The organism is Rhizobium sp. USDA 4016 (genome assembly GCF_056279705.1).
This window is the reverse complement of the sequence record NZ_JBWCCY010000002.1, coordinates 1,125,750-1,180,587: the sequence shown is the minus strand read 5'-3', so window position 1 is coordinate 1,180,587 and position 54,838 is coordinate 1,125,750. Positions and strand designations below refer to the sequence as shown.

Sequence of the window (54,838 nt, the reverse complement as noted above, 5' to 3'; positions counted from 1 at the left end):
TTGGTGAAGGCATCGTCTGGCGCGAGGAACGTGTAGCACGAATTGAACAGGTGCGGAGAAAAGCGTGGCGAGCCTGTAAGCGAAGCGGCGATGGCGAAGGCGCATGCCTTGGCCTGACTATTGGCGGAGAAGGCGGATTTTGGCATGTCGCCGCCAATGATCGCGTCGCCTACCAGATGGATGGCGGGCTGCAGCGTCGACTCGAACGTCACTGGATCGACCGGACACCAGCCGGTGCTGTCGGTAAGGCCCGCCCTTTCAGCGATAAGCCCCGCCTTCTGCGGCGGAATGACGTTGGCGACGGCCGCCTTGAAGGTTTGGCTTTCCGTTATGACGGAACACGTCGCCACATGCACGCCTTTGGTTTTCCCTATGAACTGCGCCGGCAGCCATTCGATCATACCCGGATAGTGGCGTGACCAGGCGTCCTGGAACAGTTCCTGGCCCGAAAACTGGTCCTTCGCGTCGAGAATGAGTATCTTCGACTTCGGTTTGAACTGCTTGAAATAGTAGGCCACCAGCGAGGCCCGCTCATAGGGGGCCGGCGGGCAGCGGAAGGGATTTTGGGGCGCAGCGATAGCGAACACGCCGCCATCCTCCATGCTTTCGAGTTGCCGGCGCAGAACATCGCTCTGAGGTCCGGCATTCCAGGCATGCGGCATCACCTCGGCCGCTGCGTCGTCATAGCCGTCGATCTCGCCGAATTTGAAGGCGATCCCCGGGGCGAGCACGAGGCGGTCATAGGCGAGCCTTGACCCGCCCTGGAGGCTGACGACCCTCGCGGTGGCGTCGATCGCAGTCGCCGCGTTCCGGATGACAGTGATACCGTGGCGCTCGGCCAGCGCCTCGAAGCCGAAGGTCAGCGAGGCGAGCGAGCGAAGACCGGCGAGGTAAAGATTGCTGAAGAAGCAGGTGACATGGTTCGGCTTCGGCTCGATCAGGGTGACATCGAGCGTCTTCAGGTCGGCGAGGTATCGGGCGGCCGTCGCGCCGCCAATGCCGCCGCCGATCACGACGACCCTTGGCCGGCTCTGGCCGCGCGCAATATGCGGCGCAGCCGCGGCCATGAGTATCCCTCCCCCGAGGCAGCAGATCCGGCGCCGCGTCCAGTCTGTCATTGTTGCCCCCCGTCCTTTGCTTTTCCGGCAAGATAGCGCGCCACGGCCGCCAGTTCTCCATCGGTAAGCGACAGGGCGACCGCGTGCATCACAAGGCGTGGACTTGAGTTTGCGCGAAAGGCAAGCATGGCTTTTATTATGGTCTGCTCGTCAAGCGCCGTGATCGAGGGAATGGACTGCCCTCGCTTGTCCGGATGATGGCAGGATGCGCAGGTGGCGGCGATCTGAGCGCCTTCACTGACCTCAGCCGCAGCCTGGCCGGCAGGCACAAGGGGCGCGACTACAAGGAGCGACCTCAGAATATGACGGGTTTCGAAAGCGATGGCCTTCGCAAGGGGCGGTGCCGCGGTCGACGGTCCTTTCACCATCTCAGGTAACCACTATATCGTGGTTCAGAGAATAGACGGCGCCGCCGTCTTCCTTCCAGATGAACTCCATGCGTCCGCTTTCCGTCGCGAGCAGCGAGAATTCAAAAAAGGGATTGGCCGAAACCGCCTCGTGCAGGTCGACGCTGAACACCACAACGCCACCATAGCGACAGATGAATTTATTGATGATCTTGCGCGGGATCACCTCGCCCTCGCCGTCTGTCCGCAGCCCCGTTTCCATCTTGTGCTGAACGATGGTCTTGACCGGAATGACTTCGCCTTTGGCGGCGGTGCCGGGAACCATAACACGGGGTATCGGCGTCATTGCGCTTGCCCTCCTTCCATTTCTGTCAACGGCAACCATTCGTGGCGACGCTGACCCAGCTCTTGGCCATGAGCAACCTGCCGTCGCTCATTTCGGCGAGCGCCACGACGTGCTGCGGCCCCGCAAGGCGAATCCGGGTCGAAACGCGGGCAAGGCAGCGCCGGGGTGAGAAATGGAACTGGGCTACCTCGACGAACGGGTTCTCTGGCGCGAAGACGCGGATCGACTTTACGTGGTCGGTTTCCGTCATCGGACTCTCCACCTGGATATCCATAGGCACCGTATAGCCGGTCGAAAATACGGTGGGCATTAGTAGACGAAGCTGGGTCGATTCGGTCGCGGCTCGTCCCGTCATCCGCTCGACGAAATCGAGAGCATCATCACCTGCGCGCGCGCGCTTCGGCCACAGCGTAAGCGCCCAAGCGACGATTCCGATTGCGCCTGTTATCGACAACCGACGGCGCGTCAAGCTCATTGTCCGGTCTCCGCCACCGCTGGATTAGCGTTCGTCCAAAGCAGATGCAGTGTGTACCCAGCCTCTTGCGGCAACGCTTCGCTCCCGCCGCGAGGGGCTAATGAGGAGCCTCGGTCTCTTCGAGGTTCCGAAACCGTCACCTCCGCATGTTTCCTGGAAGAGTACACCTTGTCCTGTGGCGCGTAAATGTTTCATCGTGCTTGCTTTCGGTTGAACGAACGGGAACTCGGCATTGTCGCAAACCTGCTTAAACTCTGTCAGAATGTCCGATCGGACCCCGTTCCAAGCAATTCGTCAGCCGTGCCCGTTCTTCCACCGTCAACTGGCTTCCGGTCGGCTTGCCGGCCCGTCGCCGGCGAAAACCAGCCGCGAGATGGCCCCGGCGACGATAAGCAAAATGGAGGCGCCCCAAAGCAGAACCGTTCGAACGCTCAACCGGGGCTTCAGAAGCACGAAATGGCCGTAGCGCGAAACGATGTAGTTCAAGACCTCTTCGTCCGGGTCGCCATCGGTCAGGCGCTCTCGCACCAGAAGCCGCTAGGCCGATCATTCTACCGGCCCATCCCTGCGGGAACCGCTCTTGCCTTGCGGCGCGGGGCGCCGACGCGCAGCCGCCGGTCGGAGAGCGACACGAAGCCACCGACCGCCATCAGCAGCGTCCCGCCCCAGATCAACAGGATGAACGGCTTCCACCAGATGCGCACGACGATGCCGCCGTCCCTGGTCGGATCGCCGAGCGACACGTAGAGCTGGCTTGCCCCGAAGGTCAGGATGCCGGCTTCCGTCGTCGGCATCTGGCGGGCGGCATAGACGCGCTTTGCCGACCAGGTCTCGGCGACCTCGGCGCCGCCGCGCCGCACGGTAAAATGCCCGCGCTCCTCGCTATAGTTCGGCCCTTTCGCCGGCCTGAGACCGTCGAAGGAAAGCGTGTAGCCACCAGCCTCGGTGGTCTCGCCCGGCTTCATCTCTAGCACATGCTCGGTCGAAAAGGCCGACACCGCAACGATGCCTATGACGCTAACGCCAAGTCCGGCATGCGCAAGTGCGGTGCCGAAGGCCGAGCGCGGCAGGCCGGAAAGCCGCCGCCATGCGACCTCCGCCGCCATCTTGCCGAAGCCTGTGCGATACCAGAGGTCGGCAATGGCACCGAAGACGAGGAACAGCCCGGCCGCCAGCCCGAGAACCGCCAACACCGGTCCGCCATGCTCGATGTAGAAGACGGCGATCGCCGCGGCGAAGGCAACCCCTGCCACGACATAGAGCCGCTGCAGCACGCCCAGAAGGTCGCCGCGCTTCCAGGCAAGCAGCGGCCCGAACGGCACGGCGACGAGCAACGGTGCCATCAAGAGCCCGAAGGTCATGTTGAAGAACGGCGCGCCAACGGAGATCTTGTCGCCGGTGAGCGTCTCCAGAAGCAGCGGATAGAGCGTCCCGGTCAAGACGGTGCCGCAGGCAACCGTGAGGATCAGGTTGTTCAGCACCAAGGCGCCTTCGCGCGAGACCGGCGCAAACAGGCCGCCCGCACTCAAACGCGGTGCGCGAAACGCAAACAGCGACAGCGCCCCGCCGATGAAGAGCATGAGAATGCAGAGAATGAAGACGCCGCGGCTCGGGTCGCTGGCAAAGGCATGCACCGAGGTCAAGACGCCGGAGCGCACCAGGAAGGTGCCGAGCAGCGACAGCGAGAAGGTGAGGATTGCAAGCAGCACGGTCCAGATCTTCAGCGCCTCGCGCTTTTCCATCACCAGCGCCGAATGCAGCAGTGCGGTTCCGGCAAGCCACGGCATGAAGGAGGCGTTTTCGACCGGATCCCAGAACCACCAGCCGCCCCAGCCGAGTTCGTAGTAGGCCCAGTAGGAGCCCATGGCGATGCCGAGCGTCAGGAAGGTCCAGGCGGCAAGCGTCCAGGGCCTGACCCAGCGCGCCCAGGCGGCATCGATCCGGCCTTCCATCAAGGCGGCGACGGCAAAGGAGAAGCACACCGAAAAGCCGACATAACCGAGATAAAGCAGCGGCGGATGGATGGCGAGCCCGATATCCTGCAGCACCGGATTGAGGTCGCGGCCCTCGGCCGGTGCCGGATCGAGGCGGACGAACGGGTTGGAGGTCAACAGGATGAAGAGGATGAAGGCGGCGGAGATCCAGGCCTGAACCGAAAGCACATTGGCCTTCAGCCTGTCCGGTAGATTGCGGCCGAAGAGCGCCACCAGGGCGCTGAACAGCGCAAGGATCAGCAGCCACAGCATCATCGAGCCTTCGTGATTGCCCCAGACGCCGGAATATCTGTAGATCAGCGGCACCAGCGAATGCGAGTTCTCCCAGACGTTCCTGACGGTAAAGTCGGAGACCACATGGGCATAGGTCAAAACGCCGAAGGAGAAGGTCACTAGCGCAAAGAGCACGACGGAGCCAAGCGGCGCGACATCCATCATCGCCTGGTCAAGCCTGCGCGCGCCGATTGCCGGCACCAGCGAGACAACGATCGCTGCCGCCAGCGCCAGGACAAGTGCGTAGTGACCGATCTCGATGATCATTGCGTACCCTCGCCTTCCTGCCACAGGCCCTGCGCCTTCAGCCGGTCGGCAACGTCCTTCGGCATGTATTTCTCGTCGTGCTTGGCAAGCACCGTGTCGGCGAGAAACTCCCGGCTGCCGGCCGCAAACTTGTCTCTCAGGTTCGCCTTGCTTCATCGGCTGTCAGCGCGTGCTCTCGCGTGCCAGACACGATAATCTCGAGAACTTCATGCTCGTCGGTATTCTTAATGTAGCGGTCGCCCACATACTCGCCGCGCTTCAGCACCATGACGCGGTCGCCCACGGCGAAAATGTCGACGAGGCGATGCGAAATGATGATCTGTGCAACCCCCTGCTTCTTTAGCTCGAGCATGGTTTCGAGCAGGCGCTCGGTCGCCATCACGGAAAGGTTAGCTGTCGGCTCGTCGAGGACCACGACGCGCGGGCCAAAAGAAATCGCGCGGGCAATCGCCACCGATTGCTGGCGGCCACCCGACAGGCTTTCGACCTTCTGATAGACGGAGTTGACGTCGACCTTGAGCCGTTTCAGCACATTGTCAGCTTCCGCATACATCTTGCGGCGATTGACGAAAGGACCTTTGAGCGGCCAGCGGCCAAGGAAGATGTTCTGACCGACATCCATGTTGCCGCACAGCGCGAAGTCCTGGTAGATCATCTCGATGCCGACATCCCGGCTTTCGTGCGGGCTCTTGAAATGCACCGGTTGTCCGGCAACGAGGATCTCACCGGCATCGCGCTGATAAGCACCGGTCAGGATCTTCATGAGCGTCGACTTGCCAGCCGAGTTGTCGCCGACCAGGCCGAGTATCTCGCCGGGATATAGCACGAGATCCACCTTGCGGAGGGCCTGCACCGCACCGAAGGCTTTTTCGATACTCCGCATTTCCACGATCGGCTCGGATGGTGTTACGTCAACCATGAGCGATTTCCTTCCCCCTGCGCACTCTTGCGAGACGGGCTAGCAGGTGTCCGAAAATATTGGCTTGGCGCACCCATATGTCGATCAACACCGCGACGATCAAGATGAGGCCGATGAAGACGTTGATCCAATGCTGGGGCATGCTGAATCCCTGGACGTTGAGCTGCATGAGTGCCCGCACGAGCGTAATCACGGCCGCGCCTGCGAGGGCGCCGATCATCGTGCCGTAGCCACCGAAGATCGAGCCGCCGCCTATGATGACGGAAGCGATGGCATCAAGCTCGCGGAACTGCCCGGCAACCGGGTTGAAGCTTCGAAAATAGGCGGCGTTGATGATCCCGGCCATGGCCGCACAAAGTGCCGCCAGCATGAGGGCGATGAAACGCACCTGGTCGGTGTTGATGCCGGCATAGGCGGCGGCGCGGATGTTGCCGCCGGTGGCACGGATCTTGTGTCCGAACGGCATGTAAGCGAGTACGACGCCGGCCATCAGGGCGACGAAAAACATCCAGATCGTCTGGACGCTGACGACCTCGGCCACCGTGCGAAGGATGCCGGGCGGCAGCGAGATGCGGAAATGGAGGAGGATGTCATTCACCTTGCGGCCGAGCAGATTGTAGCCCTCCGGCCAGCCGGCCAGTTGCTGTCCGGCGACGAACCAGGCAGCCAGACCGCGGGCGATATAGTACATGCCGAGTGTGGCGATAAACGCCGGCAACTTGAACCCGACCGTCACGACGGCATTGACGAAACCTGCGGCCATTCCTGCAAGAAGGCCCATCGCAATCGCCGTGAATGGATCGGCGCCGAGGACTTTCAAAAAGTAGGCAGCCGTACTCCCGGCAAGGGCAAGGACCGATCCGACGGAGAGGTCGATATCGCCCGCGGCAATGACATAAGTGAGCCCGATCGCGATCAGCGCCAACTCCGTATAGTTGAGCAGGATCGCGAAGCTGTTCGACAGGTTCCACCAGTAATCGGGCCTGAGCGCGACACCCGTTAACCACAGCAAGACAGCCAGGATGATGGCAAGCGAATCACGCCGGCCAAGAAACCTGCCGAAGGTGGTCGTCGACATCGCCGTGTCCGTTGCCATGGCGCCTTTGGTCTGAACGCCCTCGAGCGCGACGCCGCCAATCTCATAGGCGGGCGGCGGCGGCTTGCCGCGGAGCCACGCCCAGAAGCGCGTTGCAACCTGGCGCCGAATGAGATGGGGTTCAATCAGCACCGCGATGACCAGAAGGAGACCGAGGAAGACCGGGACAGCACCGACCGGCAGCGAGAATATCGCGTTGACCGTGATTTCCTCGTCGCCGATCTTGATCGTGCGTGTGATCGGCCAGCCCTCGCGCAGCACCTTGTCGAGAAGGACAACCAGCAGTGCACCGATGCATGACCCGGCCACGCGGCCACGGCCGCCGAGGATTGAAGCGCCGCCGATGATTACTGCGGCGATGACCGTCAGCTCGCCGCTCACACCGTAAAGCGGCGTCACGCCCTTATCCTGCGCGGCGGACATCAGGCCGGCGAGCGTCGCGCCAAGCGAGGAGATCAGGTAGGCCCGGATACGCACCCAGTTCGTCGGTATGCCGGCATAAGCCGCTGCCTGCTCATTCCCGCCTGTGGCGAAAGTCTCGTAGCCCCACCGCGTCTTGCCCAACACAAGGGCGCCGATCACCGCGACGACGGCGAAGATCGCAATCTGGTTGTTGAAACCGAAAACATTTGTTTCACCGAGGTGGAAGAACAACGGATAGTCTTTCGCCTTGCCGGGATAATAGATCGCTTGGCCGTGCGTGAGTGCAAGGACGAAGCCGCGGCCTATAAACAGAACCGTCAGTGTGGCAATGAACGCGGGCACTTTCAGGACCGTGACAAGCAGGCCGTTCGCGAGCCCGATCACAACACCTAACGTCATACAGAGGATTATCGCTGTCAGGACGTTGAGGTCGAGAACGTTGGATGCGAACAGCCGGGCAAAGACGACCGCGACCAGGCCATAGGTTGAGCCGACCGAGAGATCGAGATCCTTGTTGACAATGACGAAGGTCATTCCGACTGCGATGATGGCCACCCGAGAGGTGTCGCGAAGAAGGGCATGGAACGCCTCCGCCGATCCGAAGAACGCGGGATTGACGATAGCGCCGCCGAGATAGAGGAGCACGAGCAGGCCCATAAGCCCCGCCTCCCAGCCGCCAATCAGTTGGGATGGTGCGCGCTCGTGCCGGGTCGTCGCGTGAGGCTCCATAAGCGTGTTCTATCCGGCTTTCGCATGCTGCGGGCAGAGCTCCCCTCTCCCGCAGCGATTGTGAGCGTTGCCTGCGACGTCAATTCTCGAAGCGCTTGCCAACATTTCCGACAGTCTCCTTGGTCACGAGCTGGGCGCGCGTGTCGAGATTGGCGGCCGCGATACCGCGATCGATCTGCAGATAGAGTTGCATGACCGGCCAGAAGCCTTGCAGGAATGGCTGCTGACCAAGCGCGCCGGTCAGGTCGCCGCTGTTCAACGCATCCTGCTGCGCGGGACCGAGGTCGAATCCATAAGCGCAGATCTTGCCGGTCATGCCGGTCTGGGCGACCGCCTTGGCAAGGGCCGGCGTGAATACGTTGTTCCCGGCAAAGGCGCCAACCACGTCGCCGCGCGATTCAAACAGCGTGACGATACCGTTCACCGGATCATTCGGGTTGGTGTCGATGCCGGTGTTCTCCGGTCCTGCATCGACCTTAAAGTTCTCCAGCTTGCCTGCATCCTTGAGTCCTTTGACGATCGCGTTGAAAGCCGATGTCACGCGATTGTTCACCTCGATGTTGCCCATCGCAGTCGACGAGGGCAGCACGACCGACCCCTTCTCAATGCCTTTATCCGCCAAGCACTTGACGAGTGCCTCGCCGGCAATTGCGGCAGCAGACGCGTCCTGGCCGGTATGGCTGAGCTTACTGCGGTTGAGAATGGTCCCGTCGAAGGAATTTGTGGTGGCAACCGGGATACCCTTCGTTTCGGCGGCTTTGACGATGTCGTTGTAGGCGCCAGCCTGCGGCGTTGTCATAATCAGCCCGTCGATCGTCGGGTCCTGCACGATCTGGTTCAGGATTTCAATCTCGCGGGCGGGGTCATCGGTCGGTGATTCAGAGCCGAGCAGCAGGACCTTGGCGCCGATCAGATTGCCGGCAACCGTCGCGCCGACATAGACCGGGTCGAAGAATCCATTGCCAGCCGTGTGAGTTACAATTGCAAAGGTCAGATGGCCGTCTGCCGAATGGAAATCCTTCGTGCCGGCAGCCTCCTTTGCGGCTTCATCGAAATTGTAGCCGCCAACCGCTTTCTCGACGCTGCCCGATTGCGCGAAGGCATACGAGACGCCAAGCGACACCGCCGCGGCCGATACCGCGAGCAACAAAATCTGCCTCATGATTGGTCCTCCCTTACCAGGATCGGAAGCCATTCGAGCGCACTTATCGAGTTGTTCGAATGCTCCCTCTCTCCATATTTGCTAATATTCTAATATGCAGCGCAAATCCCGCGGAAGTAAATGGCGAACACATCGTATTGGCGAATTTATTCAATGGCGAAGCGAGTCCGTTCACCGGAGAGAACGGGTGTGGTCGGGCCGGTTGCGAACAGTGCCAAGGGCCTGGGGTATCTTAAGCGACGTCGTCAGGATCTCCGGCTCATCGAGCAGATCCGGCGATTGGAAGAGGCAACCCATCGGTAAGCCTAATTTGCCATCAGTGTGCTGACAAAGGCTGGACGACCCCTTATGAATTGCGCATGCAAAACGGCATTCTGATAAACGGCCCCGACGACGCCGAGTTTACGATCCTGCTTGCTCATGGCGCCGGCGGGGCGATGGATTCGCCGTCGATGACGGCTGCGGCCGAAGCTCTGGCAGCCATTGGCTTTCGCGTCGCCAGGTTCGAATTTGCCTATATGGCGGCAAGGCGAACCTCCGAAGGCCGCAAGCCGCCGCCGCGCGCTGACAAGCTCATTGCCGAATATGGTGCCGCAATCGAGCGGCTCGGCGTGCGCAGTCCTTTGATCATCGGCGGAAAATCGATGGGCGGCCGCGTTGCCAGCATGATTGCCGACGACCTTTTCGCCAAAGGCAAGATCGCCGGTCTCATCTGCCTCGGCTATCCGTTCCACCCGCCGGGCAAGCCCGCAGAGCTCCGCACAAAGCATCTCGAAACGCTGAAGACGCCGGCGCTGATTGTCCAGGGAACGCGAGACGTGTTCGGCACTCGGCAGGAAGTCCAAAGCTACAAGATGTCCAACAAAATTAAACTCGTTTGGCTTGAAGACGGCGACCATGATCTGAGGCCGAGAAAGAAGATATCGGGCTTCTCACTGGCAGATCATCTGGCAAGCATGGCAGCGGCCGTCAAAACCTGGGCATCTCCGTTGGCACCATAGCCGCGATGTGCTTGAGCCGCGGCAGCTTACCGTCGCGGGCCTCAGGCGATATACGTATAGCGAATCCCCTATACGGAAGCCGCAGGAAAGTGGACATTGAATTGTCGACCATGGGCACGAAGCATTGATGTTCAGCATTCGGCCGGGCAGCTTTTGGAGGTGAATGCGGCGGTCCTGACGGCCGCCCGCTTGAGCATCGGCCGCCCATCGACCACCCCTATCTCGATGGGCGGTCCCCCCCGCAGAACACCCGGTCAGATTTTTTCGATGGCGGTAAAGTGACCTGAGCCGTCGTTCGCTTTAGCTTCTTGTAAACCGGCGCGTCTCCGTCGGCATTTCGCCGAAGGTTTCCCGGTATAGGATGGAGAAGCGCCCGACATGCGTAAATCCCCATTGCCGGGCGATATCCGAGATGGAGACCCCATCCTGACGTCCGAGAAGGAGGTCTTTTCGGGCACCCTCCAAACGAAGTTGGCGGAGATAGTTCAAGGGTGTCGTATTCTTGAACTGCTTGAATGCTGCCTGAAGGGCACGGACGCTGACCCCCGCATCGCGCGCGATCTCATCGACGCTTACCGCCATTGCAATGTTGGCCATCATATAGTCGATCGCGCGTTTCATCTGCCGCGGCATTGCGGGCGAGACGGGGCGTTCCAGCAAAGCCGAATAGCGATGCGGCACGTTTTCGAGGAGCGCGACCATGATCGTGCGGAAGAAGAACTCCGTGGAACGTGCTGAGATGGTGCCCGCCGGTTCGCTGATCAGACTATCCCAGAGCAACTGGGCCATCGCGGCGAGTTTGGCACCCGCACCCGAACGTGCATCGTACTCGGCAAAGAGTTCGATATCATGAATGACCGGCGAACCGAGAAGTTCGCTCAACTGGCGGGTAACGGACTGGCGGCTGAAAGCGATACCGATATGGCTGCGTTCGCTATGCAGCCTCAGAAGATTGGCCTTAGAGAGGTCAGCGGCCAGAAGCGTACCAGGCGCGGACGTCAACTGCTGCCCGCCTCCGCCCATTTCCATCGCACCCGTTATCGGCACATAAAGCGCGTAGGCGTCCGGCGGCTCCGAGAAATTGACCTCTATGCCGGATTGGCAAAGCCCCGACCAGATGTCGAATTCTCCAACGGAGAAATGGGTGTCTTCCACCGATATCGTGCTACTTCGGTCGATCGGGCTGACCCGAACCGGCTTCAACGTATTGGCATAGTGTTCGCGCAATTCGTCAACATCGGCGTCGAAGATGCAAAAACGGGAAGCGTGCAGGTTGCCCGTCATGGCCTAAACTGCTCCGGAACAACGCAAGCCGTCGCGCCACTGTATAAGATGAGGCGACGCTTTGATCGAGGCAGCAGGACGGCCGCGCCGTGCAGAGATTCACGAAGAATGCGCCACTCTCCCCGTTTGACAAGTCCTCCTTCGACCTGTGCGGCTTCGCATGCATTAGTATTACTTTATGCACACATTAGTGTCTTCGTAAATGTCTGACGAGATCAACGCATATCCAGAGAACGAACAGAATATCCGCTGCGCGTGGGGATTGTCGTTTCAGGAGGGGTTGAAGGATGGGCCGAAAGCGTGAGACCCATTTCGCAGACACGATTTGAACATGAAAAGGCCCGCAAAAGCGCGGGCCTTGAATGTCATCTCCGGGCACGTGGCGAGGGATTGTCAAAATTCCTCCCAATCCGCCGACACCGCAGCCGCGGCTTGGGGCTTTCCACCAGTGAAAGCTGATGAAATTTTACGGATCATGGCAGCAGGCGCAGAGGGTCTCGGCAGGGGGGCGAGGCCCGCTTGACGGACGGCCACCGACTTTGCACCGTCGAAGCGGAACTTTGCCAGCTGTGCTGAAAGCGCTGCTGCTTCAGCTGCCAGTTTTTGTCCGGCGGCCGACGTCTCCTCGACCATCGCCGCGTTCTGCTGGGTCGATTGATCCATCGCATTGACGGCATTGTTGATTTCCCTCAGAGCCGTCGACTGCTCCTTTGCCGATTCAACGATCGAATCGACATGGCGGTTGATCTCCTGCACTTCCAGGACGATTTCCGTCAGTGCCTTGCCTGTTTCGTCAACGAGCGCCACGCCGGAGCGCACCTGTTCGGCGGATGTGTGGATCAATTGTTTGATTTCCTTGGCGGCCCTGGCGGAGCGCTGCGCCAATTCCCGCACTTCCTGTGCCACCACGGCAAAACCCTTGCCGGCCTCGCCCGCACGGGCCGCTTCAACGCCGGCATTGAGCGCCAGGAGATTCGTCTGGAAGGCGATTTCGTCGATGACGCTGATGATGTTGTTGATCTCGCTGGACGAACTTTCGATTTGCCCCATCGCAAGGACGGCGCGCTTGACGACGTCGCCCGACCGTTCGGCATTCTGCCGAGTTTTGGCAACAACAGTGCGCGCCTCTTCAGCGCGTGCGGTCGAGCCATTAACGGTTGCTGTAATCTCGTCGAGCGCGGCTGCAGTTTCTTCGAGGGAAGCAGCCTGCTGTTCCGTGCGGCGAGCAAGGTCGTTGGAGGCCGTGCTGATTTCGGCTGCACCAGCGTCGATCGAGGACGCGTTGCCGCCAATCGCCTTCAAGGACGACTGCAACTTGTCGGCGGAATTGTTGAAGTTTATGCGCAGCGTGTCGAGCGCCGGACCGAATGGCCGGACCAGGCGGAAGGCGAGATCGCCGTCGGCCATTGCCTCAAGTGCCTGACCCAATTGCGCAACGGCATCGTTGGTTTCTGTTGCGGCAGCCTCACGCTCCCTGGCGGCGCCTTCGAGCTGCTCGCGTTCTGCAGCGGCGCGTCTCGCGTCGTTCTCGGCCCGGTGCGTCGCCTGTGCACTGAGCGCGTCGCGCACGGCGCCGACGGCGCGCGCAAGATCACCGATCTCGTCGCGGCGTATATCGAGCGAGGAATCGGCTGCGACCCCTTCTCCGCCAGCCATGTGCTGCAGTGCCGATTGCAACTTTGCGATCGGCCTCGTAATCGAGCGGCTTGCAAAAAAGGCCACGACGATCGCCAATATGATGGCGCCGGCCAGTGAGCCGAACGCCAAAGTCTGGAAACCGCTGGCGGACTGACGAACGTCGCCGCCGACCTTCTGGTTCAGGGTCTCCTGGTAATCGATGAATTTATTGATGGCGCCGAGCCAAGCGACGAACAGCGGACGGGCCTGTTCAAGCAGGATTTTCTTTGCCTGCGCTCCATCGCCTTTTACCTGCAGATCGATGATCTGGCCAACGAGCGGATTGGTTTTCGATTGGATGTCGGCAATCTCAGCAAGGATTGTCCTTTCCTCGGCCGAAGCGCCTGCCGGCGAAGACACCATCTCCGCCATTTTTTTCTCGTTGACGGCATAGGCCTCGGCCAGTTTCGCGATCAGTTCCACCGCTGCCTGCCGGTCTGCAGTTGCGTCGACCAGGGTAACATCCCGGATTGCAATAGCCCGGTCGTGCACGCTGCCGCGGTAATTGATGGCAAAGCGCTGCTTGACGCTGTTGACGTCGTTGATCTGGCTAAGATCGTTATTGATGATGTTGACCTCGGTCACCGAATACTGGGTCAGCGCCAGCATCAGGAGAAGGAGGAAACCGAAGCCGATCCCCAAGCGTGTTCCAATTCGAAAACGGGTCATTTTCCTCATCAGTATTTCCAGTCAAATTTGGCCAGGCGAATGGCATTTGCTATATAAGTAAAATTCACTACAAATCTTAAATAACATTGAAGTATCCAAAATATTCTATCCTTCAACCGACCAGTCATAATATAGTATATGGCGATCAGGTCGCCACAAAATACAACGGCAAGTTATACATTCGGACCTAGACGCTCCCGCAGCGCCCCGGCGCTCCATCGGAGCTTTCGATAGTGCCATCGTTTTTCTCCGTTTTCTGTGTCTGGCCTTCTTTGCCAATTTCTCGGCTGCGGCAATCACCTGCAGGAGAATGGAAGACATGGCTATATTTTCGAATTCAAGGATCCTCGTTGCCGGGGGCGGTTCCGGAATGGGCCTGGCGCTGACGAGGCGCTCTCTCGCCGCCGGTGCGGAAGTCGTCATTGCCGGGCGGAACGCAGAAAAACTGAAACGCGTCAGACAGGAACTACACAACCCCGCGGCACTCCACACGGCCGCAATCGATATAACACAGGAGGATCAGGTCGCCGGCCTGCTTGGAAAGATCGGTCGGCTCGATCACATCGTCAGCACAGCCGCCGATATCGAAGGCGCTTATGAGCTTTTGCCATCGCTTGACCTTAAGGCAGCGCAACGGGTCGTGGAAAGCAAGATTTACGGACCGTTGCTGCTGGCAAAGTATGGCGCACCTTTGCTCCCGGCCGGCGGCTCCATGACCTTTACATCGGGTATCGCAGCCTACAGGCCATCGGCACGCGGGGCAGTTGTGGCCGCCGTCAATGCCGCGTTGGAGGGACTGGTGCGCGCCCTTGCGATCGAGTTGGCACCGATCCGTGTCAATGCCGTCTCGCCCGGTTGGGTCGACACCCCCATTTGGACCTTTGTGGCCGGCGACAAGAAGGACGACGCGCTGGGCGCAATGGCAGATAGGCTGCCGGTCGGACGCGTGGGACGTGCGGACGATATCGCCGACGCCATCAGCTTCCTGATAGGCAATACCTTCACGACGGGAACGGTATTGCACGTCGAGGGTGGGCATCGGCTGATCTAGCTGGCCCGAAGGCATCGCTTGCCGCCGCCAGCAGCAACTTCAGGGCTGGCGGTTGCACGCGCCTGCGCCGCCAGATCATTACAAGCAAAGCCGCCTGCGTGGCGTTTGGCCAAGACATCTCGCTGATTTCGCCGCGATCAAGGGCATCGACGACCGCAAAACGCGGAACCAGACCTAAGCCTGCACCTTCGGCCACGAGCCGCCCAATTGTGCCTATGCTGTCAACTTCGGCGGCAAGCCTCGGTGCGGCAATGCCTGCTTCAGCAAACGCCTTGTCGAACAGATGCCGGTAGACGCACCCGACCTCGGTCACCACGAAGCGTGCCGAAGCAATCGCGCTCAAATCGAGTTTCGTTGATGCGAGTTCCCGTCCAGGAGGCGCAATCAGAACTAATGGCTCCGCGGCAATCGTGCGCTTGGCGAAACGTTCGCCGACGCCCTGCTGATCGAAGCAGAAGGCGACTTCGATTTCGTTTGCTTCGAGCTTTTGCAGCAGGCCGCCGCTGCCGGCGACCTTCAACTTGAGATCGATGCCGGGATGTTGGCTTTGAAAACCGGACAGCCATCTTGGAAGCTTGACGGAAGCAATCGTCTCCAGCGCACCAATCGTAATCGACCCGGCATTTTGCGCTGTGATTGCTGCCACGGCTGCGCGGGCCTCGTCTGCCAAGATCAGGATGGCTTGGGCATGGGCCCTCAACACCTCGCCTGCTTGCGTCAGCTCCAGACCTGATCTCGATCGGATAAAGAGAGCCGTGCCAAGTTCGATTTCCAGGGCTTGGATCTGGTCGCTGACGCTCGATTGTGCGAGGTGAATTTCTGCCGCTGCCCGCGTGAAACTTCGGTGCCGGACAACCGCAAGGAATGTCTTGAGTAGTCTAGGATGCATCGAGAGGGGCCGCAGCGCCAAAATCAGCGCGATAGAATAGCGAGATGAGCGCCGACGCTGTCATGTCGCGCGCATGCCGTCAATGGATTGCAGAACGATTGCAGTGAGGAAGCGCCGAGATCCCATCAAAGCCTTAGCGAGGTTTGCACGCACTGATCGCGTAGCGATGCTGGAGGCCTCTGGAAAGCGCCTTGAAATAGTTCCAGTGGCGGGCCTGCGCTTTGTGCACTTCCCGCAGGTTTTCATCGATCTGGATGTGTTCGAAACCGGCATTCTTCAAAAGTGCGGCGATCTTGTCCGCCCGCGCTCCCTTTGAGAAATAGACCCGCGACAGGATACTGCTATGGATCTCTGCCATTCCGGGCGCATGCCCCGGATCCGCTTTCAAAAGTCCGCCACCTTCGAGCAATTTCATCACACGCTTCACCAGCCGCTCGGCAAAATTGGCACTGACGAAATCGCCATCGACGATCAGCAGCGTTCCGCCAGGCTTCAGCACACGCATCCATTCCGCGAAGGCTTTTTCGGGATCAACCAGCGTCCACACCAGATGGCGGGTCACGATGACGTCGTAAGTGTCATCCAACTCCGTGGTGTTTTCGACATCAGCCATTCGGAAACTGATCATGCGGCCACGGCTCTTTGCTTTGGCACGGGCTCGTTCCAGCATCGGCTCGGCCCAGTCGAGGCCGGTCACCTCGAAACCGAGATCGTCCATGAGATGGGAAATGACCCCCGTGCCGCTCGCCAGGTCGAGCGCACGCCTGCCCTCTCCCGCCCCAAGATGCTTTACGATCAACCGATGCCAGGCGCTGCGCTCCGTCTCGGTGAAAATCTCGTGGCCCGGCGACTGGTCGAAGGACTCGGCTCTGGCCGACCAATAGGCCTTGATCTCGTCACGAAGCCCGTAATTCTCGCCGCCCGCCACTTGCCCGTCCATTACCGTCATGCCAGCCAGTCCCAGTTTGAAATTGTTCTAATAGATATAACTTGACGATTACTATCATAAAATAATAGACGGCATTTCAGTTTTCCACGGAGTGAATTTTAATGCGCATTACAGGCAAAGCGGCCGTTCTTGCAATGGGCCTTGTCGTCACCGCCGTCTGGCCGGCCCTTGCCGAAAAGATCACCGTGAAGGACGTGACCGGGCGCGAGGTTGAGGTGAACGCCCCCGTCAAGCATATGATCCTCGGCGAGGGCCGACAGATCTATTTTCTCGCAGCACTGGATAAGGAAGCCCCCTTCGAGCACGTCGTCGGGTGGCGCGACGACCTGCCGAAAGCAGACCCTGAATCCTACGACGCCTACCTTGCGAAGTATCCCGAGATTGCCAAGCTGCCGACCTTTGGTGGCATGAAGGACGGCACCTTCGATATCGAACAGGCCGTCGCGCTGAAGCCCGACGTGATCTTGATGAACATCGACGCGAAGACCGCGACCGAAGAAGCCGGATACATCGAAAAGCTCGGTAAAGTCGGCATTCCGCTCGTCTATGTCGACTTTCGCGAAAAGCCGATGGAGAACACCGAGCCCAGCATGCGCATCATGGGCAAGCTGATGGCCAAGGAAGCGCTTGCGGAAGACTTCATCAAATTCCGCGCCGACAGTATCAAGCGCGTGACCGACGCGCTTCAAAAGGCCAACCCGCCGAAGCCTGTCGTCTTCGTCGAACGCGCGGGAGGCTATTCCGAGGATTGCTGCATGTCCTTCGGCAACGAAAATTTCGGCAAGATGGTCGAAATTGCCGGCGGTACCAACATGGCCAAGGACATCATCCCCGGCACGTTCGGAACGGTCAATCCCGAGCAGATCATTGCTTCCAATCCGGACCAGATCATCGTCACCGGCGGCAACTGGGACAAATATGTGCCCGGCGGCGCCTGGGTTGGCGTTGGCTATGGCGCAGATCTGAAGGAAGCCCATCGCAAACTCGAAGCCCTGACCAAGCGTCCGGCCTTTACTGGCGTCAAGGCGGTGACCGATCATAATGTTCATGCCATCTGGCACCAGTTCTACAACAACCCTTACCAGTTCGTCGCCATCCAGGAGATCGCGAAGTGGCTCCATCCGGATCTGTTTGCCGATCTCGATCCTGAGGGGACCTTCAAGGAATTGCATGCCCGCTTCCTGCCGCTCGACTACAAGCCGGGATATTTCGTTTCCCTCAAGGACGAATGAGCATGACTAACCGGGCCGACCGCGCAGAAGCGTACCGTCGGCCCGACCATTTCTCACCGGCGCGCGAATTCCGCGTCGATAAGGAGCCTCCCATGCGGTTTTCTGCCATTCGACACATCGCCGCCATCCTGCTTGGCCTGGTTGCGTTACCCGCGACGGCAGCCGAGATCACCGATGTTGCGGGCCGCACACTCAAGATCGACCTGCCGGCAAAACGCGTCATCGTTGGCGAGGCACGGCAGATCCACGTCATCGCCGCCCTTAAGGGTGACAAGACTTTCGATCAGATTGTTGGCTGGCGCGATGATCTGATCAAGAAGGATCCAGACAGTTACACAGCCTATGTCGAGGCATTTCCCAAGATTGCCGACCTGCCACGTTTCGGTTACCTGCCCCAAGGTGAGTTCAGCCTCGAAGCGGCAATTGCGCTCTCGCCTGATGTCATCACCCTCAATCTGGAAGCGCAAAAGTCAGCCACAGATAGCGGCTTTGAGGAAAAGGCCGCCGCCGCCGGCATAAGGATCGTCTATCTCGATTTTCGCCTCGATCCGGTTCGCAACACCGAGGCGTCGATCGAACTGCTCGGTCGCCTTTTCGGCGCCGAAGACCGAGCCAAGGAATTTATTGCCTATCGGCGCGCGCAAATCGCCCGCGTGACCGACAGGCTCGCAACGATCAAGGACCTGAAACGCCCGAAGGTCTTTGTCGAGCGGGCGCCGGGTATTTCCGGGGAAAACAACTGCTGTCGCACCTTCGGACCCGTCAATTTCGGCGCCATGGTGGAAGAAGCCGGTGGCCATAATGTCGCATCAGATGTTATTGCCACGACCTTCGGCGATCTCAACCCCGAACAGCTTGTCGTGTCCGATCCCGAACATGTGATTGTCACCGGCTCGAACTGGGCAGCCGAATCCGACATCAACCAGTTTGTGCCCGTGGGCCGCGACGCGGATATGTCGCTTGCCCGCGACAGGCTCGCAAAACTGATGACGCGCGCACCCTTTCCGGCGCTAAAGGCTGTTAGGAGCGGACAAGTTCACGCCGTGTGGCATCAGTTTTATGGCGCGCCATACGAGTTCTATCCGATCCAGCAATTTGCCAAATGGCTTCACCCCGAGCTGTTTGCTGATGTCGATCCCGATCAAACATTCAAGGAATTTCATGAGAGGTTTCTTCCCGTGACCTTCAAGCCTGGCTATTTCGTATCGCTGGAACGGGGATCAAACTGATGGCTGAGGCAACCCAGACACTCGTTGCGCCGGCGGGACGCGTGCGATATCGCGCTCTAGCAACGCGCAGGATCCTGATCCTTACCGGGTTGGTTGGCGCGCTGTGCCTCAGTGTCGCGGCCGATATGGCGCTTGGCCCGGCGCGCTACAGCCTGACGGAGGTTATCTCGGCGATCTTCGGCCCTGGTGAAGTTGCAAACCAGCTGAGGGTCGTTATCTGGGATATCCGCATGCCGATCGCGCTGATGGCGATCACGGTCGGCGCATCGCTTTCGGTCGCCGGTGCCCAGATGCAGACGATCCTCTCCAATCCATTGGCGAGCCCTTTTACGCTTGGCATTTCGGCGGCCGCCAGCTTCGGCGCAGCACTCGCGCTGGTTGGCGGCGTCTCCCTGTTTCCCGGAGCCATCGAATACGTGGTGCCGCTGAACGCCTTTATCATGGCGATGGTCGCCGCACTCTTCATCCACTTCGCCTCCACGATGCGCGGTGTCAGCGTCGAAACCATCGTGCTGCTCGGCATTGCCCTGGTCTTCACGTTCAACGCAGCCCTCTCCCTCCTCGAATATCTGGCTTCCGAACAGGCGCTCGCGGCGGTCGTCTTTTGGACCATGGGCAGCCTGACGAAAGCCACCTGGGCCAAGGTCTATTTCACCGGGGCGGTGCTTCTCGTCACCGTGCCGCTGTTCATGAAGGATGCCTGGGCGCTGACCGCTCTTCGCCTCGGTGACGACAAGGCTGCCAGCATGGGTGTCAATGTCCGCCGCTTGCGGCTGCAGACAATGATGATCGTCAGCCTGCTTGCGGCAATCCCCGTCTCCTTCGTCGGCACCATCGGCTTCGTCGGGCTTGTTGGACCGCATATTGCCCGCATGCTGGTCGGCGAGGACCAGCGCTTCTTCCTGCCAGGAGCCGTCATCTGCGGCGCGCTTCTGTTGTCGACGACATCGGTCGTCAGCAAGATGCTCATTCCTGGCGCCATCCTTCCGATCGGCGTGATCACCGCGCTCGTCGGCGTTCCCTTCTTCTTCGTTCTCATATTCAGTAACCGGAGGCGTGCATGGTAGCTCTTGCGCTTCAGGACGTTGGAGCCGCTTACGGCCGCAGGACGGTGCTTTCCAGCGTCAGCACGGACATGCTCCAGAGCGGCAGTGTAACGGCGGTGATCGGCCCCAACGCGGCAGGCAAGTCGACATTATTCAAACGCATCGCCTCATTGATCTCCGGGCCGGGGCTCGTTGAACTCTCCGGCACGGAGCGCGGGCCGAGAACGATCTGCTACATGCCGCAGGATACCGGCGCCAACGCCGTCCTGACGGTCTACGAATCGATCCTGCTGTCTGCCAAACAGGGCAGCGGCTGGCGCGTTCACGACGATGAGCTCGCCGAAATCGACACCGTTCTGAAGGCACTGCGGATTGAGGATCTCGCATTTCGAGAGCTCGGGGAGCTTTCCGGCGGGCAGCGCCAGCTGGTATCGCTGGCACAGGCGCTCGTGCGCCGACCCGAGGTCCTCCTCATGGACGAGCCGACTTCCGCGCTCGACCTGCATCGCCAGGTGGATGTCCTTACCTTCATTTCCGACCTGGCAGCGCGCAAGGGCATGATCGTTCTGGTCGCGCTCCACGATCTCAACCACGCTCTTCGCTACTGTCAGAATACGATCGTCATTGCCGACGGTTCCATGGCGATCAGCGGCGATACATCGGCCGTCATCACATCCGAAATGCTCCGCGACATCTATAAAGTCGCAGCCCGCATCGAGACCTGCTCGCAGGGACGCGCCCTGGTCATCGTCGATAACGCCATATAGCGGCGAAGCTGCACAGATGCGGCATTCAGAGGGGAAAGACGAGTGCCGGGGGCCTCATGGCCGCCCCGGCCGATACGTCGGTCGAATTAAAGAGCATTTGGAAACGTCAATCCCGCTCTTTCCTTTACCCTGCCATCCGTTAGTTAAACGCCTGTTGTCCAAAGGCTTTCATCCACAGGAGTAAGGATAAATGGGTGCGTCAGTGATAATCGGAATCTTGATCACATTTCTCGTAATCATTCTCGTCTTATACTTGGTTCAGCGGCTGCCGATCGATGCCCGCATGCGCCAGATCGTGCAGATTATCGTGATAATCATCGGCATTGTATCGCTCCTGAAGTATCTGGCCGTTTGGTAATATCAGGCGGACTGCGCCTGGCCGACAACAATGAGCCGTCGGCCCTTTGTAGCGAAGACAATGCCCGCTGCTTTAGAGCAACGGGCACTCTTGATCCGGTCGACGCCGGCTTATCGTCCGTTGGCATTCCTGCGAACCTTGTCGCTTTTCGCCTTCACTGATGACGTCTTAGCGTCATAGGCCTGTCCGAAATTGGTACCACCCAGATGCCCGCCGGCGCTCGTGTTGGCGACCTGGCGCTTGGCCCGCTGAAGAAGGTGATCTGCATTGGTTTTCTTCATCTCGTAGCTCCAAAATTGGAAATTAAAAAAGGCCGGGCAATCCCGACCTCAATTCGTCGTAACGGACAATGCCAGTAAATCCGTGGTCAGTGGCCGATCTGGTTGAATGGCTCACGCAGCGAGAAGATTCTCGGCGGCATTCTTTCCGCTTTTATTGTCGCGCACGATGTCAAAGGTGACCTTCTGGCCTTCCCTTAGATCAGACATGCCGGAGCGCTCTAGTGCAGAGATGTGAACGAAAACGTCCGTTGATCCATCGCTTGGCTGAATGAAGCCGAAGCCTTTGGCCGAATTGAAAAATTTAACAGTTCCGCTGTTCATGACGATTACCTTTCAATCGCACAGGATTAGTCGCTCGGCCGCATTGCCGACGACGGATGATCGATTTTGAGAGGAAAGACCGCCTTGAGCGCGAAGGGCGCCAAAACAAAGCTTAACAGGCAAGTTCGATGCCCGGCTTTTAGGCGACAACTGTGTTTACATAAAGGCTAGAGCGCACTACCGGGGCTGGCATGCGCGTCTGAAACGAACGAGGCCCGCCGCTTGCCAAGTGACGGACCTAATTTTCGTGTTCTAGGAGGATGAATGCAGTCGCTACGCATTACCTTCGCGACACCGCCAGAATGCGCGTCGACCATTAAAAAATCATAACAATGCCGTCGGCTTCGCGCCGACGGCCGTCAATTATGCACTTATTGCAAGGTTCGGCGATGATGCTTGTGTACGTGCGGCGAGGGTGCCTGCCAATGCCGGCATGCCAGCCTCCAGGCAGGCTGCGATAAATGCTTCGCGGGCCACCTCTGCGGGGACGACTCGGCTCAGTGCTCCCCGGCACTGGTTGACGGCTCGATGGTAGCGCTCACCTCGCCGCTCGGGCCACTCGTTCTCAAGGAAATCAATGGTTTCAAAGGCTGAGTTAAATGTCCGCTCAAGTCCGCACTCCAAGCGGACCGTTACCGGAGCCCGCCAAGGCACCTCACTGACAAGCATGGTGTTTTCTCCTCTCTAGATGCCGCTATTCGACCCAAGAAAATATTGGTTTTGAGAGGTTTTCGTTCAAGAGGTAATGGCCTAAACCAATCGGATGAGGTCCTGCAGCGATCGTGATCAGGACGCATTCATTTTGAGAATACCGGGCGGGCGCTTCTGACATCTTGATTGATCAAAATCGCTCAGTGTGATAATTAGTATCCTCACGAACAGAGGCGGCTAGCGGCTCAAATCACCATGCGTGAAATCAATCACATCACCGGCAAACAGCTGGCAGCGGCGCGTGTGTTGGCGGGTCTTGGTCAAGTCGAACTTGCCAAGGACGCCAATGTTTCTGCTCCCACCTTACGCCGGATGGAAGCCAGCGATGGAGAGGTCAAGGGTATGGCTAACAACGTCGTCGCCGTAGTTCGTGCCCTCGAAGCGGCCGGCATTGCCTTCCTCGACGGCGACTATTCAGGCTCCGGCGGCCCAGGCGTTCGCCTTCTGGCATCTGCGCGCGGGTCGATCGACGTCGATGAGAAACAGACGATTCAATACCGCGAAGTTTTCGAAAACGATGCACCTCCTGGTGCAGGTGGCTGATATGGAAGAGCATTTCGGCAATCACCGCGACGAGCCGCTTACGTCTGAAGATCTGACCGTCTGCAATAACGTCCTTGATGATCTGTGTGCTCAGATGGATATCACCGACAATGAAACGGTCGCACGTCTGGCGTCGATCATCATAGAATTATATCGCCAAGGCGTGCATGAACCGGAGCAATTGAAGCTCTTGGCGGGCGCGACGCGTGATGACCCCGACGCGTGACAGACGGCATGCGTCATCGGTTGCCAGCAGCAGTCGCTTGGTTACTTGACGCCCAGAGGTTGCGAATGGCGATGTCTTTCGAGGGCGTCAAAAGAGAAAGCCGCGATCTCCAACGCGGTGCCACCATCGAGTGCAAGGTCAGACAGAATCTCACCGACGATGCTCGCGAATTTGAAACCATGCCCGGAACAGGGCGATGCAGCGACAATGTTTGGCTGTCCGGGCAAAAGGTCGAAGAGGAAATCCTCGCTCGGCAACATCGTATAGCGGCAGGAGGCCGCGCGAACACGAAGCCCGGCAGCCCCAGGCAGACGTCTGGACGCAAAGCCGTCGAGCAGTGCGGTATCCTGGTCGTTGATCGGCGGATTGGGTTCGTTGGGGTCGATCGGCTCGCGGAAATGCGCGTGGCGGCCAAGCTTGATGCCGTCGGTGCCGATCGCAGGGAAGCCAAAATAAGAACCTTCCGCACCTTCATCGCGCAGGAAACATGGCATGCGCTGCGGCTCTGTTACAAAACCGTCTTTTGGCTGATACCACGCCACGACCTGACGGATCGGGGTCGCGTGTGATTTCAGGTGCGGAACGAGTTCCGCAATCCAGGATCCCGTCGCGATGACGACCTTTCTGGCGTGGTAGCGGCCACTCGCTGAAGAGATAGTGACACCGCCGTCACCCGGATCGAGCGCCATAACCTTCTCCCCAAAATGGAGCATCGCTCCGCTTTCGGCCGCAAGTTTGATGTAGCCCATGACGGCAGCTTCCGGGCGCAGATATCCGCCTTGCGGATCGAGGATCGCAACCTCATCGTCATCGAGCTGAAAAGCAGGAAAGCGGCGCGCCATTTCCGCCGCGTCGAGCTCTTCATGGGCAAGACCGTGTAGCCTGCACGAAGTGCGCGTGCCGCTCACAATCTTGCTGTCTGGCGGACCAATCTGCAACACGCCGGTGATGGTCAGGATATCGGTCCTTAGACTGGTTTCGAGCGCTCGCCAGTTGCGATAGGCACGTTGAAGAAGCGGCACATAGGACGGGTCCTCGAAATAGCCGAGCCGAATGAGCCGGCTGTCGCCATGCGACGAGCTCATTGCATGCGCGGGAAAATAAGCGTCGATACCAATCGCTTTGACGCCGCGGGCGGCGAGAAATGCAAGTGCTGCGCTTCCCATGGCCCCAAGGCCAATCACAGCGACGTCGAATCGAGCGATCATGGCAACCCCTTTAAGTATCCGCCGGTGGCGAGCGATCCCGAAGCAAAGTGCGCAACGCCTCCATGTCCCCACCAAGCGGGCGGTCATCGGCATAGTGCAGCACATGCGCACGCACGATAATATGGATTTCTTCCGTTCCTCTCGCCCTCGGCGCCGTCGCCTCGAGAAAATCATGGGCCTGGGCTGCAGCCATCAATTCGATCGCCAGGATGTATTCAGCATTATCGATGACGGAAAGCAGCTTGTTTGCAGCAGCTGTCGGATGCGCGAGAAAATCCTCCTGCAGTCCCGATGTCAGGCCGCCATCCGTCGAGGCCGGAGCAGCAAGACGGCGGTTCTCATTGCTGAGCGCCGCAGCCGTGTACTGGGCGATCATGAAGCCGGAATTGCTGCCGGCATCACTGGCAAGGAAAGGCGGAAGCCCGCTTACCAACGGATTGACAAGCCGATCAATTCGCCTCTCGCTCATTGCGCCGATTTGAGCGATTGCGATTGCAAGGCTGTCGGCCGCCTGCGCGAGTGCCGGAGCAACGGCATGCGCTTCTGACGAGACGATCGGATTGTCCGGCGTGCCCGAGATCGCCGGGTTGTCGGTGACGGATGCGAGCTCCCGGTCGACGGTCTCGGCTGACTGCTCGAATACGTCGCGCGCGCCGCCATGCGCATGCGGTATCGCACGCAAGCTGAGCGCATCCTGCGTACGTCTTGCGAGGGCGGCCGCAACAAGCCCGCTGCCCGAAAGCCGATTGCGGATGGACGCACCGACCGTCGCGATACCCCTCGAAGGGCGAAGCGCAAGCACCGCTTCGTCGAACGCTGCCAGCTGGCAGCCGGCAGCTTCCAGGGTAAGGGCGGCGATTGCATCGGCCCAATCGAGCAGGCGGGCGGCACGTGCGAGAGCGATGCTCGAAAGACCGGTCGCGCAAGCCGTGCCATTGACAAGGCTCAGCCCTTCTTTGGCCTTGAGGACGAGTGGCGCAAGCCCGATCGCCGTCAACGCGTCTCGCCCGTGCATCGGACGACCGGCCACGCGCGCAGAACCCTCCCCAATCAAGACGAGCGCACTATGGGCATTATGGGTGAGATAGCCGGCTGAGCCTTTCGACGGCACATCGGGAATGCAATCCCTCTCGAGAAAGGCAGCCAGGTTGCTGACGATTTCCGGCCGCACGCCTGAATGGCCGTGGGCAAAATTGGCGATCTGCGCGGCAATAATCGCCCGCACCTCGCGTGGTGCCAAGAGCGGGCCGACGCCGCATGCGTGACTAAGTACGATATTGCGCGAAAGTCGGCTTTGCGAGCTACGATCAACGACCGTATCCGACAGCGCGCCGACGCCGGTATTTATACCGTAGGCTCGCACCCCGCTTTCGACGATGCGCCCGACGATACGGGCAGCGTGGGCGATACGTTCCTCTGCAGCCGGCGACAGTGCAAGTGCCTCGCCTTCGCCGACCTGAGCGATGTCGCGCCAGCCAAGCCTGTCCCCGATCGTGACGGTCATTGTCCGCTTCCGAAATGGCCAATGAACTGGCGAAAGGCTGGCGATGCGCCGCCGCCGAACATTTCGTCCGGCGCGCCACTGCTTTCCACAAGACCTTCGCGCATGAAGATGACGCGATTAGAGACGTTGCTGGCAAAACTCATTTCATGGGTAACGACGAGCATGGTCATGCCCTCTTCGGCGAGCGCACGCATGACGCGGAGTACCTCACCGACGAGTTCTGGATCAAGTGCAGAGGTCGGCTCGTCGAAGAGCATCACCTTTGGCTTCATCGCAAGCGCGCGCGCGATCGCGGCGCGCTGCTGCTGGCCGCCGGAAAGATGCGCCGGATAGGCATGACGCTTGTCGGCGATGCCGACTTTTTCGAGCAGCGCCTCGGCTTCGGAAATGCATTCTGCACGCGGCCGTTTGAGGACATGCACGGGGCCTTCGATCACATTCTGCAGGATGGTCATATGTGACCAGAGGTTGAATTGCTGAAAAACCATGCCGAGTTCGGAGCGGATATGATCGACCTGCTTCTGGCTCGCGGGCCTGCTTCTTCCGTTCTTATGCACCATCTGGATCTCTTCACCATCGACCCAGATCTCGCCACTCGTCGCCGTCTCGAGAAGGTTGATGCAACGCAGGAACGTCGATTTGCCGGAGCCCGAGGCGCCAAGCAGCGAAATCACATCGCCATCCTGTGCGTCGAGGGAAATTCCGCGTAACACCTCGTGAGTTCCGAAGCTCTTGCGGATGTTGCGGACCGAAAGTCGGGTTAGACCGGGCATGAAGGCTCCAATCGGGTTCAGTCTGATCCTACGCCTTCAGCGCCGCCGGAACGGCGCGGCGATGTCGGGAGAGCGAATATTCAAGCAGGGTCATGCCCTGAAGGATAATGAAGTTCAAAACAAGGTAGATGAGGGCAGCACAGAGGAAGACCTCCATCGTGCGATAGGTCTGCGAGATCAGACGCTGGGCGACACCTGTGACCTCCCATACTGTGACGAGGCTTGCGAGAGCCGTCGACTTCATCATCAGCACGATCTCGGTCGAATAAGCAGGCAGGGCGTGCCGGAAAGCGATGGGCGCCAGGATGCGGCGCACAAGCAGCAAGCCCGACATGCCGATCGAGCGGGCGGCCTCGATCTCCCTTGGAGAGATTGCACGAATGCCGCCGCGGAAGATTTCAGCCGTGTAGCCGGCGGTGCAGAGCGCCAGCGACAGGACCGCACAGACGAAAGGCTCGCGCAGGAACGGCCAGAGGAAGGAATAGCGGATGAAACCGAATTGCCCGAGGCCGTAAAAGACGAGAAACATCTGGATCAGAAGCGGTGAGCCGCGGAAGATAAAGACGTAGCCCTTGGCAATCGCCGAAAGCACCCGATTGCCGCCAATGCGCATCCAGACGATCAAGAGCGCCAAAAGGAGGCCGAAGAAGATCGACGCGGAAAAGAGCGCCAGCGTCATCGGCACGGCCTTCAGAAGCGTGATCATGGTCTGCGACAGAAAGGTGAAATCCATGGTCGTTCCTCAGGCCTGGCCCATCGAAGCTGCCGGCATGCTGCGGTTTGTCCGCCGCTCGGCACCGTTGAATACCCGATCGGAAAGGCTCGTCAGGATCAGATAGAGCGCGCCACCGACGATGAAGAAGAGGAAATATTGCCGGGTAGAGCCGGCCGCGACCTGGCTGGTCCGCATCAATTCGGCGAGACCCGTCACCGAAACCAGCGCCGAGTCCTTGAGGCTCAATTGCCAGACATTGCCGAGACCGGGAATGGCAAAACGCAGGACCTGTGGCATGATAATGCGGCAAAAGCGCAAGCCACGGGGCATGCCGATTGCGGATGCCGCCTCAAGTTCACCCTTGGAAATCGCAAGGTAGGCGCCACGGAAGACCTCCGCCTGATATGCGCCTGAAATGATACCGACGGCCAGCGCACCGGCCGCGAAGGAAGGCAGTCCGAGGAAACCCTCGTAACCCATGGCCGTGCCGATCGCCGTCATCGCGGATGATCCGCCGAAATAGATCAGATAGATGATCAGCAGTTCGGGAACGCCGCGAAAAACGGTGGTGTAGAGACTGCCGATGGCAAAGAGCAGCCAATTGCCGGATAGCTTGGCGCCGGCGACGATCGTTCCGAGCAGCGCCCCGATTGCGAGCGCTGTCGCCGTCACGGCGAGCGTCGTCGCCGCACCGAGCAGCAGCAGTGCCCCCCACCCCGTCGAGCCGAAGCCAATCAGTTCCAGTGTCGCCATATCCGTTCTCCGCGCTGCCCTTGAAGGGGCTGTCAGAATAACATGCGGTCCCCGTCAAAAAAGCGGGGGCCGGAAGTTCGGCCGGAACCGGCGCTTACTGTTGCGGGCTGACGTCGACCTTGAACCACTTCATAGAGAGGTTTTTGACGGTGCCATCGGCAAGGGCCGACTTGATGGCCTGGTTGAACTTGTCGCGCAGATCCGTATCTGCCTTGCGCAGTCCAAGACCTTCGCCCTCGCCCCAGATGGAGCCGGCGATTTCGGGACCGGTAAAGGCAAGCGCACCGTTTGCGGCTTGGAACGCGTTGTTGAAATAGACCGCATCGTCGAAGCCGAGATCGATACGGCCGCTCTGCAAGTCAAGGTCGCGGTCTGCACCGGTCTTGTATTCACGAATCTCGGCGATGCTGCCGAAGTTGTCGTAGACGAATTTGGCGTAGACAGTCGCCGCCTGAATGCCGATCGTCTTGTCCTTGAAGGCTTGCTTGAGGCCTTCAATTTCCTTCACCCCAGTCTGGCCGGGGGTCATCTTGATGGTCGTGCCTGTGCCTGCGGCGTTGGCAAGCGGACTATCCTTTGCTGTCGCAAAGGCGGCGGGGGTCGCGGCATAGGGAACCGTAAAGTCGATAATCTTCTTGCGCTCCTCGGTGATCGACAAGGCGTCCATGATGACGTCGAACTTTCCGGCGTTGAGCGCTGGAATCATCCCGTCCCAGTCGGAGGCGACGAGCTTGCACTCGATCTTGGCACGTTCGCAAAGGATCTTGGCGAGTTCGGGTTCGAAACCGCCAAGCGAGCCGTCGGCATTCGTCAGATTCCACGGCGCGTAGGCGCCTTCGAGCGTTATCGTCGCGGTCTTCCAATCCTTGGCGGCGAGCGGGGCGGCGAAGGCTGCAAGCGTAAACCAGGTAGAAAGAAAAAGCGTCTTGAATCTCATTATCATCAATCTCCTCTGAAGTTGTCATTGACCTTGTGGCTGCATGAAACCGGTCTGCGCCGGCTTGCCTGTCGTCATCGATTTTACTCGAAGGCTCGATCAGGAGGTTGTATAGGGTACCATATGAGAGATTTCATGATATGCAAGAGAAAAGTCTGTTTATCGGGCAGATTCCATCGATGCAAAAGGAATGGGCAATGAAGCGTCCGGGCGAGATGAAGCGCGAGTTTTCGGAAAATGACACTGCACCGCTTTATGCCGGCGTCAAACAGATGATCCTCGATCGCATTCACAGCGGCGAATGGCCGCCGAAGCATCGCGTGCCTTCCGAGAATGAACTCGTCGTCGAGCTCGGCGTCAGCAAGATGACCGCCAATCGGGCGTTGCGCGAGCTTGCCAGCGAGGGTGAGCTGGTGCGCATCCAGGGCGTCGGTTCGTTTGTTGCGGAGCGCAAAGGCTATTCTGCGCTTTTTGAAGTGCGTAATATTGCTGATGAGATTGCCGAGCGCGGAAACGCGCATGAGGCAGCGGTCATTATTCTTGCGAAAGAAACCGCCTCCCCGGAAGTGGCTGACGCGCTGGAGCTCGAAATCGGCGGCTTTGTCTTCCACTCGCTCATCGTTCACAGTGAAAACGGCGTTCCGGTGCAAATCGAAGACCGCTTCGTCAACCCGTCGGCGGCGCCGAATTACCTGGAGCAAGACTTCTCTTCAGTGACGCCGAATGCTTATCTCACGGCCGCAGCGCCATTGAGTGGATCCGAGCACGTCGTCGAGGCGGCAATGCCGAGAAGCTGGGAATGCAAGCTGCTGATGATCTTGAAAACGGAACCATGCCTTGCGATCCGGCGACGGACCTGGTCGGGCAAGAAGATTGTCTCGACTGCCAGACTTGTCTATCCGGGGCACCGCTATCGGCTGGAAGCGCGCAGCGGCAGGATGGTTGACGAACAGGGTATCTGAGTTCCATATGGAAGTTAACGTGGGCAACTCGGAGGTGAAGGGTTCAGAGCGTCTCCGCCTTGGGGCCAATCAGCCATCAGTGCCTTGTAGTGTCTTCAACGTCAGTCTGAGATGGCGTTCTGCGAAGGCATAGGTCACGTCGGGTGATATCGTCGAATTTGCTGATGGGCGGGAGCGGCATCGAAAACCGCTCCGCCCTCCCGGAAAATACATTTCCGCGCTGCGGAACATGCCTGCGCGACCCGACGTCGATCCCGAGCCCGCGGCCCTTCGCCCTGCCGATCACCCTCTCATGATAGGCTGCGAGGCGATTGTTGCGCATTGACAAGTCGTACACTGGCCCGTCGCAATCGCCTCAGGGGGCCATCTTCTCACGGCTCTCGGCGCACTTCCGGCAGGCGTCGACGCAGCTCTGCATGTCGCCGATCCGTTCGCAGTCTTCGGCGCACGGAACGCAGATTTCGGCACATTCCCGGCGGACATGCTTGTGGTGCTGAGAGCCGATTAAACACAGGCTCCGACTGCATTGGTAATATCGTTGCTGCGCCAAGAGCCGCGATGAATGGGCGCGAGATCAATCATGGTCAGAAAGAACGGCTCCCATTGACGTTACCGCCGTTGGAAGCACTAGCCTGTGCACAACGTGGTATTCGCGCCATATAAAGGACTCGAACATCGACAACAGATAGGTCCTAATTGAAATCGGGCTGCTTTGCATGTAGCTCGTTGGGAATGGGCAAGATGTACCGAATCACAATGAGCAGGCTGCTCGTGATGATGCGGCTGGTGGTCATCGTATCACTGGCGGGGTACTCGCTGTCGAACGCCAACGCGGCGATGCACGGCTCCTCGTTCCCCCAACTGGTAGCCGTCGCCTCGGACGTGACGCCGTCTCACGAGGGCCACGACGTGGCGGACATGGCCCATCATGACCACTCGCATGGCGACATCTCCGATAGAGCCGATGGTGTATCGAAGCTGGTCAAGCAGGAATGCTGCAGCGATTTCTGCGGCGGGCTTGGCATGATTTGTGAGGGCCCCGACGTCGGCGGACCCGTCGAGATTTCCATCCGGCAGTTCGTCGACGACCGGACGACGCTTGGCGAACTGCCGCCCCTCCACCGTCCCCCGAATATCTGAATAGAGACGCGCCCGCTTGATCGGGTCCAGCCGGACACCTGCCTTCGTGCGGTGGGTGCCCCGTAGGCAATCTCTTATTCGGAAATTTCATAATGAAACCCTCGCTTTTCGTGGTGGGGCTGCCGCTTGTTATCGGCGGCTGCGCATCCACACTTCCTCCCGACGTGGTGGCGTCCTCCGCCGCAGTCGAACAGCCGTCCGCGCGCCCGGTCGCATACCGGTCGCCGATCTCGGCCTACGTCGCCAGGCAGCCCGTCGACCCCAAGCCGTGGCGCAGACAGAACGATCTGCAGTCTCCAGCCAATGGAGACGCCTCATGATCGAGCCTAGAAGAACGATGGTGGCGCTGGTATTCCCGCTGGTACTGAGCGGCTGCGTCACGGGCGCAGAGTATTCCAGCAAGGAAGCCGGCTTCACCTCCGTTTCAAACAAGACCGCCGCTGTCACGGCGAAGCAGACCGTCTGGATCCAGAACCAAAACCAGGCCCGGTCGGCAGCCGCGCAGGTAAGAAGCCTGCTCGCTCGAAAGAAGGCCCTCGACGTCGAGACGGCCGTCCAGGTCGCCCTGCTCAACAACAGGGGCCTCCAGGCGACCTACGCCGATCTTGGCGACAGCGCCGCCGACGCCTGGCAGTCGACGATGTTCATCAACCCGACCGTCTCCATCGGCACGACTGGCATGGGGACGCCGGAACTGGAGGCGTTCAAGACCATCGAAGGGATGATCACGACGAACATCCTGGCACTCGCGACGAGGAACCGGGACGTGGCGATCGCCGACACCCGCTTCCGGCAGGCGCAGTTGACCGCGGCCGTGAAAACGCTCCAGGTCGCCGCCGACACGCGGCGTGCCTGGATCGGCGCGGTGGCAGCCTGGGAGAACGTCGGGCAGCTCCAGCGCGCCCAGGCGACGGCGGACGCCGCTTCCGAGCTTGCGGAGAAGCTGGGCGAGACCGGCTCGATGACCAAGGGCGCCCAGGCCCGCGAACATGTGTTCGTCGCCGAACTCGCCGGAGAGACCGCGAAAGCCCGGCTGGCGGCCCGTCTCGCCAAGGAGGAGCTGACACGGCTCATGGGCCTTTGGGGCACGGACCTGGACTACCAGGTTCCAAACAGCCTGCCTCCCCTTCCAAAGTCCGTCGTCAGGCGCGACACCATCGAGGCCGAAGCACTCCGAAATCGGATAGACCTCCAGGTGGCGAAGCTCGAACTCGAGGCAACTGCCAGATCCTACGGCCTCACCGAGGCGACGCGCTACGTCACCGACCTCGAAATCCTGACCGGTTTCGAAACCGAACGGGAAATCGAGGACGACGAGAAGAAGACCAGGACGACCGCCCAGGTCGAACTGGAGTTCGCAATCCCGATCTTCGACACCGGCAAGGCCCGGATGCGCAAGGCCGAGGCGGCGTACATGCGGGCGGCGAACCAGCTCGCGGAGAAGGCCGTCAACGTCCGCTCGGAAGCGCGCTCCGCCTACGAGGCCTACCGCTCGAATTACGACATCGCGCGGCACTACCGCAACGCCGTCGTGCCGTTGCGCACCAAGGTCGAGGAGGAATCCCTGCTGACCTACAACGGCATGATCACCAACACCTTCGAGCTGCTCACCGACACCCGCGACAAGATCAACTCCATCCTGCTCTCCGTCAACGCGAAGCGAGACTTCTGGCTGGCCGAAGCCAACCTCGCGCCAGCCATCTACGGCGGCGGTGCGACGAACGCGTCGGCAGAGACCGAGGTCGCCGCTGCTCCCGAAAGCAGCGGTGGCGGCGGCCATTGAGAAAGGACATCACCATGTTCAACAGACGACAACTGTTCGGTGCGAGCGCGGCCCTGCTTGCGGCGGGAACCTGGACGAAGACGTCGGCGATGGGCCTTCCCGACGCCCCGACAATGGAATCGGCGGACATGCAGCCGCCGCTTCACCCGACCTCGGGTCCGGACTACCAGCCGGTCGTCACGCTCAACGGCTGGACCCTGCCCCACCGGATGAACAACGGCGTCAAGGAGTTCCACCTCGTTGCCGAACCGGTCGAACGCGAGATGGCCGACGGTATGACCGCCTACTTGTGGGGTTACAACGGCCAATCTCCGGGGCCAACCATCGAGGCCGTCGAAGGAGATCGCATCCGCATCTTCGTGACGAACAAGCTTCCGGAGCACACGACGATCCACTGGCACGGCATGATCGTGCCGTCGGGCATGGACGGCGTCGGCGGGCTGACGCAGCCGCACATTCCTGCCGGCAAGACCTTCGTCTACGAGTTCGACCTCGTGAAATCCGGCACCTTCATGTACCACCCGCATTCAGATGAGATGGTGCAGATGGCCATGGGCATGATGGGCTTCTTCGTCGTCCATCCCAAGGATCCGAAGTTCATGCGCGTCGACCGCGACTTCGTCTTTCTGCTCAACGCCTACGACATCGATCCTGGATCGTACGTGCCGCGCATCATGGAGATGACCGACTTCAACATGTGGTGCTGGAACAGCCGCGTGTTTCCGGACATCAGCCCGCTCGTCGTTTCGAAGAACGACAGGGTGCGCGTCCGCGTCGGGAACCTGACGATGACGAACCACCCAATCCACATGCATGGCTACGACTTCGAGGTGACGTGCACCGACGGCGGCTGGGTGCGGCCGGAGGCGCGGTGGCCGGAGGTGAGCATCGACATCCCTGTTGGTGCGATGCGGGCTTACGAGTTCGACGCCAAGTACCTCGGCGACTGGGCGATTCACTGCCACAAGTCGCACCACACGATGAACGCCATGGGTCACGACATCCCGACCTTCATTGGCGCGGACAAGTCGAAGGTCGCCGAGAAGATCAAGAAGCTGCAGCCGGAATACATGCCCATGGGCACCAAGGGCATGGCCGACATGGGCGAAATGGAAATGCCCATTCCCGAGAATACCATTCCCATGATGACCGGCTGGGGGCCGCACGGCCCCATCGAGATGGGCGGCATGTTCTCGGTCGTGAAGGTCCGCGAGGGCATCTCGGCGGACGATTACTCCGATCCGGGCTGGTACGAAAACCCGCCCGGAACGCAGGCCTGGGAGTGGAGCGGCGAACTGCCGGACGCGACCAAGGCCAAAGACGCGAAGACACAAATCACGCCCAGGCCGACAAACGGCTGAGGCCCAATCTCCCACGTCAAAAAAGGATTTACTCATGAAGAACTTTGTATTGGCACTGGCGCTGGTCGCCCTCGCAACCCCTGCCCTGGCTGCCGGCAATCATGCCGGCGGTCACGGTGAAAAAATGGCTGTCGGAGAGCCCGGCGACAAGGCGAAGGCCACGCAGACGATCCGCGTCACGATGAAGGAAACCGACGACGGGAAGATGATATTCACCCCCGCCGTCTTCAACGTCCGCAAGGGGCAGACGGTCAAGATCGCGATCAAGAATGCCGGAGCCGTCGACCACGAGTTCGTGCTCGATCAGGAAGACAAGATTCTCGAGCATAAGGCAGTCATGGAGAAGTTCCCCGAGATGGAACATGACGATCCGAATTCGATCCGCCTTCCGGCCGGCCAATCCGGCGAGATCGTCTGGAAGTTCACCACCGACGGCGAGTTCAAGTTCGCCTGCCTGATCCCCGGCCACTATGAAGCCGGCATGCACGGCGACGTCACCGTCGCTGGCAAGTAATCTGTAAAAAGGAGTCACAAGCATGAAAACGGCAATGATCAAGATCGGCATCGCCGCCCTGTTCTCCGCCAGCGCGGCCTTCGGTGCGTTTGCCCAGGAATTCACCAAAGGCGTCGTCAACAAGATCGACGCCAAGGCGAAGAAGGTCACCATCAAGCATGAAGACCTGAAGAGCCTCGACATGCCGGCGATGACGATGGTCTTCCGCGTTGAAAACGCGGCTCTGCTCGAAAAGCTGAAGGAAGGTTCGAACATCGAGTTCGTTGCCGAACGCGTGAATGGCAAGCTGACCGTCACCGAGGTAAAATAGCGGACCCCTGCCGCCCGGATCCGCCCGGGCGGCAGGACATCGAGGAGTGGAGACGATGCACAGGAGAAGCTTCATAGCATTGGCGGCATCCGCCCTGGCGTTCGTTGGTGGAGGGGTCCGCGCCGCGGCCCCGTCGAAGATGACGGTCTACAAGGATCCGAACTGCGGCTGCTGTCATGAATGGTCGAAGGCGATGGCCGCGGCAGGATTTTCCGTCGACGCCCGCGACACCGACGACCTTGCCGCGGTCAAGGCGCGGCTTGGTGTGCCTGCCGCCGTGGAGGGATGCCACACTGCCATCGTCGAGGAATACTACCTTGAGGGGCATGTTCCGCTTGAGGCCGTTCAACGCCTGCTGCGGGAGCGGCCGCCGGTCCGAGGGCTGGCCGTGCCGGGCATGCCACCTGGCTCGTTGGGGATGGGAGACGACCCGCAGGCGTCCTATGACGTCTATGCGATCCCTTCGGGAACCGGCGCACCATACCTATTCATGGAAGTCCGCCCCCGGAAGGTCTGACGTCGCGATCGACCGGACCGCGCCGAGCGCTCAGGGCAGCGCAGAGCGCAACCGTGAGATCTTGCTTCCAGTCGATTATGCATGCATCCCGTCGGTTCGGGCACCGAAACATCGACCGCATGTCAGCGGAAATGATCCATAGCGCGCGAGCGGCGCATGCTTGCGTCCACCACCGTACCTCGCTAGAGCTTATCGAGCGGCTGCCGCCGAACGAAGCGATGTGGAAGAGGCGGACGGACGACATCAGTGCGGATTGTGCAAAGGATCGGGCGTATCTCCCGCTTCCGTGGTCAATGCACGCCGATCCTATCATGTCCGCGGAGGCTCCGAGGCTCCAATCAGCCGGTCGGCTGCTTGGTCTTCCTGAGATAAGGAAGGACGGTGTCGAAAGAGCCGAAGCGCGCGATCGCGTCATCGTTCGAAACCGCAGCCGTGATGATGACGTCTTCCCCTTGCTGCCAGTTAGCAGGTGTCGCTACCTGATGCTTGGCTGTCAACTGGATGGAGTCGATCGCACGCAGGATTTCATTGAAGTTGCGGCCCGTCGTCATCGGATAGGTGAGGATGAGCTTGATCTTCTTGTCGGGGCCGATGACGAAGACAGAGCGCACGGTGGCGTTGTCGGCCGGCGTGCGGCCTTCCGAGCTCTCGCCTGCGCCTGCCGGCAGCATGTCATAGAGCTTGGCGACCTTGAGATCCTTGTCGCCGATCAGTGGATAGCCAACATCGAAACCGGTAGCCGTCTTGATGTCGTTCTTCCACTTGCCGTGGCTTTCCACCGGATCGACGGATATGCCGATGATCTTGACACCACGTTTACTGAATTCTTGTTCGAGCCCGGCCATCGCGCCGAGTTCCGTCGTGCAGACCGGGGTGAAGTTCTTCGGATGCGAGAACAGCACCGCCCAACCGTCTGCAATCCACTCATGAAAACGGATTGGTCCCTGCGTCGTCTCGGCGGAGAAATCTGGTGCAATATCGTTGATACGAAGGCTCATGGGTTGGTTCCTCTCTCCTGGATCACCGTTGAATTTCATCTTTCGCTAGCGATATACGCTCATCTTGGCCGACAGCAAGCGGCTTGCGGCAGCACGCTTCAAACATTGGTGACCGATCGCGTGCCTTCAACCTGCCGCCGGTGGCGGGTTCGGCTCTTCAACGCTGTCAAAAGGCCATACCCGCTCGGCCAGCGCCCGAATCCGCTTGCAACATTGATATGTCCGGCCAATCCGATGTTCCTGAGGTCGGATTTCCAGAGGCGCGCAAACATCGTCAACCGGTCAAGGCTTATATAGATATCGTTGAGACTTCCGACGACGATGCTCGCAAATGGAAGCGCCTTGGTCGGCATCGTGCCAAAGTCGAGGTGGCCGGGGTGGAGTGCTTCTGTCGAAGGCAGATCGCATGGCGCAACAAGAAGGGCTCCTCTGACGCGCCGAGCCGATGGCCGACCTGCCAACTGAGCCGCCAAAAGGCAACCGAGACTGTGAGCGACAATATAGGCATCGTCCTCCTCGGCTAGTGTCTCCTCAAGTCTGAGCATCCAGTCGTGCAAGCGGGGCCGATCCCAATCGTCCTGTTCGACAAGCCGGCTGTCCGGATGCTCCCTCAACCAATGGTGCTGCCAGTGCCCCTCGCCTGAACCGAAGAGGCCGGGTAGAATGAGTATTCGGCTCATCGCGACACGCCTCTTCGTAACTCAAACCTCGACTTGCTGCGGCATATGATTGCGGCCGTGCACCGGGTTGTCTGCATCGGATCACTCTTTATCCCGCGAGGATATCAAGCGTTAAACGTTATTCGGCGGCCGCGAGGATCGTGTCGTCTGCGGGAAAGAAAGCTGCAAGTTCGCTCACAACTTCGCCAATCCTCTTGGACAGTGGCTCCGAAGAAACCCTGTAGTCCGCGAAATCGCGGTCCGATCCATAGACGGCCGTCGGCAGAGTGTGGGACATGAAGAACCCGAAGAGCGGCCGCAGTTGATGCTCGACCATCAGAGCATGCCGGTCTCCGCCGCCAGTTGCCGTGATGATGATCGGCTTTGCGCGCAATTCATCGGGGTCGATAAGGTCGATCAAATGTTTGAACAGACCGGGATAGGATCCCTTATAAGTCGGTGAGCCGACGATCAAAACGTCAGCGCTGACGATCGCGTCGATGACGCCCCTCGCCTGATCGTCCAGGTCCTTTCGCCATAACGCACGGCCGAGCGATGGGCCAACATCGTGCAGATCATAAACGGTACGCTCGAAGCCATATCTTTGAGCCGCGCGATCCGCAACGTCTTCAACGAGTGCGTAGGTCTTCGAAGGACGATTGAAGCTGCCGGCAATTCCGACCAGTCGCAAAGCGGCCATCTGTTTTCCTTTCCGATTTGAATGGTGAAACAGACTATTGTCTATAAATTTAATAGATAAAAGGAATGAGGATTTCCCGTAATGGACGACAGGGAAATTTCTTTCTGCCCGGCGATTGATTGGCATCTATGAACCGCAGGTGCCGGAGCTCCAGATGCAGCGTCTAATCGCCGGGAACCGAGTTTATGAAACCTGATAATGGCAGGCATAATTGCAGTTGCGGTAGAGATTTCAAAAGTCGTTGGCGATCGGATACATCGGATCAGTCATCTGGCATCGGCAATGGCAGCCAGCCTAGATATCCGCTCCTTGCGTCGAACTGCGCGTCGCCAAGATCTTGTCGATGCGCATACCATCCATATCGATGACCTCGAATCGCCATCCGTCAAACTCGAAAACCTCACCGGTCTCCGGGATGTGCTGGAGCTGATGAAGGGCAAAGCCCGCAAGCGTATGGAAATCAGCATCCGGTTTATTGCGCAGGCCTAGTTTTTCGAAAGCGTCGAAGGCCGGCATCATTGCATCAACAAGCAGTGAGCCGTCTTCGCGAACGACGATAGCCGGTTCCTCGTCGGACCCCGGCAGTTCCCCGGCGATCGCCTCCAGCAAGTCCGTTTGCGTGACAATCCCCTCCAGACTGCCATATTCGTCGATGACGATAGCGAGGTGGACCGGTGACGCCTTGAAGCTGCTGAGCACGCGGACCACCGAGGTTCCTTCGTGAAGCACCAGCGGCTGCTTGATGACATCCATCGGCCGGATCTTGCCGCCGTCCAAAACTTGATCGAGCAGGTCCTTCTTAAGAACCATCCCGATCGGCTCGTCGATTGAGCCGCGAGCGACGAGAAGCTGTTCGTGCCTGCATTCCCTAATCGTCCTCAGGATTTCTGCCTCGCTGTCGTCGGCGTCGAACCACTCGACATCGAGACGCGGTGTCATGACGTCGGAGATTGGTCTCTCGCCGATATTGAGCACGCGCTCGACGAGCTGCTGCTGCACCTGGTTGAGAAGACCCGCCTCCTGGCTTTCGGCCACCAGCAACTTCAGCTCTTGCGGTGAATGGAAGGAGGATTCGCCAGTTCCGGCATGAAGGCCGAAAGCACGAAGCACGAGGTTACCCATACCATTGAGGGCAAATATCGCCGGCTTGAATATGATAAGAAAGAACCCAAGCGGCCGGACCACGGCCAATGACGTTCCCTCGCTACGCTGGAGAGCGAGGCTCTTCGGCGCCAGTTCGCCAAGCACGATGTGAAGCGCCGTTATGATCACGAACGCAATGACGACTGCGATGGCATGAGAGCCTGTCCTGGCCCAGTCACCGGGCAGCCATGCCAATAGCGGCTCGATCAGATGCGCCAGGGCCGGTTCGCCGACCCAGCCCAGAGCGAGCGAAGAGATCGTTATGCCGAGCTGTGTGGCCGCAAGATTTGCATCGAGGCTGTCCACGGCCCGCTGAAGCGCTGAAGCGTTCATACGTCCGGCGGTCACGAGCTCGGCCACGCGGCTGCGCCTGACGGAAACCAATGCGAATTCGGCAGCCACGAAGAAACCGTTGGCGCCTACGAGAAAAAACACGGCAAGAATCCCGACATAATCAAGAATACTGCCATCTTGGCCCGTCATGAGTTTATCGTCCCTAACTGTTGAAGGAAACAATATCGTAGCATGTGCAAGCGCAAACGGGCACGCGCCAATAGAGACTGTTTTGTCTTTTCCATGAGCAGGAGCGCAGACGAAAGTGTCGATCGCAAACCGTGGCAGCGACAGACCTCCGTGCAGCGTCGCTGATGCCTAAAAGGAAAGGTCGAGAACCCGGCCCTCGAAGAGGCGATCTCTCGATCCTTCAAGATGGGCCTGCATCAGATCCCGGGCGTCGTCTGCCCGGCCGTCGGCAATTGCCTTGTAGATTTCATCGTGTTCCTGAAACACTTTCTGAAGCCCTTGTCGGGGGCCGAGAAGCGAGAGCCCATGCAGATGCATACCGACCGCGATATGCGGTTTGAGGGCGTCCATGGAGGCCGTATAATAGTGATTGTTCGCAGCCTCAGTGACAGCCCGATGAAACAGGAAATCGGCGTCCGTTCGATGAAGCTGGTGATTCGTCGCCTCGCGAAGGTCCGCAAGCGCTGTTGCGATCTTCTCAAGCGCTGCACTGTCGCGGCGTTTGGCGGCGAAGTAGGCCGCCGCGGGCTCGATCGTCAGGCGGAATTCGTAGCAACGCTGAATGTCCGCGATCGTCTTGACAGGCGAGTATGCCAGTTGCGCGGCAGGCGAACCGTGGGCGCTGACGAAGGTTCCTGCCCCCTGTCGGGCATAAACCATGCCCTGGTCGCGCAAGCGTGCGAGCGCGTCGCGAACGATCGGGCGCGATACGCCGAGCATCGAAGCCAGTTCATGCTCTCCCGGCAAGCGTGAATCAGGAGGATAGTTTCCGGCGCGAATACGCTCCAGAAGCTGGTCGAAGACGCGATCGACCAGCTTCACGGCCTTTCCGCGTTCTGGCTTTGCAGCTGGGCCGGTGCCCGCGTTCAAAGATGCGCCATTTGCTTCATCCACGTTCATTCTCCCCGCCGGCATCCGCTACGCCGCCTGATTCCGCACAATCAGTCTTAGCAAACTATCGGCGCTGCCGAAGCCCCCGGACTTTACCGCAGAACGGAGATGCCGCCCGTCTGCGGCTGTAACGTCGAACCACGGCACACCTGCCTCGATTTCACCTTTCGGGACAAGGAGGCGGATACCAAGCTCGCGAAACACCGCAAGCGCAGTATCACCACCGCCAACCATCAATATATCCGGCCGCGTATCGTCCATGGCCGATTTTACGCCTTTCGCAAAGCGATGCGCTACGGCTGCAGCATCATCTGCTATTTCGCCGCTACAGCGAAGCAGAGCCGGCAGCGCCAAGCCTTCGCCGCATTCCACAACCCCCATCGGTGCGTCGGCGACCGTGCGCAAGGCACCGGATGCCTCAAGGCGGTCCATCTGCTGGGCCGTAATCGGATCGCGGGAACCGAAGGCAAAGAGCGTCTTGCGGGCCGGCTCAAAGGTTTGGCTTTGCCCGCCTGCTTTACCCAGGCGTCGGGCCAGGGCCGCGCCAAGGCCACGCGCGCCGACGGCAAGAACCGAACGCCAATCATTTTCGCCGGCGATAGAGTCGAGGTCAATATCGTCCTCGGCATCTGCAACAGCAACTGTTTGCGAATGGTTGGCAAAAAGCTCGGCAACCGGGATCGGATTATCGACACCGCGCCCGACGACGCAGCCGCGATAGGTAAAGCGCTCCTGATCTGGAACCGCCGGCGCGACCAGAACCGACTTGAAGGCGAATACCTCGGCAAGGGCCGAGCTTTCGGCAGCGACGTTGCCTTTTAACCTGGAATCGATCTTCTTCATGACGATCGCAGGTTCGGCGGGCAGCAAGACCTCTGCTGCGAGCCGCACCCTGTGTGCGGCGGCATCCTCGGCAAGAGCACGCGAGGCTGTGTTGATCACGACGACATCGGCGCTCATCGCAATCGCCTCTTTTGCCGCCTCGACATCAATGGCAACCGCAACCGCAAGCCCTGCCTTCACGAACGGCGTGCCCGTATCGAGCGCCCCGGTCAGATCGTCGGCAATGATGGCGACTTTCAGCGTCATGTCGTCTGTCCCGTATTGACGGCGTGGCAGGCAACGAGATGGCCGGGTTTTGCTTCCTTCCATTCCGGAACGAGCCTGCTGCAGACATCGATTGCGATCGGGCAGCGGGTGTGGAAGCGGCAGCCGGGCGGCGGGTCGAGCGGACTTGGAACGTCACCCTGCAGGATCTGGCGCTTGCGGCTTCGCTCGTGAGAAGGATCGGTTTCCGGCACGGCCGAAAGTAGCGCCTTCGTATAGGGATGCAGCGGATTACCGAACAGCTCTTCGCGGCTGGCAAGCTCGGCAAGCCGGCCGAGATACATGACGCCGACGCGCGTGCTGATATGGCGGACGACCGCCAGGTCATGCGCGATGAAGAGATATGTGAGGCTGTATTTTTCCTGCAGGTCGAGCAGCAGATTGATGATCTGTGCCTGGATCGACACGTCGAGCGCTGAGATTGCCTCGTCGCAGACGATGAATTTCGGCTGGCAGGCAAGCGCACGCGCGATGACGACGCGCTGGCGCTGGCCACCTGAAAGCTCATGCGGATAACGCTGCGCAAAGCGCGTCGGCAGCCCTACATCACTCAGGAGGGTTGCGACCCTGTCCTTGAGCTCGGCCTTGGCGCACAACTTGTGGAAGAGGATCGGTTCGCCGATCGCCTCGCCGATCGTCATACGCGGATTGAGCGTCGAATAGGGATCTTGAAAGACGATCTGCAGGTCGCGGCGGAATGGCCGCATTTCCTTTTCGCCAAGCCTCGACAGATCCTGACCCTTGTAGACAACCTTGCCGCTCGTCGCCTTGTAGAGATTGAGGATCGTGAATCCGGTTGTCGATTTGCCGCAACCAGATTCCCCGACAAGGCTCAAGGTCTCGCCTTCCATGATATCCAGATTGACGTTGTCGAGCGCATAGACGGTTGCCGAGCGCTCGCCGAAAGCGCCGAGCTTGACGTGGAAGTGCTTGACCAGGTTTTCGATCTTAAGAAGCGGTTCCGCGCCCATCACGCAGCCTCCTGCATTTTCTGGACCACAAAACATGCGGCGCGGTGGTTGGCGGCTCCAGCCAAAGGTTCAAGCTTCGGAACGCGCTCGTGGCAGATCGCCTCGACAAGCGGACAGCGCGGGGCAAACGGACACCCCTTCGGACGGCGGCCGGGCTCAGGCGGTGTTCCCCCAATCGAACTTAGACGGCTTGCAGGCGCATCCGAAAGCTTAGGGATCGACGCAAGCAGCCCTCGCGTATAAGGATGGCTCGGCCGGGCATAGAGCTCATCGACCGGCGCATCTTCAACGACAGTGCCGGCATAAAGCACGGCCACGCGATCGACGAGACCTGCAATCAGCGCCAGATCGTGCGTGATCCACACGACCGACATGCCAAGCTTGGCCCGCAGCTCCTTCACGAGATCGACGATCTGGGCCTGGATCGTGACGTCGAGCGCCGTGGTCGGTTCGTCGGCGATCAGAAGCTTCGGATTGCAGGCAAGGCCGATTGCGATCATCACGCGCTGGCGCATGCCGCCGGAAAGCTCATGCGGGTAGGCCATCAGGCGTTCCTCAGGGCCGGGAATACCGACCAGTCGCAGGAGTTCGACCGCCCGTACGCGGGCATCTGCCTTGCTCATCTTGCGATGATAGATCAGCGGTTCGCAGATCTGGTCGCCGACACGCATCACCGGATTGAGCGAGGTCATCGGATCCTGGAAGACGAAGCCGATGTCACCACCCCGCACCTTCCGCAAATCGGCGTTCGACATCGTCTGCAGATCGCGTCCGTCGAAATATGCCGTGCCCCTGGCGACCTTGATCTTGTTTGGCAGGAGCCGCATCAGGCTCAGCATCGTCAAGCTCTTGCCGCAGCCGGACTCGCCGACGACGCCGAGCGTTTCGCCCTTGTTGACGTAAAGATCGATGCCATCGACCACGACGGCGGTACCGCGGCGTGTCTCGATCTCGACGGTGAGGTCGCGCACGTCCAGAAGGCGTTCAATGGTCGTCGTGTTCATTACTTGCTGCCCCGCGGATTGAGCGCGTCATTGAGACCGTCGCCCAGGAAGCTGAAAGCAACCGAGGCAAGGCCAAGCACAGCCGCCGGCGCGGCAAGTAGGTGCGGATAATGCTGCCAGACACGCAGGCCATCAGAGATCATGTTACCCCAGCTGGGCGTGGGCGGATTGACGCCGACACCGAGGAAGCTGAAGGCGCTTTCAAGCACCATCGCCGTACCGAGACCGGCGCTGACGGAAACGATCAGCGGACCGAGCGCATTCGGAATGACGTAGCGCTTGATGACGATCCAGTTCGAAAGGCCGAGCGCCTGCGCCGCCGTGATATAGGGCCGGCTGCGGATCGACAGGACCTGGGCGCGGACGAGACGGGCGTAAGGCGGCCAGGCGATCAGGGCCATTGAGCCGAAAACCAGGATGAAATCCACCCAAACCGTCTGACGATAAAAAGGATTGAGCGTCTCCAGGTAGCGGGCCTCCATCCAGTTGGTTATCGGCGATTTCAGCGAAGCGTTGATGACGACGACCAGGAGCAGGTTCGGCACGGACATGGTGACATCGGTCAGCCACATCAGGACGCGATCAAACGGATCACCGAAGAAGCCAGCGACAGCGCCGAGGGTCAGTCCGATCAGAACGGCGACGAGCGTGACGATCACGGCGACGAGAAAGGCAGTGCGTGTGCCGTAGACGACGCGGCTGAAGACATCCCGGCCAAGATCATCGGTGCCGAATAGATGTGTCAGCGAGGGCGCGGCGTTGCGGGCCCCAAGGTCCTGGCCCAGGTAGTCATAGGGCGTAAGGTATGGTCCCAAGACCGCTGCGAGGGCCAGCACAAGGACAACGGCGAGGCCGAAAAGGGCAAGTCTGTTGCGCTTCAGGCGGAACCAGGCATCGCGCCACAGGCTGACCGGCGGTTCTTCGGCGGTCTCGATCGTCGAGAGGGGGACGGCGGACATTGTCAGCGGCTCCTTCTTGCATCGTTGGCGCGTGGGTCAAGCAGCGGATAGAGAACATCGACCAGAAGGTTCGAGACCATGACTAGGAAGGATCCGATGAGCGTGATCGCCAGGATGACGGGATAATCGGAATTCGTGAGCGCCTGCACGGTCAGGCGGCCGAGGCCGGGTAGGCCGAAGACCAGTTCGACGAAGATCGCACCGTTGACGATGGTGATCATGATGAGCCCGAGCTGGGTGACGACCGGGGTCAGCACCGGGCGCAGGATATGCCTGAGAGCGACGACGATTTCCGGCACGCCCTTGGCGCGTGCCGTGCGTACAAAGTCCTCCGACAGCACTTCAATGACTGCCGCACGCGTCTGGCGTACGATAAGCGCGATCGGCTGAAAGGACAAAACAATCAGGGGCAGCAGAATGCGGACATCAAAGATACCGCCCCAGCCGTAGGGAACCTTGATCATCGGCAGGAAGACGATCAACCCGACCATGAGCAGCGGGCCGGCGACATAGGCAGGAATTGCCCATAAGAACAGGGCCGAGCCGAGGATCGTATAGTCGAGCTTGGAATTCTGATTGAGCGCTGCGATCATGCCGAGGGGGATGGCGACGACCGCTGTCAATATGATGGAACAGAGCGCCAGTTTGAAGGAAACGGGGGCGGCTGCCGAAACCATCGCCCAGACCGAGCGGCCCGAGGTCAGCGAATTGCCGAACTGGCCATGCAGCAGGTTCCAGATGTAAAAGCCGAACTGCTCGATGAATGGTTTGTTGAGGCCGGCGCTCTCTCGAATGGCTTCGATACGCTCCGGATTATAGGCGACGTCGCCCGGTGCACGAAGAAAGATCAGCTTGATCGGATCGCCGGCACCGTAAAATGCCATCGCATAAACCGCCATCATCACGACAAGGACGGACGGAATCCAGATGGCAAACCGCGTTAACACGTAGCGAAACAAAGCCACCTCCACCTGTTGTTCGGCGCAGTTTTCACAGGGGTCGCCGCGGACAACCGCGCCTTCTGCTTGAACATGCGCGAAGGCCTCATGGTCTTCGCGGTTGCTGTTCAGCTACAAAGATCGGCGAAAGCCGTCATGCTTGGCCGATGGAAATGTCCCATGGTGCAACGACTTGCCAGTCGAGGTTCTTCTCCATGCCCTTGACCTCCTTCGTCGCCCAGCGGGACATCGCCTGAGAATACCATGGAATGAAAACCCAATCGTCGCGGAACGCCTTTTGAGCCTCCTGCGCCAGTTTCACGCGCTGCGGGTCGTCGGCAGCCTTGGTCGCGGCTTCGGCAAGCAGGCTGTCCACCTTGTCGTTCTTGTAACCGCCGAGCTTGTTCTGGGCGTTCGAGGACGTGGAGGCGATGGAACCGGCAAGATAGGAAACGGCATCCGGGACGCGCGTGCCGACATCGTCGCGGAAAATCTGAACCGAGTTCTGGTCGGGCCCGGCATAGGCGTCCTGCTGCGGCTTCATGTCGACTGCGGTAATGCCGAGGTTCTGGCGCCACTGTTCCGCGATGAACTGGGCAGCTGCCTGGATCGCGGGCGCCGAGACGCCGACGAACATGATCTTCGGCAGCCGCTCGGGACCACCATAGCTCGATTCAGCAAGCAGCTTCTTTGCGCCTTCCGGATCAAAGGGATAGGGTTCGAATCCGGAGCCGTCCGCACCTGGCACGGAATTCAGGATCTGGTCTGCCTTCTTGTGCGGCCCATCCGGATAAGACGCCTTGAAAAGACCGTCGCGATCAACCGCCATGATCAGTGCCTGACGCACCTTCGGATGGTTCATCGGTGCACGCGAGGTGTTGAACCAGAAGTGCTGGCTCGTAGGAATGATCGGGCCTGCCGAAAACTCCGGGCCGAGATCCTGGATAATCGTCGAGGTGACGAGTTCCGTGTGGACGTTGTATTCACCGGAATTGATGAGCGAAGTCGCCGTCACGTTGTCTTCGATCGAGCTGATCTCGATGCGAGCAAGCTTCGGCTTCGCACCGAAGAAATTCTCGTTCGGCTCAAATGTCAGAGTCCCTGCGTCGATGTCGATGCTCGTGAGCTTGAAAGGACCCGAATAGACGGCATTGTTGTCCGGCTTATACCAGTCGGCAATCTCCTCGCCGTCGCTGCCTCTCGACTGCGACGCCTTGGTCACCGGAATAATATGGTTTGCCAGGCGCATGAAGAAAATCGGGTCAGCTTGCGTGAGCGTAACAGTGACCGTTCCTTCATCCGGCGTTGCAACCCCGGTAAGCTCAGTGCCGGAACCGGCTCCGATCTCTTTGTAGCCTTGCACCTTGCTCAGCACTTGGTCGGCGCGCTGGCTCTTGGTGTTCGGCATCGAGGCCACTTCCCATGAACCCTTCACATCCGCCGACGTGATCTTGCTGCCGTCGGAAAAAACAGCTTTCGGATCGATCTTGAAGGTCCAGACCTTGTTGTCGGACGATTCCCAGCTGGTGAATACATAAGGCTGCAACTTGCCTTCTGTGTCGAAATACATCGGCGATGCCCACCAGAAAGAATTCCAGCGGAAGGTTCTGCCGCCGCCGCGCAGCGGCGACCAATCCTGGTCGAAAGCCGGATTGATGGCTTTCAGAACCTGACCTTCCTCGGCCATGACAACACGTGCGCTCATGCCGAACATCGTCAGGCCGACGCCTGCCGCGAGGCCGAGCTTCAGCGCATCACGGCGCGAAATTTGTGAGACAGTCTGGTGCTCGCGAATTGTCATCTGCTCCTCCCATGAGCATTCAATGCGCCCTCGAAATCCCTCCCCGAGCCAGCGCGATGGAATGAGCCGCAGAGTTGCGCGACAATGTAAATCTGTCAATTAAAAACTCGAATTTCAGGCTTCAAAATTCTTGATGTGAATTTTTATGACGTTATAACAGACACTTATGCTTAATTCGGCATCAACACAGAGCTTGTAAGATTGACAACAACTTATCCTATGAACGAAAACACTGGGGCAAAAAACGCATAAAGGCGCTGTCGCTCTGACGAGGAGGAAGAGATGAGCAATCATAAAATTACAGGCGTCTTCAGCGCCGCAACCACGCCTCTCAACGCTGACAGCAGCCCAGATCTTGGCCTTTTCACCGAGCATTGCCAACGTCTGCTTTCCGAGGGATGTCACGGTGTGGCGCTTCTCGGCACGACGGGCGAAGCGAACTCATTCTCGATCGCTGAACGGCGCACCATTCTTGAAGCGGCCCTGAAAGCCGGCATTCCAGCCGAAAACCTTCTGCCGGGGACCGGCGTTGCCGCCATTCCCGAAACCATCGAGCTCACCAATCATGCGCTTTCACTCGGAGTGACGAGGGTCGTGATGTTGCCTCCCTTCTACTACAAGGGCGTATCGGACGATGGCCTCTTCAATGCTTATTTGCAGATTCTGAGCCGAGTGAACGACAGTCGCCTGCGCGTCATTCTCTATCATATCCCGCAGGTCTCCGGCATTCCGATCTCGATCCCATTGATCGGCAGACTGGTCGAAGCCTTCCCCGAAACCGTGGTTGGCATCAAAGAATCGGCGGGCGATTTCAATAACATGCAGGCAATCATCGCCGCCCATCCCGGCTTTTCGGTGCTCTGCGGCGCAGACCCATTGCTGCTACCTTTGTTGAAGGCAGGTGGTGCCGGCTGTATTACGGCTACGTCCAATTTGGTCGCCTCTTCGCTCCGCACCGTCTATGACCACGTTCACGACGCGGCACGCGCCGCAGAGGTCCATGTGGCGCAAGACCGTATCAATGCCTATCGCACGCTTTCGAACTCCTATGTGCAGATCCCGGCGATCAAGGCGATGGTCGGCCTCAAGACGGGCGTCAGCGCGTGGAAGCGCACGCGTCCGCCACTGGTAGCGCTCAACGACGCCGAGTATGCGGCTTTGTCCGAAAACTACGCGCAGCTGCCATAAGGAGAACATCATGAGCCTGACAGCTTTGCCGCCACAACAGGTCCCCGCATTGATGACCGGCCTCATCAAGCCGAATTCCGCTCACGCTGGCCGCGCAGACGCCTACCTGCCCTCGCCGTGCATCCAAAATCATGCCGCCAACCTCGCCTTTCTCCCCGACGGGACCTTGAGCTGCGTCTGGTTCGGCGGCACGATGGAGGGCATGGGTGACATATCGGTTTACATGTCGAAGCTCGCCCCGGGCTCCACGCAATGGTCAGAGCCGCAGAAACTTTCAGACGATTCTTCAAAATCCGAGCAGAACCCTTTGATTTTCAAGGCTCCTGACAAGATCGTGTGGCTGCTTTACACATCGCAGACCTCCGGCGATCAGGATGGCGCGGTTGTCAAATGTCGAGTATCCGACGACGACGGAAAAACCTTCGGGCCGGTCCGGCTTCTTTGCGATCTGCCTGGAACCTTCGTCCGGCAACCGATCGTGGTCAACTCCAAAGGAGACTGGCTTTTGCCGGCATTCCGTTGCGTCAGTCTGCCGGGTCAACGCTGGAGTGGCGATGCAGACACCGCAGGCGTGCTGATTTCCCGCGATCAGGGGAAGTCCTGGATGATGACCGACGTTCCTGACAGCCTCGGCGCAGTCCATATGAACATTCTGGCACTTGGCAAAGGCAGGATGATAGCCTACTTCCGCAACCGCTTTTCGGAGAACGTCCTCTCGGCTGCGTCCGAAGACGACGGCGAAAGCTGGTCTCGTCCACGTCCGATCAACCTGCCGAACAACAACTCGTCCATCCAGGCTGTTTTGCTGAAGGACGGCAGGATTGCAATGGTTTACAACCACAGCAATGCCGAGACTTCCAACGCGCGACGCAGATCGCTTTACGACGAGATCGAAAGCGATCAGATGGAAATGAACGCCGCTGGGGCGGTGACATCGGGCCGCAAGGCAGTATGGGGCGTGCCGCGCGCGCCTCTCAGCCTTGCCGTATCGGACGATGGCGGTGCAAACTTCGATCGCCTTGCCGATCTCGATACCGGCGACGGCTATTGCCTGAGCAACAATTCCAAGGATTCGCTCAATCGCGAATTCTCCTATCCCTCAATCGTTGAAGGCCCGGACGGAACACTGCACATCGCCTATACCTATTATCGTCGGGCAATCAAATATGTCCGGCTTCCGGCTGAGGCACTCGGCTAGTCAAGTCACCGTCGATAATTGACAAATATACGTTCAAACCGCAGGGGTGCCTTTTCCAATAGTGCCCGCACGGCACCGGCGCCGGCGCCGTTTGTCATTACACAACAAATTCAAATCGATATGTAGTTTGTGCGCGCTCCGTTTTCGACTTCGCCCATCCAGACTTTTCATGATCTTTCGAATGTCTGAGCATTTTTCTTGCCAGAAACGCGCAGCTGATATAACAACTTTACATCATTGACGGCGATCGGCCGTTTCTGTTAGGGAGGAGCCGCTTTCATGGCCAGTCTGGGTTCGCCTATCACGACCATCAGGCCGAACATCATCGAGTTCGGCATCGGCACGGCTGGCAAACTCGGCAAATGGGCCGCAGAGAAAGGCTACCACCGCACGCTCGTGATTTCGGATGCCTTCAACGCTTCACGCATCGATGCTCTCGCGATCCAAGGCGAGGTCGCAGTGTTTGGCGATGTCACACCGGAACCCGACATCAGTAATCTCGACAGGGTGCTGAGTGCCGCCAACGCCGCCCGGGCGGAACTCATCGTCGGCTTCGGCGGCGGCAGCGCCATGGATCTTGCCAAGCTCGCCTCCGTACTCGCCGGTTCGCCGCAAAGCCTGCGCGAGGTCGTCGGACCGAACAAGGTTCAGGGGCCGCGCAAAGTGGCGCTCGCACAAGTGCCAACGACATCCGGAACCGGCAGCGAGGCGGGCATCCGCGCGCTGGTGACCGATCCTGAAACGATGGCGAAACTTGCCGTCGAAAGCGTCCACATGCTCGCCGATATCGCCGTCATCGACCCGGCGCTGACCTTTACCGTTCCGCCCCGCACGACGGCTGCGACCGGTGTGGATGCAATGGCGCATTGCGTGGAGGCGTTTACCAATCGCAAGGCGCATCCGATGATCGATATCTACGCGATCGAAGGCACGCGGCTCGTTGGCAAATATCTGGCACGTGCTGTCAGGGACGGTGCCGATGCAGAAGCGCGCGCTGGCTTGTCACTTGCCTCCCTTTATGGCGGTTTCTGCCTGGGACCGGTCAATACGGCGGGCGGTCACGCCCTCGCCTATCCGCTCGGCACTCGCTGGCATGTCGCGCATGGCGCTGCAAACGCACTGATCTTCCCGCATGTGCTGGCCTTCAACACACCGTCCGCTCCGACGAAGACGAAGGCGGTCATGGAAGCTCTCGGCCATCCCGCTTCGGAAGAGGTCAAATCCGTCTTCGCAGCCGCCTATGAGTTCTGCGCGGAACTCGGCATCGAGATGAAGCTGTCGGGTTTGGGTGTGCCGGAAAGCGGCCTCGACCAGATGGCCAACGATGCCTTTGCCATCCGCCGCCTGCTCGATAATAATCCGCGCGATCTGACACGCGACGACATCCGCTCGATCTATGAAGCCGCCTTCTAGGCCGGCCCTTTCAAAGGGAATTTGACTGATGGTCAAAAATGCAAAAGTCGCAGTCACGCTCGGCGATCCGGCAGGCGTTGGCCCGGAAGTCATCGTCAAGGCGCTTGCGGCAATGCCAAGACAAGAGCGCCGCGATTTCGTGATCGTCGGCAATAGCAAAGTACTGGAGCGCGCCTGCCGCACGACCGGCATCGACCTGCGCTTCGGGCCATCTGCATCGGAAGACGGATCAACCATTGCCGTCGAGGAGGTGGCGCTTGACGGCAGCCTTCCCGAAATCGGAAAGATCAGTCCCGTCGCAGGCGACGCATCCGTTCGTTACATCAGCCGCGCCGTCGAGCTTGCGATGTCGGGCGATGCGGACGTCATCGTCACCGCGCCGATCAACAAGGAGGCAATGAACCTTGCCGGACATCACTTCGACGGCCACACGGGCCTGCTTGCGCATCTGACCGGCTCGAAGAGTTCGTTCATGCTGCTTGCCTCTGACCGCCTCAACACGATCCATGTTTCGACGCATGTCTCGCTGCGGGGTGCCATAGAGCGCGCCAAGACGGACCGCGTCATTGCAACGATCGAAGCTGGCCATAACCACTTTGTCCGCCTTGGCAAGAAACCGCGGATCGCCGTTGCCGGCATCAACCCGCATTGCGGCGAAAACGGCCTCTTCGGCACGGAGGACATGGAGTTTCTCACGCCTGCGGTCGAACTGGCTCAGGCCAAGGGCATTGACGTGGTTGGCCCGATTTCGGCCGATACCGTCTTTGCGCGTGCCTATAACGGCGCCTTCGATCTGGTGATTGCCCAGTATCACGACCAGGGCCACATTCCGATCAAGCTCGTTGCCTTCGAAACGGCCGTCAATGTGTCGCTCGGCCTTCCGATCGACCGCGTCTCCGTCGATCACGGCACCGCATTCGATATTGCTGGCACCGGAAAGGCAAACCACGCCAACATGCTTTCGGCGATTGCCTATGCGCAGCTGATGGCGCGTTCGCCCCGCCAGCGCGCATAGTCAAAACGTTACAGATAGTCTACCCACACGCCGCCGGCATCGGCAGAGCGCACGCAATTTTCCACCCAGCGCACGCCTTCGAGCCCCGCATCGATCCCCGGAAACGCCAGGCCTTCGATGCCCTCCGGTGCAAGACCGTGCTCCTTGTTAATGGCGAATCCGAAGCGCCGGTAGAGGTTTGCCCAGCCTCAAAGAGGCCTTCTGGATGGCCGCCACCGATGCAGTCGTCGATCCTTGCTCCGGGGTAGAGATAGCCCATGCCACGTTCCAAAATGCGCGCCGGCTCTCCCTGGACCTCGTAGGAAAGCTGGTTCGGCCGCTCGTCCCACCATTCGATGCTCGCCTTTTCGCCGACGATGCGCACCTTCTGTCCGTGCATGGAGCCCGCATTGACGGCGCTCGACCAGACGGTGGCGATAGCACCGTTGTCCTATTCCATCAGCGTAACAGCATTGTCTTCAAGCGGCGCGCGGCTTTTGACAAAGCTCTGACGGGCGCACATCAACTGCTTGATCGTCAAATGCGGCAGGATCACTTCCGAGATATAGAGCGGGTGCGTTCCAACATCGCCGAGCACATAGCTCGGGCCTGCGTTTGTCGACGCGCCAACGCGTGGAAGGGTTCTGATCCTCGACCGGCGCACTGTGAAAACCATGTGCAAATTGCAGATTGACGATGCGAATCTCGCCGAGATCGCCATTCTTCACCATAGCCCGCGCCTGCTCGATCATCTGATGACCGGCATAACCATAGGTGAGCGCATGGTTGAGAAGCTCCTGAAGAAGGTTGCGGATTTCTAGAAAGCGCATTTTTTGTGCATCCGTTTTTTATGCTTAATTTTGCGGCTTTTAACTTGCCTGTTTTATTGCGGTGCGTCATAAACGGCGCATGAGCCGTTTCGACCTGACAATTCTGGTCATAGATGAAAATGCGATCCGCGCCTCGATCATCGAGGAGGGGTTGCAGGAGGCCGGCCACACGCGCGTCACCGTCATTCACGAGGTCCAGGGCGTCGCGCGCATCATCGAAACGCTGAAACCGGACGTTATCATTATCGACATCGAGAACCCGAACCGCGACATGATGGAGCACCTATTCCAGCTGACACGAACGATCAGTCGGCCGATCGCGATGTTTGTCGATCGATCCGATACGGCTTCCATCGAAGCAGCCGTTGATGCCGGCGTCTCTGCCTATATCGTCGACGGGCTGAAGAAGGAGCGGGTCAAACCCATCCTCGATATGGCCGTCAGCCGGTTCAATGCCTTCAGCCGCCTGCAGCGGGAGCTCGCCGATGCAAAGTCGGCGCTCGAAGAGCGCAAGGTCGTCGAGCGGGCCAAAGGCATCCTGATGAAGATGCGCGGCCTTTCGGAGGAACAGGCATTCGCCCTGCTGCGCCAGACGGCGATGAACGAGAAGAAGAAGATGTCCGAAATCGCACAAAGCGTCGTGACGGCCGCAGGGTTGCTGATGTGACCCGCCGCCACGGCCAATCGATTGTCCGGAGGACTGCGGAGTGAATGCGGTGACGAGAATTGACACACAGCAAGGGCGTGTCTCAGCGCCCTCAAGGCTCAGCAGCGAAGGCCCGCGTGTTCTTCGCGCCGGCTTCATTCCCTTGGTCGACGCCTCGGTGCTGATTGCGGCCGCAGAATTCGGATTTGCCGAGAAGGAGGGCCTGACCCTCGATCTCGTCAGAGACGTTTCATGGGCGAATGTTCGCGACCGCCTGGCCTTTCGCCAATTCGATATAGCCCATATGCTCTCACCGATGCCTGTTGCGGCAGCGCTTGGACTGGGCTCGAACCCCTCGCCGACCATCACACCCTTTTCGCTCGGGCGCGGCGGCAACGCGATCACCCTTTCGACGCGCCTCTTCGAACGGATGCGCAAAACCGCAGGTCTTTCCGAGAAAGCCGGCGCCCTCGAAAGCGCGCGCGCCTTTGCATTGGTGCTGAACCAGATGCGGCTAACCGGCGAGCCGGTGCCGACACTCGGGATGACCTATCCCTTTTCCTCGCACAATTACGAATTCCGCTACTGGCTGGCCGCAGGCGGCATTGATCCCGACAAGGACGTGAAGCTCGTCGTCGTCCCCCCGCCGCTCACCTCCGACGCTCTGGCCGCCGGCGCGATCGACGGCTTCTGTGTCGGCGCGCCGTGGAACATGGTGGCGTCTGAGCGCGGCGTCGGGCGGATCGTTGCGACAAAACAGGACATCTGGCCGTCAGCCCCGGAAAAGGTCGTCGGCATGCGGCCGGATTGGGCACAGAGCCATCCGGAAACGGTCTCCCGGCTGATCGTGGCGCTCGATGCGGCAGCGCGCTGGTGCGACCATGCCGGCAACCACGATGCCTTGGCCGCGGTACTCGCCGATCAGCGCTACATTGCGGCACCCGTCGACATTATCCGATATGTGCTTGCCGGCGAGTTCAGCCTGGACGCCAAGGGCAACCGCCGCGTCATCGACA

At 59.6% G+C, this 54,838-nt stretch carries 55 protein-coding genes and 4 pseudogenes (2 of these 59 only partly in view); 23 read left to right on the top strand and 36 right to left on the bottom strand.

Features of this window, described 5'->3' with window-relative positions; genetic code table 11:
* The 10 genes and pseudogenes from ACZ9DP_RS06750 to ACZ9DP_RS06705 form a co-directional block, all read right to left on the bottom strand.
* On the bottom strand, positions 1-1,118 hold the 5' portion of the coding sequence (locus ACZ9DP_RS06750) for an FCSD flavin-binding domain-containing protein (RefSeq protein ID WP_476200898.1). 148 nt of this gene lie to the left of the window's left edge; the window shows 1,118 of its 1,266 coding nt (coding positions 1-1,118); it begins with the start codon at positions 1,116-1,118; its stop codon lies beyond the left edge, outside the window.
* Positions 1,115-1,486, bottom strand: coding sequence for a c-type cytochrome (locus tag ACZ9DP_RS06745; protein WP_194731034.1), 372 nt, complete (start codon positions 1,484-1,486; stop codon positions 1,115-1,117). The genes ACZ9DP_RS06750 and ACZ9DP_RS06745 overlap by 4 nt, the downstream gene beginning before the upstream one ends.
* Before the next feature lies 1 nt (position 1,487).
* The gene (soxZ, locus tag ACZ9DP_RS06740) at positions 1,488-1,790 is read right to left on the bottom strand and encodes a thiosulfate oxidation carrier complex protein SoxZ (RefSeq protein ID WP_074072079.1); all 303 of its coding nucleotides are present in this window, start codon (positions 1,788-1,790) and stop codon (positions 1,488-1,490) included.
* A 46-nt stretch (positions 1,791-1,836) separates the two neighbouring features.
* Positions 1,837-2,286 carry a thiosulfate oxidation carrier protein SoxY gene (locus ACZ9DP_RS06735; protein ID WP_194731033.1) on the bottom strand — a complete coding sequence of 150 codons (450 nt, stop codon included), beginning with the start codon at positions 2,284-2,286 and terminating at the stop codon, positions 1,837-1,839.
* 247 nt (positions 2,287-2,533) lie between these two features.
* Positions 2,534-2,823: pseudogene (locus ACZ9DP_RS06730) on the bottom strand (cytochrome c-type biogenesis protein); the annotation flags it as partial.
* A 14-nt stretch (positions 2,824-2,837) separates the two neighbouring features.
* Entirely contained in the window at positions 2,838-4,820 is a 1,983-nt protein-coding gene (locus tag ACZ9DP_RS06725; protein ID WP_476200895.1) for a heme lyase CcmF/NrfE family subunit, read from the bottom strand.
* Positions 4,817-4,948: pseudogene (locus tag ACZ9DP_RS06720) on the bottom strand (cytochrome c maturation protein CcmE); the annotation flags it as partial. The pseudogene ACZ9DP_RS06720 and the gene ACZ9DP_RS06725, both read right to left, overlap by 4 nt.
* Before the next feature lie 8 nt (positions 4,949-4,956).
* A complete protein-coding gene (locus ACZ9DP_RS06715) occupies positions 4,957-5,739 on the bottom strand; it encodes an ATP-binding cassette domain-containing protein (RefSeq protein ID WP_476200893.1) in 783 nt (260 codons plus the stop codon).
* A complete protein-coding gene (locus ACZ9DP_RS06710; protein ID WP_476200892.1) occupies positions 5,732-7,987 on the bottom strand; it encodes an ABC transporter permease in 2,256 nt (751 codons plus the stop codon). Before ACZ9DP_RS06710 ends, ACZ9DP_RS06715 begins: the two co-directional genes overlap by 8 nt.
* 79 nt (positions 7,988-8,066) lie before the next feature.
* Positions 8,067-9,149, bottom strand: coding sequence for a substrate-binding domain-containing protein (locus ACZ9DP_RS06705; protein ID WP_476200890.1), 1,083 nt, complete (start codon positions 9,147-9,149; stop codon positions 8,067-8,069).
* 359 nt (positions 9,150-9,508) lie between these two features.
* Between ACZ9DP_RS06705 and ACZ9DP_RS06700 the strand changes: the two genes are divergently transcribed.
* Positions 9,509-10,150, top strand: a complete 642-nt coding sequence (locus ACZ9DP_RS06700; protein WP_476200889.1) for an alpha/beta hydrolase family protein — start codon at positions 9,509-9,511, stop codon at positions 10,148-10,150.
* 300 nt (positions 10,151-10,450) lie between these two features.
* On the opposite strand, the gene ACZ9DP_RS06695 is transcribed toward ACZ9DP_RS06700, so the two are convergent.
* Both ACZ9DP_RS06695 and ACZ9DP_RS06690 read right to left on the bottom strand, forming a co-directional pair.
* Positions 10,451-11,434 (bottom strand): AraC family transcriptional regulator, encoded by a 984-nt coding sequence (locus tag ACZ9DP_RS06695; protein WP_476200887.1) that lies wholly within the window; start codon positions 11,432-11,434, stop codon positions 10,451-10,453.
* 393 nt (positions 11,435-11,827) lie between these two features.
* Complete coding sequence (locus tag ACZ9DP_RS06690) at positions 11,828-13,789, bottom strand: HAMP domain-containing methyl-accepting chemotaxis protein (RefSeq protein ID WP_476200885.1); 1,962 nt, start codon at positions 13,787-13,789, stop codon at positions 11,828-11,830.
* Between the two features lie 301 nt (positions 13,790-14,090).
* On the opposite strand from ACZ9DP_RS06690, the gene ACZ9DP_RS06685 reads away from it, so the two are divergent.
* Positions 14,091-14,831 (top strand): SDR family oxidoreductase, encoded by a 741-nt coding sequence (locus ACZ9DP_RS06685; RefSeq protein WP_476200883.1) that lies wholly within the window; start codon positions 14,091-14,093, stop codon positions 14,829-14,831.
* Here the strand turns inward: ACZ9DP_RS06685 and ACZ9DP_RS06680 are convergent.
* Both ACZ9DP_RS06680 and ACZ9DP_RS06675 read right to left on the bottom strand, forming a co-directional pair.
* Positions 14,782-15,720, bottom strand: a complete 939-nt coding sequence (locus tag ACZ9DP_RS06680) for a LysR family transcriptional regulator (RefSeq protein WP_476200881.1) — start codon at positions 15,718-15,720, stop codon at positions 14,782-14,784. The two genes, ACZ9DP_RS06685 and ACZ9DP_RS06680, sit on opposite strands and share 50 nt — an antisense overlap.
* Positions 15,721-15,853: 133 nt before the next feature.
* Positions 15,854-16,669, bottom strand: coding sequence for a class I SAM-dependent methyltransferase (locus ACZ9DP_RS06675; RefSeq protein ID WP_476200880.1), 816 nt, complete (start codon positions 16,667-16,669; stop codon positions 15,854-15,856).
* A 101-nt stretch (positions 16,670-16,770) separates the two neighbouring features.
* Here ACZ9DP_RS06675 and ACZ9DP_RS06670 point away from each other — a divergent pair, with 101 nt between their 5' ends.
* The 5 genes from ACZ9DP_RS06670 to ACZ9DP_RS06650 all read left to right on the top strand — a co-directional run bounded on the left by ACZ9DP_RS06670 (position 16,771) and on the right by ACZ9DP_RS06650 (position 21,301).
* Positions 16,771-17,901, top strand: coding sequence for an ABC transporter substrate-binding protein (locus ACZ9DP_RS06670; protein ID WP_476200879.1), 1,131 nt, complete (start codon positions 16,771-16,773; stop codon positions 17,899-17,901).
* A 92-nt stretch (positions 17,902-17,993) separates the two neighbouring features.
* Entirely contained in the window at positions 17,994-19,130 is a 1,137-nt protein-coding gene (locus tag ACZ9DP_RS06665; RefSeq protein WP_476200878.1) for an ABC transporter substrate-binding protein, read from the top strand.
* Entirely contained in the window at positions 19,130-20,197 is a 1,068-nt protein-coding gene (locus ACZ9DP_RS06660; protein ID WP_074072092.1) for a FecCD family ABC transporter permease, read from the top strand. Before ACZ9DP_RS06665 ends, ACZ9DP_RS06660 begins: the two co-directional genes overlap by 1 nt.
* Positions 20,191-20,943 carry an ABC transporter ATP-binding protein gene (locus ACZ9DP_RS06655; protein ID WP_239600502.1) on the top strand — a complete coding sequence of 251 codons (753 nt, stop codon included), beginning with the start codon at positions 20,191-20,193 and terminating at the stop codon, positions 20,941-20,943. Before ACZ9DP_RS06660 ends, ACZ9DP_RS06655 begins: the two co-directional genes overlap by 7 nt.
* Before the next feature lie 190 nt (positions 20,944-21,133).
* Positions 21,134-21,301 carry a Thivi_2564 family membrane protein gene (locus ACZ9DP_RS06650; protein WP_022716243.1) on the top strand — a complete coding sequence of 56 codons (168 nt, stop codon included), beginning with the start codon at positions 21,134-21,136 and terminating at the stop codon, positions 21,299-21,301.
* Between the two features lie 110 nt (positions 21,302-21,411).
* On the opposite strand, the gene ACZ9DP_RS06645 is transcribed toward ACZ9DP_RS06650, so the two are convergent.
* The 3 genes from ACZ9DP_RS06645 to ACZ9DP_RS06635 all read right to left on the bottom strand — a co-directional run bounded on the left by ACZ9DP_RS06645 (position 21,412) and on the right by ACZ9DP_RS06635 (position 22,572).
* The gene (locus tag ACZ9DP_RS06645) at positions 21,412-21,582 is read right to left on the bottom strand and encodes a hypothetical protein (RefSeq protein WP_167378018.1); all 171 of its coding nucleotides are present in this window, start codon (positions 21,580-21,582) and stop codon (positions 21,412-21,414) included.
* 111 nt (positions 21,583-21,693) lie between these two features.
* On the bottom strand, positions 21,694-21,903 hold the full coding sequence (locus ACZ9DP_RS06640) for a cold-shock protein (RefSeq protein WP_194731021.1): 210 nt from the start codon (positions 21,901-21,903) through the stop codon (positions 21,694-21,696).
* A 363-nt stretch (positions 21,904-22,266) separates the two neighbouring features.
* Positions 22,267-22,572 carry a DUF982 domain-containing protein gene (locus tag ACZ9DP_RS06635; RefSeq protein WP_476200875.1) on the bottom strand — a complete coding sequence of 102 codons (306 nt, stop codon included), beginning with the start codon at positions 22,570-22,572 and terminating at the stop codon, positions 22,267-22,269.
* Between the two features lie 237 nt (positions 22,573-22,809).
* Here ACZ9DP_RS06635 and ACZ9DP_RS06630 point away from each other — a divergent pair, with 237 nt between their 5' ends.
* Both ACZ9DP_RS06630 and ACZ9DP_RS06625 read left to right on the top strand, forming a co-directional pair.
* Positions 22,810-23,157 (top strand): helix-turn-helix domain-containing protein, encoded by a 348-nt coding sequence (locus tag ACZ9DP_RS06630; protein WP_476200873.1) that lies wholly within the window; start codon positions 22,810-22,812, stop codon positions 23,155-23,157.
* 1 nt (position 23,158) lies between these two features.
* Complete coding sequence (locus tag ACZ9DP_RS06625; protein WP_194731019.1) at positions 23,159-23,383, top strand: hypothetical protein; 225 nt, start codon at positions 23,159-23,161, stop codon at positions 23,381-23,383.
* 41 nt (positions 23,384-23,424) lie between these two features.
* On the opposite strand, the gene solA is transcribed toward ACZ9DP_RS06625, so the two are convergent.
* The 6 genes from solA to ACZ9DP_RS06595 form a co-directional block, all read right to left on the bottom strand.
* Positions 23,425-24,591: an N-methyl-L-tryptophan oxidase gene (gene solA, locus ACZ9DP_RS06620; protein ID WP_476200871.1), complete on the bottom strand. Its 1,167-nt coding sequence runs from the start codon at positions 24,589-24,591 to the stop codon at positions 23,425-23,427.
* A gap of 10 nt (positions 24,592-24,601) precedes the next feature.
* On the bottom strand, positions 24,602-26,095 hold the full coding sequence (locus ACZ9DP_RS06615) for an HAL/PAL/TAL family ammonia-lyase (RefSeq protein WP_239600497.1): 1,494 nt from the start codon (positions 26,093-26,095) through the stop codon (positions 24,602-24,604).
* Positions 26,092-26,868, bottom strand: coding sequence for an ABC transporter ATP-binding protein (locus ACZ9DP_RS06610; protein ID WP_194731016.1), 777 nt, complete (start codon positions 26,866-26,868; stop codon positions 26,092-26,094). Before ACZ9DP_RS06610 ends, ACZ9DP_RS06615 begins: the two co-directional genes overlap by 4 nt.
* Before the next feature lie 28 nt (positions 26,869-26,896).
* Positions 26,897-27,601 (bottom strand): ABC transporter permease, encoded by a 705-nt coding sequence (locus ACZ9DP_RS06605; protein WP_283072586.1) that lies wholly within the window; start codon positions 27,599-27,601, stop codon positions 26,897-26,899.
* A 9-nt stretch (positions 27,602-27,610) separates the two neighbouring features.
* Positions 27,611-28,336: an ABC transporter permease gene (locus ACZ9DP_RS06600; protein WP_476200869.1), complete on the bottom strand. Its 726-nt coding sequence runs from the start codon at positions 28,334-28,336 to the stop codon at positions 27,611-27,613.
* A 94-nt stretch (positions 28,337-28,430) separates the two neighbouring features.
* The gene (locus ACZ9DP_RS06595; protein ID WP_476200867.1) at positions 28,431-29,273 is read right to left on the bottom strand and encodes a transporter substrate-binding domain-containing protein; all 843 of its coding nucleotides are present in this window, start codon (positions 29,271-29,273) and stop codon (positions 28,431-28,433) included.
* A 197-nt stretch (positions 29,274-29,470) separates the two neighbouring features.
* On the opposite strand from ACZ9DP_RS06595, the gene hutC reads away from it, so the two are divergent.
* Positions 29,471-30,235, top strand: coding sequence for a histidine utilization repressor (gene hutC / locus ACZ9DP_RS06590; RefSeq protein ID WP_476200866.1), 765 nt, complete (start codon positions 29,471-29,473; stop codon positions 30,233-30,235).
* A gap of 355 nt (positions 30,236-30,590) precedes the next feature.
* Here the strand turns inward: hutC and ACZ9DP_RS06585 are convergent.
* A pseudogene (locus tag ACZ9DP_RS06585) lies at positions 30,591-30,749 on the bottom strand (four-helix bundle copper-binding protein); the annotation flags it as partial.
* 218 nt (positions 30,750-30,967) lie between these two features.
* Here ACZ9DP_RS06585 and ACZ9DP_RS06580 point away from each other — a divergent pair.
* From ACZ9DP_RS06580 to ACZ9DP_RS06550, 7 genes are all read left to right on the top strand, one after another.
* Positions 30,968-31,375, top strand: coding sequence for a hypothetical protein (locus tag ACZ9DP_RS06580; protein ID WP_476200865.1), 408 nt, complete (start codon positions 30,968-30,970; stop codon positions 31,373-31,375).
* Between the two features lie 92 nt (positions 31,376-31,467).
* Positions 31,468-31,695, top strand: coding sequence for a hypothetical protein (locus ACZ9DP_RS06575; protein WP_074072099.1), 228 nt, complete (start codon positions 31,468-31,470; stop codon positions 31,693-31,695).
* On the top strand, positions 31,692-33,158 hold the full coding sequence (locus ACZ9DP_RS06570; protein ID WP_476200863.1) for a TolC family protein: 1,467 nt from the start codon (positions 31,692-31,694) through the stop codon (positions 33,156-33,158). Before ACZ9DP_RS06575 ends, ACZ9DP_RS06570 begins: the two co-directional genes overlap by 4 nt.
* Positions 33,159-33,172: 14 nt before the next feature.
* Positions 33,173-34,519 carry a multicopper oxidase family protein gene (locus ACZ9DP_RS06565; RefSeq protein WP_476200862.1) on the top strand — a complete coding sequence of 449 codons (1,347 nt, stop codon included), beginning with the start codon at positions 33,173-33,175 and terminating at the stop codon, positions 34,517-34,519.
* 34 nt (positions 34,520-34,553) lie between these two features.
* On the top strand, positions 34,554-35,033 hold the full coding sequence (locus ACZ9DP_RS06560; protein WP_476200860.1) for a cupredoxin domain-containing protein: 480 nt from the start codon (positions 34,554-34,556) through the stop codon (positions 35,031-35,033).
* A 22-nt stretch (positions 35,034-35,055) separates the two neighbouring features.
* Entirely contained in the window at positions 35,056-35,343 is a 288-nt protein-coding gene (locus ACZ9DP_RS06555) for a copper-binding protein (protein WP_476200858.1), read from the top strand.
* 55 nt (positions 35,344-35,398) lie between these two features.
* Positions 35,399-35,860 carry a DUF411 domain-containing protein gene (locus tag ACZ9DP_RS06550; protein WP_372417483.1) on the top strand — a complete coding sequence of 154 codons (462 nt, stop codon included), beginning with the start codon at positions 35,399-35,401 and terminating at the stop codon, positions 35,858-35,860.
* Positions 35,861-36,198: 338 nt separating this feature from the next.
* On the opposite strand, the gene ACZ9DP_RS06545 is transcribed toward ACZ9DP_RS06550, so the two are convergent.
* The 11 genes from ACZ9DP_RS06545 to ACZ9DP_RS06495 form a co-directional block, all read right to left on the bottom strand.
* Positions 36,199-36,858, bottom strand: coding sequence for a peroxiredoxin (locus tag ACZ9DP_RS06545; RefSeq protein ID WP_476200856.1), 660 nt, complete (start codon positions 36,856-36,858; stop codon positions 36,199-36,201).
* Between the two features lie 98 nt (positions 36,859-36,956).
* On the bottom strand, positions 36,957-37,538 hold the full coding sequence (locus ACZ9DP_RS06540; RefSeq protein WP_476200854.1) for an RBBP9/YdeN family alpha/beta hydrolase: 582 nt from the start codon (positions 37,536-37,538) through the stop codon (positions 36,957-36,959).
* Positions 37,539-37,656: 118 nt separating this feature from the next.
* Positions 37,657-38,217: an FMN reductase gene (gene msuE, locus ACZ9DP_RS06535; RefSeq protein WP_476200853.1), complete on the bottom strand. Its 561-nt coding sequence runs from the start codon at positions 38,215-38,217 to the stop codon at positions 37,657-37,659.
* A 294-nt stretch (positions 38,218-38,511) separates the two neighbouring features.
* A complete protein-coding gene (locus tag ACZ9DP_RS06530; protein WP_476200851.1) occupies positions 38,512-39,843 on the bottom strand; it encodes a hemolysin family protein in 1,332 nt (443 codons plus the stop codon).
* Between the two features lie 168 nt (positions 39,844-40,011).
* Positions 40,012-40,776, bottom strand: coding sequence for a FadR/GntR family transcriptional regulator (locus ACZ9DP_RS06525; protein ID WP_194731001.1), 765 nt, complete (start codon positions 40,774-40,776; stop codon positions 40,012-40,014).
* Between the two features lie 24 nt (positions 40,777-40,800).
* Entirely contained in the window at positions 40,801-41,862 is a 1,062-nt protein-coding gene (locus ACZ9DP_RS06520; RefSeq protein ID WP_476200849.1) for a four-carbon acid sugar kinase family protein, read from the bottom strand.
* The gene (locus ACZ9DP_RS06515; protein WP_283072609.1) at positions 41,859-42,851 is read right to left on the bottom strand and encodes an ABC transporter ATP-binding protein; all 993 of its coding nucleotides are present in this window, start codon (positions 42,849-42,851) and stop codon (positions 41,859-41,861) included. Before ACZ9DP_RS06515 ends, ACZ9DP_RS06520 begins: the two co-directional genes overlap by 4 nt.
* Positions 42,851-43,855 (bottom strand): ABC transporter ATP-binding protein, encoded by a 1,005-nt coding sequence (locus ACZ9DP_RS06510; RefSeq protein WP_239600486.1) that lies wholly within the window; start codon positions 43,853-43,855, stop codon positions 42,851-42,853. Before ACZ9DP_RS06510 ends, ACZ9DP_RS06515 begins: the two co-directional genes overlap by 1 nt.
* The gene (locus tag ACZ9DP_RS06505; protein WP_074072113.1) at positions 43,855-44,814 is read right to left on the bottom strand and encodes an ABC transporter permease; all 960 of its coding nucleotides are present in this window, start codon (positions 44,812-44,814) and stop codon (positions 43,855-43,857) included. The genes ACZ9DP_RS06510 and ACZ9DP_RS06505 overlap by 1 nt, the downstream gene beginning before the upstream one ends.
* A gap of 2 nt (positions 44,815-44,816) precedes the next feature.
* Positions 44,817-45,773, bottom strand: a complete 957-nt coding sequence (locus ACZ9DP_RS06500; protein ID WP_028739795.1) for an ABC transporter permease — start codon at positions 45,771-45,773, stop codon at positions 44,817-44,819.
* 133 nt (positions 45,774-45,906) lie between these two features.
* Entirely contained in the window at positions 45,907-47,553 is a 1,647-nt protein-coding gene (locus ACZ9DP_RS06495; RefSeq protein ID WP_476200847.1) for an ABC transporter substrate-binding protein, read from the bottom strand.
* Between the two features lie 282 nt (positions 47,554-47,835).
* Here ACZ9DP_RS06495 and ACZ9DP_RS06490 point away from each other — a divergent pair, with 282 nt between their 5' ends.
* From ACZ9DP_RS06490 to pdxA, 4 genes are all read left to right on the top strand, one after another.
* Entirely contained in the window at positions 47,836-48,741 is a 906-nt protein-coding gene (locus ACZ9DP_RS06490) for a dihydrodipicolinate synthase family protein (protein ID WP_476200845.1), read from the top strand.
* A gap of 10 nt (positions 48,742-48,751) precedes the next feature.
* Positions 48,752-49,939: a sialidase family protein gene (locus ACZ9DP_RS06485; RefSeq protein WP_476200843.1), complete on the top strand. Its 1,188-nt coding sequence runs from the start codon at positions 48,752-48,754 to the stop codon at positions 49,937-49,939.
* A gap of 279 nt (positions 49,940-50,218) precedes the next feature.
* Positions 50,219-51,352: an iron-containing alcohol dehydrogenase gene (locus ACZ9DP_RS06480; protein WP_194730993.1), complete on the top strand. Its 1,134-nt coding sequence runs from the start codon at positions 50,219-50,221 to the stop codon at positions 51,350-51,352.
* Between the two features lie 28 nt (positions 51,353-51,380).
* The gene (gene pdxA, locus ACZ9DP_RS06475) at positions 51,381-52,367 is read left to right on the top strand and encodes a 4-hydroxythreonine-4-phosphate dehydrogenase PdxA (RefSeq protein ID WP_074072118.1); all 987 of its coding nucleotides are present in this window, start codon (positions 51,381-51,383) and stop codon (positions 52,365-52,367) included.
* Positions 52,368-52,375: 8 nt separating this feature from the next.
* On the opposite strand, the pseudogene ACZ9DP_RS06470 reads toward pdxA, so the two are convergent.
* A pseudogene (locus tag ACZ9DP_RS06470) lies at positions 52,376-53,125 on the bottom strand (Gfo/Idh/MocA family oxidoreductase); the annotation flags it as partial.
* Between the two features lie 130 nt (positions 53,126-53,255).
* Between ACZ9DP_RS06470 and ACZ9DP_RS06465 the strand changes: the two are divergent.
* Both ACZ9DP_RS06465 and ACZ9DP_RS06460 read left to right on the top strand, forming a co-directional pair.
* Entirely contained in the window at positions 53,256-53,843 is a 588-nt protein-coding gene (locus ACZ9DP_RS06465; protein ID WP_040115676.1) for an ANTAR domain-containing response regulator, read from the top strand.
* 49 nt (positions 53,844-53,892) lie between these two features.
* Positions 53,893-54,838, top strand: the 5' portion of a protein-coding gene (locus ACZ9DP_RS06460) for a CmpA/NrtA family ABC transporter substrate-binding protein (RefSeq protein ID WP_194730992.1). Its footprint extends 329 nt past the window's final position; the window shows 946 of its 1,275 coding nt (coding positions 1-946); it begins with the start codon at positions 53,893-53,895; the stop codon falls past the right edge of the window.

Excerpts from the sequence above, each read along its gene's own strand:
- ACZ9DP_RS06480 (WP_194730993.1), top strand. The coding sequence starts at position 50,219 with ATGGCCAGTCTGGGTTCGCCTATCACGACCATCAGGCCGAACATCATC.
- ACZ9DP_RS06545 (WP_476200856.1), bottom strand. The coding sequence starts at position 36,858 with ATGAGCCTTCGTATCAACGATATTGCACCAGATTTCTCCGCCGAGACG.
- ACZ9DP_RS06595 (WP_476200867.1), bottom strand. The coding sequence starts at position 29,273 with ATGAGATTCAAGACGCTTTTTCTTTCTACCTGGTTTACGCTTGCAGCC.
- ACZ9DP_RS06690 (WP_476200885.1), bottom strand. The coding sequence starts at position 13,789 with ATGAGGAAAATGACCCGTTTTCGAATTGGAACACGCTTGGGGATCGGC.
- ACZ9DP_RS06615 (WP_239600497.1), bottom strand. The coding sequence starts at position 26,095 with ATGACCGTCACGATCGGGGACAGGCTTGGCTGGCGCGACATCGCTCAG.
- ACZ9DP_RS06570 (WP_476200863.1), top strand. The coding sequence starts at position 31,692 with ATGATCGAGCCTAGAAGAACGATGGTGGCGCTGGTATTCCCGCTGGTA.
- ACZ9DP_RS06530 (WP_476200851.1), bottom strand. The coding sequence starts at position 39,843 with ATGACGGGCCAAGATGGCAGTATTCTTGATTATGTCGGGATTCTTGCC.
- ACZ9DP_RS06680 (WP_476200881.1), bottom strand. The coding sequence starts at position 15,720 with ATGCATCCTAGACTACTCAAGACATTCCTTGCGGTTGTCCGGCACCGA.
- ACZ9DP_RS06635 (WP_476200875.1), bottom strand. The coding sequence starts at position 22,572 with ATGCTTGTCAGTGAGGTGCCTTGGCGGGCTCCGGTAACGGTCCGCTTG.
- ACZ9DP_RS06565 (WP_476200862.1), top strand. The coding sequence starts at position 33,173 with ATGTTCAACAGACGACAACTGTTCGGTGCGAGCGCGGCCCTGCTTGCG.
- ACZ9DP_RS06605 (WP_283072586.1), bottom strand. The coding sequence starts at position 27,601 with ATGGATTTCACCTTTCTGTCGCAGACCATGATCACGCTTCTGAAGGCC.
- ACZ9DP_RS06685 (WP_476200883.1), top strand. The coding sequence starts at position 14,091 with ATGGAAGACATGGCTATATTTTCGAATTCAAGGATCCTCGTTGCCGGG.
- ACZ9DP_RS06555 (WP_476200858.1), top strand. The coding sequence starts at position 35,056 with ATGAAAACGGCAATGATCAAGATCGGCATCGCCGCCCTGTTCTCCGCC.
- ACZ9DP_RS06465 (WP_040115676.1), top strand. The coding sequence starts at position 53,256 with ATGAGCCGTTTCGACCTGACAATTCTGGTCATAGATGAAAATGCGATC.
- ACZ9DP_RS06700 (WP_476200889.1), top strand. The coding sequence starts at position 9,509 with ATGCAAAACGGCATTCTGATAAACGGCCCCGACGACGCCGAGTTTACG.
- ACZ9DP_RS06665 (WP_476200878.1), top strand. The coding sequence starts at position 17,994 with ATGCGGTTTTCTGCCATTCGACACATCGCCGCCATCCTGCTTGGCCTG.
- ACZ9DP_RS06485 (WP_476200843.1), top strand. The coding sequence starts at position 48,752 with ATGAGCCTGACAGCTTTGCCGCCACAACAGGTCCCCGCATTGATGACC.
- ACZ9DP_RS06515 (WP_283072609.1), bottom strand. The coding sequence starts at position 42,851 with ATGGGCGCGGAACCGCTTCTTAAGATCGAAAACCTGGTCAAGCACTTC.
- ACZ9DP_RS06660 (WP_074072092.1), top strand. The coding sequence starts at position 19,130 with ATGGCTGAGGCAACCCAGACACTCGTTGCGCCGGCGGGACGCGTGCGA.
- ACZ9DP_RS06705 (WP_476200890.1), bottom strand. The coding sequence starts at position 9,149 with ATGAGGCAGATTTTGTTGCTCGCGGTATCGGCCGCGGCGGTGTCGCTT.
- ACZ9DP_RS06510 (WP_239600486.1), bottom strand. The coding sequence starts at position 43,855 with ATGAACACGACGACCATTGAACGCCTTCTGGACGTGCGCGACCTCACC.
- solA (WP_476200871.1), bottom strand. The coding sequence starts at position 24,591 with ATGATCGCTCGATTCGACGTCGCTGTGATTGGCCTTGGGGCCATGGGA.
- ACZ9DP_RS06600 (WP_476200869.1), bottom strand. The coding sequence starts at position 28,336 with ATGGCGACACTGGAACTGATTGGCTTCGGCTCGACGGGGTGGGGGGCA.
- ACZ9DP_RS06610 (WP_194731016.1), bottom strand. The coding sequence starts at position 26,868 with ATGCCCGGTCTAACCCGACTTTCGGTCCGCAACATCCGCAAGAGCTTC.
- ACZ9DP_RS06735 (WP_194731033.1), bottom strand. The coding sequence starts at position 2,286 with ATGAGCTTGACGCGCCGTCGGTTGTCGATAACAGGCGCAATCGGAATC.
- ACZ9DP_RS06645 (WP_167378018.1), bottom strand. The coding sequence starts at position 21,582 with ATGAAGAAAACCAATGCAGATCACCTTCTTCAGCGGGCCAAGCGCCAG.
- ACZ9DP_RS06695 (WP_476200887.1), bottom strand. The coding sequence starts at position 11,434 with ATGACGGGCAACCTGCACGCTTCCCGTTTTTGCATCTTCGACGCCGAT.
- hutC (WP_476200866.1), top strand. The coding sequence starts at position 29,471 with ATGAAGCGTCCGGGCGAGATGAAGCGCGAGTTTTCGGAAAATGACACT.
- ACZ9DP_RS06710 (WP_476200892.1), bottom strand. The coding sequence starts at position 7,987 with ATGGAGCCTCACGCGACGACCCGGCACGAGCGCGCACCATCCCAACTG.
- ACZ9DP_RS06550 (WP_372417483.1), top strand. The coding sequence starts at position 35,399 with ATGCACAGGAGAAGCTTCATAGCATTGGCGGCATCCGCCCTGGCGTTC.
- ACZ9DP_RS06540 (WP_476200854.1), bottom strand. The coding sequence starts at position 37,538 with ATGAGCCGAATACTCATTCTACCCGGCCTCTTCGGTTCAGGCGAGGGG.
- ACZ9DP_RS06490 (WP_476200845.1), top strand. The coding sequence starts at position 47,836 with ATGAGCAATCATAAAATTACAGGCGTCTTCAGCGCCGCAACCACGCCT.
- ACZ9DP_RS06715 (WP_476200893.1), bottom strand. The coding sequence starts at position 5,739 with ATGGTTGACGTAACACCATCCGAGCCGATCGTGGAAATGCGGAGTATC.
- ACZ9DP_RS06675 (WP_476200880.1), bottom strand. The coding sequence starts at position 16,669 with ATGACGGTAATGGACGGGCAAGTGGCGGGCGGCGAGAATTACGGGCTT.
- ACZ9DP_RS06560 (WP_476200860.1), top strand. The coding sequence starts at position 34,554 with ATGAAGAACTTTGTATTGGCACTGGCGCTGGTCGCCCTCGCAACCCCT.
- ACZ9DP_RS06650 (WP_022716243.1), top strand. The coding sequence starts at position 21,134 with ATGGGTGCGTCAGTGATAATCGGAATCTTGATCACATTTCTCGTAATC.
- ACZ9DP_RS06745 (WP_194731034.1), bottom strand. The coding sequence starts at position 1,486 with ATGGTGAAAGGACCGTCGACCGCGGCACCGCCCCTTGCGAAGGCCATC.
- ACZ9DP_RS06575 (WP_074072099.1), top strand. The coding sequence starts at position 31,468 with ATGAAACCCTCGCTTTTCGTGGTGGGGCTGCCGCTTGTTATCGGCGGC.
- ACZ9DP_RS06670 (WP_476200879.1), top strand. The coding sequence starts at position 16,771 with ATGCGCATTACAGGCAAAGCGGCCGTTCTTGCAATGGGCCTTGTCGTC.
- ACZ9DP_RS06495 (WP_476200847.1), bottom strand. The coding sequence starts at position 47,553 with ATGACAATTCGCGAGCACCAGACTGTCTCACAAATTTCGCGCCGTGAT.
- ACZ9DP_RS06625 (WP_194731019.1), top strand. The coding sequence starts at position 23,159 with ATGGAAGAGCATTTCGGCAATCACCGCGACGAGCCGCTTACGTCTGAA.
- ACZ9DP_RS06520 (WP_476200849.1), bottom strand. The coding sequence starts at position 41,862 with ATGACGCTGAAAGTCGCCATCATTGCCGACGATCTGACCGGGGCGCTC.
- soxZ (WP_074072079.1), bottom strand. The coding sequence starts at position 1,790 with ATGGTTCCCGGCACCGCCGCCAAAGGCGAAGTCATTCCGGTCAAGACC.
- ACZ9DP_RS06725 (WP_476200895.1), bottom strand. The coding sequence starts at position 4,820 with ATGATCATCGAGATCGGTCACTACGCACTTGTCCTGGCGCTGGCGGCA.
- ACZ9DP_RS06580 (WP_476200865.1), top strand. The coding sequence starts at position 30,968 with ATGGGCAAGATGTACCGAATCACAATGAGCAGGCTGCTCGTGATGATG.
- pdxA (WP_074072118.1), top strand. The coding sequence starts at position 51,381 with ATGGTCAAAAATGCAAAAGTCGCAGTCACGCTCGGCGATCCGGCAGGC.
- ACZ9DP_RS06640 (WP_194731021.1), bottom strand. The coding sequence starts at position 21,903 with ATGAACAGCGGAACTGTTAAATTTTTCAATTCGGCCAAAGGCTTCGGC.
- ACZ9DP_RS06630 (WP_476200873.1), top strand. The coding sequence starts at position 22,810 with ATGCGTGAAATCAATCACATCACCGGCAAACAGCTGGCAGCGGCGCGT.
- msuE (WP_476200853.1), bottom strand. The coding sequence starts at position 38,217 with ATGGCCGCTTTGCGACTGGTCGGAATTGCCGGCAGCTTCAATCGTCCT.
- ACZ9DP_RS06655 (WP_239600502.1), top strand. The coding sequence starts at position 20,191 with ATGGTAGCTCTTGCGCTTCAGGACGTTGGAGCCGCTTACGGCCGCAGG.
- ACZ9DP_RS06505 (WP_074072113.1), bottom strand. The coding sequence starts at position 44,814 with ATGTCCGCCGTCCCCCTCTCGACGATCGAGACCGCCGAAGAACCGCCG.